Below are 55,459 nucleotides of genomic sequence, written 5' to 3' on the forward strand. Positions count from 1 at the left end.
CTGATCCTCGGCCAAAAGCTCGAGGACTATGTGAACGAGCAGGTCCAGCGCAAGCCACTGGAGCAGATGAGCAAGCCATTCGTGGCCATTGCCACGCGACTCGAAGACGGCCAACGCACGGTGTTCGCACGCGGCAACACTGGTCAGGCCGTGCGCGCCTCCAGCAGCGTGCCCGGCGTGTTCCAGCCCGTCAGCATCGGCCAGTACCACTTTGTCGATGGCGGCATCACCAGCCCCGTTCCCGTCGATGCAGCGCGCAAGCTGGGCGCCGACATCGTGATTGCCGTGGACATCTCCAACAAGGCCCAGGGCAAGGCACCGTCCCACATGCTGGGGGCGCTCAACCAGTCGATCGCCATCATGGGCCAGAAGCTGGGCCAGGCCGAGCTGGCACGCGCCGACATCATCATCCGCCCCAGGGTGCTGGACATTGGCCCGGCCGACTTCAGCCAGCGCGCCAGTGCCATCGTCGAAGGGGAGAAAGCCGCCATGGCCGTCATGCCCAGGATTCGCGAGCGCGTGGCCCAGATGCAGGCCGATCGCGCCAAGGCCGCCGAACTCGCCCAGCAGCAGGCAGCCGAAGCCAAACGCAAGACCTGCCTGGACAATCGCAGCCGTCTGCAAAAGCTGGCGAGCATGGCCGGGTTCGATGACGCCTGCAACGCCCCCTGAGCCACGCCTTCAGGCCGGGCGGCTGTGGCAGATGGCAGCCGACCGTGCAATCCACGGATCGGCGCAAGGCCTTCCCCAGTAAGAACGTGTTTACGATCTCTACGCTGCCGCGTTGGAGCGCAATCGGGATGAGTTCAAAGCGATGGGGCGCAGCTTGCACCGGGGTGCAAGCAAGCCACAGCGCGAAGAAATCGCCCGATTTCGCTCCAACCCTTCGGGACAGTGCCTTTGCGGGCGGTCTACAGCGTTGCGAATCCTCGCAATAGCACGGCTATTGCTGCGGTGTCGCGCCTTGTATCCCATCCCGCACAGACACTGGCGCGGCACCGAGGAGATCGTAAACACGTTCTAAGAGCCTGCAGCCTTTTTGCGCACAGAAAAAGAAGCTTGTCAAACAATGGAAAAACACCTACTAGCGCCTGCCAGATCTCGACCTGGATCAATCAATAGTGAGAATGATTCTCATAAAATAACTTCGTATCCAGGCGTTACGTCGATTTAGAAAGGAAGTGGGTCAATGCATAGTTTGTGGACACGCCGCAAGGCGCTCAGCGGGTTGGGGGTGGTTTTGAGTCTGACCCTGGCCTCGCCTCAGGCATTGGCCCAGGCCACGCAAAGCGTGAAGATCAAGGACAACAGCGGCGAGGTGACTGTGCCTCTCAAGCCCAAGACCGTGCTGGTGTACGACCTGGGTGCGCTGGACATCATCCAGACCCTGGGCGGCGATGTCAGCGGCGTTCCCAACCAGGCTGTGCCCGAGATGCTGTCCAAGTTCAAGGACGCCTCCAAATACCCGCACATCGGCAGCCTGTTCGAGCCCGACTACGAAAAGATCAAGGCCCTCAAGCCCGATCTCATCATCGCCGGCAACCGCACCCTGCCCAAGATTGCCGAGCTCAAGAAGTTCGCGCCGGTGCTGGATGTCACCCTCGACAACCAGAACCAGATGCAGCACGTCTATCGCAACATCCGCAGCATTGCCGCCATCTACGGCGTGCCTGAAAAGGGCGAGCAGCAGATCAGCGAGATCGAAACTGCAATCACCGACTTCAAGGGCAAGGTTGCCGGCAAGGGCGATGCGCTGTTCGTCATGACCAACGGCGGCAAGCTCAGCGTCTATGGCCCGGGCTCGCGCTTCGACATGGTGTATTCGGTGTTCGGCGTCAGCCCCATCAAGAACGAGATCGAAGTCTCCAAGCACGGCCAGGCCGTGTCGTTCGAGTACCTGCTCAAGACCAATCCCGAGTGGCTGCTGGTACTCGACCGCGATGCCGCCATCGGCAAGGAAGGCGATGCCGCGAGAAAGCTGCTGGACAACAAGCTCATGCACGCCACCAAGGCCTGGCGCAAGCAGCAGATCGTCTACCTGAATGCGGCCAACTGGTACATCCTGTCGAACTCCAGCCCCACCGCAATCAAGGAGAACCTCAAGCAGCTGTCGGATGCATTCTCCAAGTAGACATTTGTCCGCCGGGCGCAATGCCCTGGCATGGACCGGGGCCCTCGCGGCCCTTTTTGCATTGGCGCTGTGGAGTCTTTCCGTGGGCGTGAGCGATGTGTCCTGGAACACCTTGTGGTCGGATAACGAGGACCAGATGGTGGCCCAGGTGCTCATGTATTCGCGCCTTCCGCGCACCCTGGCCCTGATGCTGGCCGGCAGCGCCATGGCCGTGGCCGGGCTGCTGATGCAGATGCTGGCACGTAACCACTTCGTCGAGCCCTCGACCATGGGCACGGTGGAATCGGCCACGCTGGGCATACTCGCCACCATGCTCTGGGCGCCGCACTGGCCCGTGGTGGCCAAGATGGGGGTTTCGGCCGTCACGGCCCTCGCAGGCACGGCCTTGTTCATGGCCGTGCTCGCGCGCATTCGTTTGCGCTCGGCCTGGATCGTGCCACTGGTGGGGCTGATCCTGGCCGGCGTAATCGAGGCCGCAACCACCTTTCTCGCCTACCAGCACGACATGATCCAGTCGCTGCGGGCCTTCTCCAACGGCGACTTTTCCGTGGTCGTCGAAGGCCGCTACGAAATGCTGTGGCTGTCCCTGGCGCTGACGGCCCTGGCCTGCCTCGCAGCCGACCGTTTCACGGTCGCAGGCCTTGGTGAATCCTTTGCCACCAACCTCGGGCTCAACTACAAGCGCCTGGTGCTGCAAGGCCTGATCGTGGTGTCTGTGGTCACCGCCTGCATTGTGGTCACCGTGGGCTCGATTCCGTTCGTCGGCCTGATTGTTCCCAACGTGGTGCGCCTCATCCTCGGCGACAGCGTGCGTCGCAGCGTTCTCTGGGTGGCCACCGCCGGCGCGGCCCTGACCTTGTTGTGCGACCTGTTCGGGCGCCTCGTCATCGCTCCCTATGAAATCCCCGTCGGCACCGTCATGGGCGTGGTCGGCAGCGCCTTGTTCCTCGTCATCCTGCTGCGCCGCCGCGCAGCCCACTAGCCATGGAACAAACACTGACTCTTGCAACGCCCTCGCGCCCGCCCCTTTGGTCCTCACGCCGCCTGCGCCTGGGCCTGCTCACGGCCATGGCGCTGGTCGCAGCCCTGTGCTTCATGACGCTGGGCGTGGAAGCAGAATGGGACTTTGTGCTGCGGCATCGCGGCACAAAGCTGCTGGCCATGCTGATCGTGGCCAGCGCACTGGGCATGTCCACGGTGGTCTTTCAGACCGTGACGCACAACACCATTCTCACGCCTGCGGTCATGGGGCTGGATTCGCTGTACCTGTTCCTGCAGGCGCTGATGGTCCTGGTGCTCGGCTCCATGGGCGTGGTCGCGCTCGGCACCGCGCCCAAGTACCTGATCGAGGTCATGCTCATGGTCGTGCTCAGCGTGCTGCTCATGCGCTGGCTGTTCACGGGCAATGCCAGCAGTCTGCACCTGATGCTGCTCGTGGGCATGGTCATGGGCATTCTGTTTCGCAGCATGACCAGCTTTGCCATGCGCATGATCGACCCCAACGAGTTCGCCACGCTGCAGGACCGGATGTTCGCGAACTTCAACAGCATCCATGTGGAGCTGCTCGTGCCGTCGATGGTCCTGCTGCTCCTGGGTGCCTTTTATTTCTGGCGTCAGCGCCACGTGCTGGACGTGCTGGCCCTGGGACGCGACGTGGCCCTGAACCTGGGCCTGGCCTACCAGCGCCAGGTGCTGCGCCTGCTGATCGTGGTCTGTGCGATGGTCGCCATTTCCACGGCCCTGGTCGGCCCCGTGACCTTTTTCGGGCTGCTCGTGGCCAATCTTGCCTACCACTGGATGGGCACGCGCCGCCACGGCTGGGTTCTGCCGGCTGCCGTGCTCTGGGGCGGCCTGCTGCTGCTGGGCGGGCAGGTGATACTGGAGCAGGTGCTGGGCTTTAACTCGGCCCTGTCGGTGATCGTTGAATTCGTGGGCGGCCTGGTGTTCATCTGGCTGCTGATGCGCAAGGGTAGGCAATGATAGAAACGCGCGGCGTAGTCAAGCGCCATGGCAGCACCACGGTGCTGCACTCTGTGGACACGCAGATTCCTGCGGGCAAGTTCACGGCCATCATCGGTCCCAACGGGGCCGGCAAGAGCACCCTGCTGTCCATGATCAGCCGGCTGGCGCCCATCAGCGCGGGCCAGGTGCTGATCAACGGACTGGATGTGGCCACCACGGCCAGCGACGCCCTGGCCAAGGTCATGGCCATACTGCGCCAGGAAAACCAGGCCTCGCTGCGCCTGACGGTGCGCGACCTGGTGAGCTTTGGGCGCTTTCCGCACAGCAAGGGCCGCATGACGCCCGAGGACACGCGCCATGTGGATCAGGCCCTGGACTTCCTCCAGCTGGATGAGCTTGCCGAACGCTATCTGGACGAGCTCTCCGGCGGCCAGCGCCAGCGTGCCTACATCGCCATGGTGCTGTGCCAGGACACACCCTACATCCTGCTGGACGAGCCCTTGAACAACCTGGACATGGCCCATGCCGTGCGCATGATGCAGCTGCTGCGCCGCCTAGTGCGCGAGCGCGGCAAGACCGTGGTCGTGGTTTTGCATGACATCAACTTCGCCAGCTGCTATGTGGACCACATCATCGCCATGAAGCAGGGCCATGTGGTGCGCGAAGGCACGCCGCTGGAGGTGGTGCGGGATGAAGTGCTGACCAGGCTCTACGGCATTCCCGTGAGCGTGCACGAAATCAAGGGCCAGCGCCTGTGCCATTACTTTGACCTGGCCTGAGTTCTCAGTGCGTGTTCACGCTCTCAGCGCGTGTTCACGATCTCCTCGCAGCGCGCCAGTGTCTTTGCGGGATGGGATACGAGGCGCGACACCGCAGCAATAGCCGTGCTATTGCGAGGATTCGCAACTCTGTAGGCCGCCCGCAAAGGCACTGTCCCAGGGGGCGGCTGGCGGACCCGTCAACCGGGCACCTGATCAGGCAGGGAGCTCAGGAATGCAGCTCCGGATCCTGAATGCTCTTGTACATGTGAACCATGCTCTGGTAGCCCTGGCCTGTGCTGAAAGCCATGGGCTCAATGCCAAAGCTGTGAAAGCCCAGACTCTCGTACAGAGCGATGGCGCTGCGGTTGCGCTCGGCCACGCTCAGCAGGAGGGCCTTGATGCCCGAGCGCTGCTCCACATGCTGAAGGGCCGCATGCATGAGCCTGCGCCCAAGGCCTCTTGCGCGCCAGGCCTCCTGCACATACACACCGATGACATGGGCCTTGTGCCTGGTCTTGGGCCGGCTGGAAAACAGCAAAGTCACCGCACCACACAGCTGCCCGCCAACAAAAGCGCCGAAAGCCAGACCTGCCCCCTCGGGATCGGCAATGCGTTTTTCCCACCATGAAGCAGGAACCTCGGCGCATTCCTCAGGTGTCGTCAAAAAGGCCTCGGGAGAGTGCTCATAGCCATACAGCATGAGCTGCCTGTAAGCCAGGGCATGTTCAACTCTCAGCGGAATGATTTGCACCGGCAGCTCTCCTATGAAAAGACAGCATTTTGTGTCGCTTTCAGGAGACTGGCACTCAATCAGAGAACGCTTCAGGGGGTTTCCAGCTGGGACACAGCAACTCACACCCTGGACACGGGCCGGCCCTGGGCCTGGCGAGCGGCCACAAAAGCCTCGAAGGCCTGGGCACTGGTCTTGCGCGGCGCATAGCCCCAGGCCTTGAGTGCCTGGTTGCTGAGCACGGGCCTGTAGCGCAGAAAATCCAGCTGCTCGGGGCCGTAGCGGCTCAGCCCCAGGCGCGAACCCGCCCACAGCACCGTGCGCAGCAGGCTTGCTGGTAGATTGAGCGTGGGTTTTCCCAGGCGAGCGGCGATCTCGTGAATGTTCAAGGCGCCGTCGCCTGCGAGGTTGTAGCAGCCGGGCACGGCACCGCCCAGCGCATGCAAGATGGCGCCGGTCACATCCTCGTCCCAGATGAACACAAAGGGACTGTCACTGCCGCGTATCGCCAAAAGACGCGACTTCTCGAACAAGGCCGTGATCTGGTTGTCCACGCGCTCACCCAGGATCGTGCCTATGCGCAGCACGGTCTGCGCCAGTTGCGGGTGCTGCGCGCGCCGCTCGGCCAGCATTTCCTCGACCAGGCGCTTGTGGTCGGAATAGGCAAAGACCTCGTTGCCGCGCAAAGGATGGGATTCGCTGATCCAGGGCGCATTGTCAGCGTGATAGCCATAGGCCGCACCGCTGGAGGACACGACCACATGGCTCACGCCCCGGGCCTGGCAGGCATCGAGCACATTGCGCGTGCCGTTCACGTCCACATCGTATTCAAACGCCCGGCTGGACTGCTTGCCCGGCGTGACGATGGAAGCCAGATGGACCACGGTGTCTATGCCGTGCTCGTCCAGGGTCTGGGCGAGGCGCGCATCACGCACGTCCTGCACCTGGTAGTGCACGCCCTGCAGGCGACGCTGGTGCGGCACGTCGCGCACATCGAGGGCCACCACATGAGTGTCAGGCCTTCGCGCAAGAGCTGTCACCAGGCCACGGCCCAGAAAGCCATCGCCTCCCGTGACCAGAATGCGGCGGGCACGCTGTGGAATGCTTTTCACAGGGACTCCTTTGCGAGAACAGGCGCGCCTTGCGCCGGCCTGCGCCCCCACCACGAAGCCAGGGCCAGGCCCGCGAGGATGTCCCAAAAGCCCCAGACCCCGGCCACCACGGCCATGCCGCCCAGGCCGCCGAAAAAGCTGAAGATCAGCACCAGGCCCAGCCCTGCGTTGCGTATGCCGACCTCGATGGCGACGGCACGGCGCTCATAGTCGGCCAGGCCCGTGAGACGGGCACACACATAGCCCGTGGCAAAGGCCAGTGCATCATGCAAGGCCACGGCCAGCAGCACCAGGCCCACATAGTCGAGGAAGAAGCGCCAGTTGCCCGCAATCGCCCCCAGGATGAAGCCCACCAGGGCCAGCAGGCTCAGAATGCGCACGGGTTTTTTCATGCGCGCCACTGCGGCCGGAAAGGCCTGGGCGCACCATACGCCCAGCACAAAGGGCAGACCGATGATGAGCACGATATGGCCGACCATCTCCAGCGGGTCGAGTGCAATCGTCTGCAGCAGCGCCGAGGCCTTGGGATGCATGGCGCCCCAGAACGCGAAGTTCAGCGGCATAAGCACCACGGACAAGGCGTTGGAGATCGCCGTCATGGACACCGACAGCGCCACATTGCCGCCCGCGCGGTGCGTGAGTATGTTGGAGATGTTCCCGGGCGGGCAGCACGCCACGAGGATCATACCCAGCGCAATGCTGGGCCCCACATCCAGCAGCAGGGTCAGCCCATAGGTCACGGCAGGCAGTACCAGGAACTGGGCCGCAATGCCCACGGCCATGGCCCAGGGCATGCGGGCCACGCGCCTGAAGTCCTCCAGGCGCGTATCCAGCGCAATGCCATACATGAGAAAGGCCAGCACGCCATTGAGCAGCATCAGCGAGGCCGGGTTGAAGTTCAGGCGTATCTCGTCCACGGGCAGCATGGCGTCTCCTCTTGTTTTTTCGTCCAACCATCAAAGCAGTTGCTGCGCGGCCTTGCGCACGGCGGCGCGATAACTGTCCTTGTGCACGTAATAGGCCATGCGCTCGAGCTGCAGGTAGTTGTAGCCGCCCCTGAGGTCGGGTGCGGGGCCGGCGATCGCACGCTCCAGCGCATGCGCTGCCGGCCTGTCATCGTCGAGCCCTTTGAAATAGCGCGCCACCAGTTCGGCCTGCTCGCAGCGGCCCTGCCAGCCAATGCCGCTGGCCTCGATCATGCCCAGCACGGCCAGGCGCCTGAAGCGCGGGGCAAAAATATTCATGTAGAGCCTGGGCGCCATGCCCTGCCAGTTCAGATGCTCGCGATCGATGAACGGGTAGTGCAGCGTATAGCCCGTGGCGGCCAGCACCATGTCGTAGTCCTGCTGCGAGCCATCCTTGAAGTGCACGGTATGACCATCAAAGCGCGCGATATCGGCCTTGACGTGAATGTCGCCATGGCCCAGGTGGTGCAGGATGAGCGAGTTCACGATGGGATGGGACTCGTACATCTTGTACTCGGGCTTCGGAAAGCCGAAGCGCGTGGGATCGCCCGTAAACCACTTGAGCACGATGGCGTCCACCTTCTGCTTGAGCCAGGGCGGCAGCGGGCGCTTGCCGCCCAGCGTGTCCGCAGGCTTGCCGAACACGTACTTGGGCACGAAGTAATAGCCGCGGCGCACGGAAATATCCACGCTCCGGGCTGAGTGCACGGCATCCACAGCGATATCGCAGCCCGAATTTCCCGCGCCCACGATGAGTACGCGCCGGTCTTTGAACTGCTCGGCGCTCTTGTAGTCGCTGGTGTGCAGCAACTGGCCTGCGAACCGGCCCTCGAAACGCGGCATATTCGCTTCGGCCAGGGTCCCGTTGGCAATCACCACGCCCTTGTATTCGGCAGTTTCCTGGCCGCCATCGTCGCGTTGCAGCGTGATGCGCCAGCACGTGCCCGCATCGGCGGGATCGACGGGCTCCACACGCAGCACCCGCACACCGAAGCGAAAGTGCCGGCGCAGATCGAAGTGATCGGCAAAATCGCTGAAGTACTTTTTAAGCTCGCGGTGGCTGGGGTAATCGGCCACCTCATCGGCCATGGGGAACTCGGCAAACTCCGTGGTGCGCTTGCTTGAGATCAGATGCGCGGATTCATACACCGTGGAGCGCGGGTTCTCTATGTTCCACAGGCCTCCCACATCCCTGAAAGCCTCGAAGCCCTGAAAGGCAATGCCCAGCTTTTGCAGATTGCGCGCTCCGGCCAGGCCTGAAGGCCCTGCTCCTATAAGCGCGATCAACTCGTGCGTGGCCCGGCTGGAATCCGCCTTATTGGTAGGTGCGGATTCGGCCTGATGATCATGACGCATGGGTCTCCCTCTTTTCTTTTAGTCGGCATCGGAATCATTGCTGTACCGCTCCGGCCCGGAGCGCTCCAACCCCGGAATAACGCTTGCGCCCTGCTCACCGGGCCTGGGCTTGCGGGGCTGGCTGCTCAGCAGACTGTCATGCCAGGCATCGGGCAGGCAGGCCAGCACACGCGCGAGCCAGCCCACACGGCGCGGCAGCACGATGTGCGCCCGCCCGCGCTCCACGCCGGCCAGCAAGGCCCGGGCTGCGGCTTCGGGCTCCATGAGACCGGGCATGGCAAAGCGGTTGCCTGCGGTGAGCGCAGTGCGCAAATAGCCTGGGCTGACCGTATGCACGCTGATGGCCGTGCCGCGCAACTCGGCGCGCAGACTTTGCAGATAGCGGATCAGTCCACCCTTGCTCGCGCAATACGCGCCATTGCCGGGCATTCCGCGCCAGCCGGCAATGCTGGCCACGCCCACCAGCGCGCAGGCTCGATCGGGCTCGGTGCGTAAAACGTTCAAGAAAGGCGAGAACGTGGTCGCTGGCCCGAGAAGATTGATCTCCAGCATGCGGCGCATCACGGCCAGATCCCCGATCTCCGCCGTATCAAAGCCCCCGGCCACGCCTGCATTGGCAATCACCAGATCCGGCAGACCTGCACGCGCCATCCAGTCCCGGGCCACCTGCTGCATGGCCTGGGCACGGCTGACATCGGGCGTATAGACACCACAGCGCCCCGGGGCCGAGGCTGCCAGTGCCTCGAGTGCGGGCCTGTCCAGGCCCAGCAGCGCAACATGGGCACCTTGTGCCAAAAGCGTGCGTGCCAGTGCCTGGCCCAGACCACCGCAGGCGCCGGTGACAACGGCATTCTGAAAACCATGGCGTAAAACGGTTGCAGATCTCATGCGATAGCTGCCATCAAACAAACTTGCCGCAACTCTAGGCCTTATGCCTAGAATGCTTGAAATTTTTGCGAATTTGTCTCGAATTTTGAGATTTATGCAAGAAACCTCAAGCTCACCAGGCCTGCGCCTGTTCGATCTGCTGGAAATCCTGGTGCGCGAAGCCAGGCCCTTGACCTTGGCCGAGGCCGTGGCCGCCAGCGGCTGGCCCAAGCCCAGCGTGCACAGACTGCTGATTCAGCTGGAATCCGGCGGCCTGCTGACACGCGCCCTCGACGGGCGGCGCTATGCGCCCACGACGCGCCTGCTCAACCTTGCCGAAGCTGTTCTGACGTCGGGTGCGCGGCACGGCGTACGCCACGCGGTGCTGCGCCAATTGGTGGCCGATGTGGGCGAGAGCTGCAATCTCACGGCGCTCGCAGGCGTGCAAGTGCTTTACCTGGATCGGATTGAGTCGGCATTTCCCTTGCAACTCAACCTCCGGCCCGGCACCAAGGTGCCGCTGCATTGCTCAGCCAGCGGCAAGCTGCTGCTGGCACATTTGCCAGCCAGCCGGCGTGCTGCCCTGCTCGACGGCTTGCCGCTTACGCACCATACGGCGACCACACTGACCAGTCGCAGCGCCCTGGATGAGGAGTTGCGTCGCATACGCAAGACCGGCCATGCCGTGGATGCCGAAGAATTTGTGCCCGGCCTGGTCTGTGTGGCCGTCCCCGTACCCGCAAGTGATGCGCGCAGCGTGCGCTGCGCGCTGGCCCTTCAGGCCCCGAGCGCGCGCATCAGCCTGAGCCAGTTGCTCGAAAAACTACCCCGCCTCAAGGCAGCCGCCACAGCCCTGACACGTACCATGGGTTGAATGGAGAAGAGCGCCCTCTCTCGGCTATCTGCCTGCGTGAAGCAGGCCTGCATGAGACTGCATCTATGCAGCGCCACGAAGGCACGGAAAATATCTTTTTGATAGCTGGAAGCGCTCTCCAGACAAGCGTTTGAGTTCTAAAACACGCAAAACTCAAGCAATTGGAGTAGCGCCGTGGAGACAGCTCAGTTGCCTCGCTTGAGCCCCAGAGCCCCCAGCATTTGCCCTGTCTGCTCTTGCATTTGACTGAACAGGTTCTGCGACTGCTCCATATAGCCGCTCATCATGCTTTGCAACATGGGAGACTGCATGCGCATGAACTGCCCCCAGGCCTCAGGCGAAGTCGTATTTGACTGCTCGTTCAACTGCTTTTGGAAGTCGCTGAACATCTGCACGTTCTTTTCGATATACGCTCCCATGTAGCCCTGCATGGCATGACCATAGAAACGAATGATGTTCGCCAGCATGGCCTCGGAAAACATGGGCACGCCGCCAGCCTCCTCCTCAAGCAGGATCTGCAACAGGATGGAGCGAGTCAAATCCTCATCGGTCTTGGCATCCTTGACCAACACCGGCACATTCTCCATGACCAACTGCTTGACCTGGGCCAACGTGATGTACGAAGAGGAGCTGGTATCGTAAAGCCTTCTGTTGGGGTACTTCTTGATTACACGCTGCACAGCGGCAGTGGCTTGATTAGTGCCTTGCATTCATTCTCCTCATGCGGGACATGCCCACAAAAAACTGCCCATCATGGCAGTCGCACCCTGCTCACAGGGTATCTATTGCGGCGCAGCAGATTCTAGGCAGCCTGCCTTGACCGGAGCGCAGCACTAACCCTGACCGGCCCCATTCTTAGTGCGGTGGCGCACGCCGTCCAGAAGGATGGCCGCCACATCGCTCAAAAATACTTTCTTTCAGCGCATTTGCACTGAGCCTGAGACATTCACCACCACCTGGGTCTTGCCTGCCTCCACAGGCAGGGCATCTGCTTCTGCACCGCCAAATTTGGCCATGCTGCCGACCGCACGGGCGCGGAAAACCGGCATGACGCCACCGCCGCTGCTGTTGACGCTGACTTCGCGCAGGCTATAACCCGTGAAGCCGAAATTCCTGGCCAAGGACTCTGCGCGCTGCTTGAACTGCTCAACGGCCTTAGCCTGCGCCTGAGATTCGACCTTTTCACGGGCCTCCCTGGAAAGACCAAACTCCAAGCCGCTCAAAGGCATGTCCTGGACCTTTGAGGCCGTCTGTGTAATGCGTGCAAAGTCACGCCCCTGGAGCAGGATCTCGGCACGGCCCTGCCACCCATCGAGTTTGCCATCCTTGGCATAGCGTGGATAAACGCCGAAATTACCCGAGCTGACCTCCATCCGGCCAGCCTGCTCGGCGCTCTTGGCCTGCACCAGGGCCGCTGCCACAATTTTCTGCAACTGGGCCTGGACAGCCGATGCATCCCGGCCTTCACGCATGACGGCAAGCGTGGCCGACAACCAGTCCTGGCTGACCTCAACACTCGCATCGGCCGACAACTGCAGCACGTTTGCCGGCACCTCGACAGCCTGCGCGCGCGCAACGCCGGAAACCAACAACGCGCATGAAGCGAGAGTCAGTGGCAGTTGGGTGCGCACCAAGGATTTCAGAAGCTTGTTCATGCTTTCCCTTTCATATCTTGCGAATCCAGTTCAGATGCTTGCATCTTTACATGGGACATCGAGGCCTTACATAGGTTTCATTTCAATTAGATCCAAAAATGAAAACAAACCTGTATCAAAGGCTCTTTTTTCAGGACAACAAATGGAAAGAAACATTTATCGTCCCAAATTCAAACGCAACATTTGTAACACCAGGCAAAAGTCTAGCTATTTCCAAGGACTTTTAAACGCAGGCTGGTAACAATGGCCGCTATTACGAATGACGTAACAAGGATGACCATGGCGACTACGACAAACCGCACCGACAAGATCTTGGTCGTGGATGATGACGCACGCATCCGCGACCTGCTGCGCCGCTATCTGACGCAGGAAGGCTTCGAGATCATGATTGCCGAGGATGGCAAGGCTCTCAACCGCATCTTGCTGCGAGAGACCGTTGATCTGATCGTGCTTGACCTCATGATGCCCGGCGAAGATGGCCTCTCGATATGCCGGCGTCTGCGCTCGGCAAATGACCGCACTCCAATCATCATGCTCACGGCCAAAGGAGAGGATGTAGACCGCATCGTGGGCCTGGAAGTGGGTGCGGATGACTATCTGGGAAAACCCTTCAACCCCCGAGAGCTGCTGGCCCGCATTCACGCCGTGTTGCGCCGTCGTCCTCCTCAGGAAGCACCAGGAGCCCCTTCAGGCGACAACGAGGTGGTGAGCTTCGGCCCCTTTAGTTTCGACCTGGGCACACGTGTGCTGCAAAAAAATGGCGAAGAACTGCCCCTGACCACGGGCGAGTTCGCCATGCTAAAGGCGCTGGTACGCCACCCGCGCCAGCCTTTGTCGCGTGAAAAGCTGGCCTTGCTGGCACGTGGCCGCGAGTTCGAGCCTTTTGACCGCAGCCTTGATGTGCAGGTCTCACGCCTGCGCAAACTCATAGAAGAAGATGCAGCCGCTCCGCGCTATATACAGACTGTCTGGGGCGTGGGCTATGTATTTGTGCCTGATGGAGCGAACTGACAGCCCTAGCCGCAGCATTCAGGCTTTGCTTTCAGCCAAGCGTCCTCCAAGCCTTGTGATGGTCAAGCCCATCCCAGGGCTTTTCATGCACTGCTGTCTGTGCAGACCTGCATCGATCTGCATACCTTCATGAAAGCGTCGTACAAAGCTCCCGTTGCCTACCCACAGAAGCCTCGACAGAACTTGAGCCAGGCCTGCAGCCTTTGTCGGCCCATGCTGAAACACGACACAATAGGACACCTCACGGCCCCCCCGTCACAGCCAGGGTTCATCTTCGGCACGGCATGTGAAACTGGCATCCGATATGCCTGTACGACTCGATAAGGGCAGGCAAATGCCCCCAACCAGAAGTTCGACAAGTTTCCGATTCAGAGCTGCTGACTGAACCACCTCTTACGCCTTCGAGCAGACTACTCACAATGAGTGCCTTTCACTCCGCCCAGCCCGAGGCCACCGGCCCGGCGCCGCTTGTTTACGAGCGGCGCGCGGCGCCACGCTCGCCTCTGGGGCTCAATCTTTTCTGGCGTACCTTTTGTTTGCTCGCCCTGCTGCTTGTGGGCAGCATTCTTGCCTGGCTGCAGACACTGCGGGCCTTCGAGTTCGAGCCGCGCACCCTGCATACTGCTCAGCAGATTGCCTCGCTGGTCAATCTGAGCCGCGCAGCCCTGGTCCACTCCGATGCCATCAACCGCGTCTCGCTGATCAAGACCATGGCCGATCAGGAAGGGGTGCGCATTCTGCCGCGCGAGCCCGGCGACAGCTTCGAGCTGCTCGATCAAAGCACGCTGGGCAAGCGCCTGACCGAAGAGCTGACCCGTCGTCTCGGCTACGGCACGATTGTTGCCCGTAGCGTCAATGGTGAACCAGGCCTGTGGGTTGGCTTTACCATCAACGGCGACCGCAACTGGCTGCTCATGGACCGTTCGCGCTTCACGCCCGCCAGCGGACGAACCTGGCTGATCTGGTTGATCACGGCCGGCATTCTCTCCCTGGCTGGGGCTGCCATCATTGCGCGCCTGATCAACCACCCCCTCAAACAGCTCTCGGATGCCGCCAACCGCGTGCGCGAAGGCGACTTCGACACCAGCCAGCTCGACGAGGAGGCCGTGACCAGCGAGATTCGCGAGGTCAACATAGGCTTTAACCGCATGGCACAGAAACTGGCCAAGCTGGAGCAAGACCGCGCCGTCATGCTGGCAGGCATCTCTCATGACCTGCGCACGCCCCTGGCCCGGCTGCGCCTGGAAACCGAGATGAGCGTCATCGACGAAGTGGCACGCGAGCACATGGTGGCCGACATCGTGCAGCTCGATGCCACCATAGACAAATTTTTGGACTATGCCCGCCCCGACCATGTGACGCTCGGGCCCGTGAACCTGCTGGCCGTGGTGTCGTCCTGCGTCTACGCAGTGCAGGATCACCATGAGCTCCAGATCAACATGAACGTACCCGAGGGTCTGTTCGTGCTCGCCGACGAGGTGGAACTCGCGCGCGTCATCTCCAACCTGTTCGAAAACGCACGCCGGTACGGCAAGACGCCGGACACCGAAACCACCTATGTGGATGTCAGCGCCAAGGATCGTGAAAGCTGGGTCGTGGTACGCATACGCGACCACGGCCTGGGCGTGCCATCAGATCATCTGCCGAATCTGACCCAGCCTTTTTTCCGCGGCGACTCGGCACGCACAGCAGCCGCAGGCGCAGGCCTGGGCCTGTCCATCGTGGACAAGACCGTGCAGCGCATGGGTGGCGTGTTTGCGCTGTCCAACTCCTCCACGGGTGGCCTGGTGGCCCATGTGCAATTGCAGCGCGCCACCAACGTGGTCAAGGGTGATGAGCCCGAGCAGCGCCTGCAGCGTCCGCAGATCAAGCGCCAGTTGCCTCCGCGCCGAAATGGCGGCGAGGGAGAGACCTTGCTTTGAATCAGCGGCGGTAAAGCAAGGCCACGGCGCGCGCCTCCATGGCCTGCTGCTGGCCCACGGGCCCAAGCTTTTCAGCGGTCTTGGCCTTGACATTGACCTGATCCAGTTGCAGCCCAAGGGCCTGGCTGATGCGCTCACGCATGGCCGGAATATGAGCAGCCAGCTTGGGCGCCTGGGCAATGACCGTGCTGTCGATATTGCCTATCTCCAGCCCCGTGGCACGCACGCGGCTCGCGGCCTCCACCAGCAAAGTCACGGAATCCGCGCCCTTGAAGCACTCGTCGGTATCGGGAAAATGCCGGCCTATGTCCCCCAGGGCCGCAGCGCCCAGCAAGGCATCGGTGATCGCATGCAGCAGCACATCGGCATCGGAATGCCCGAGCAGCCCCAGCACATGCGGCACCTCCACGCCTCCCAGAATCAGCTTGCGCCCGGGCACCAGGGCATGAACATCCCAACCTTCACCTATACGAAAAAACATCTCAAACCCTTGTCCAGAAAGCGCTAGCAGCTCTCTATTTTGAAGCAGCAACCAAGAGCTGCAAGCGCGATCATCATCCCATCAGAAAAACGGATTGCCCTGAGGCGCCGGCTGATCTCTCTGCCCCCGGTAGCGCTCCAGCGTGGCCCCATGAACCCGCTGGGCCAGTATGGCTGCAGCCATTGCAAAGTCCTCGGGATAGGTGACTTTGAAATTCTGCGCCCCTCCCGATACCAGCCTCGGGCTCTGGCCCATGGCTTCCATGGCACTGGCCTCGTCTGTCACTTCATGGCCCGCGCGCAACAAGGCCTGGCGTAGCGCCCCCAGGCGGAACATCTGAGGCGTCTGGGCCAGCCATTTGTCGTTTCGGTCCAGGGTCGCAGCCACACGCTCGCCATGGGGGCCAATGACGGCCATCTTCAAGGTATCGGGCAGTTTGTGCGCCAGCAGCCCGCCCACGGCATCGTGCTCGCAGGCAGTGATCAGTGCCTCAATCTGCGCGGGCAGCACAAGGCAGCGGGCCGCATCGTGCACCAGCACCCAGTCCTGCTCCTGCGCCCCGAGTGCCAGCAAGGCCTGCAAGCCATTGCTCACGGTCGCGGCCCGCGTAGGCCCTCCGCAAGCCCGGATGCTATAGCGCGATGAAGTCGCGCGCCCTTCCCAGAACCGGTCTCCCGGCGCCACCGCCACCAGGGTCTGGTGCACGCGGGCCACGCCCGCAAAAGCCGCCAGCGTATGCATGACCATGGGCTTGCCGGCAACCGAATGGTATTGCTTGGGAAGATCTGGTGCTGGACCACCGGGTGCCATCGCGCGCGAGCCTATGCCTGCGCAAGGTATCAGCCCCCAGAAACGAATCGGGGCCAGTGGTTGAACCGGCACAAGCAAATCAGTCATGGGCGCGATTGTAGTGAGGCTAGTGAGGCGCAGGCGCTCGCCACCTGCCGGGCCTTGCCTGGGGCTGGCCTAAAATCCTGCAACCCCTTACCAGAGCGTGTCGAGGATATCTACGCCCTGCAAGGGTTTTGTCGTTGCCTCGCTCTCGCCTCACATTGCCCTAGACCATGGATCTGCCCAAGCTCTCTCCCGGAAAACGCCACACCCTGCCTCGCCCCGCAGGCAGCTCGGACGCATTGCTGCTGGCCCATATCGGCGAGCGTGAGAAGGCTGCAGGCCACGTCACGGCCATCGTCACCGCAGACGCGGCCGATGCCCAGAGATTGATAGACGAGATCGCCTTCTTCGCGCCCGGGCTGCGCTGCGCACTGTTTCCCGACTGGGAGACCCTGCCCTACGACAGCTTTTCTCCGCACCAGGATTTGATCAGCGAACGCCTGGCCACGCTGTGGCGCATCAACCAGCGCGACAAGGAGCAAGGTGCCGACGTGGTTCTGGTGCCTGCAACCACGGCCCTGTACCGCCTGGCACCGCCCGCGTTTCTCGCGGGCTATACCTTCGAATTCAAGACCGGGCAAAAGCTCGACGAAGCCAGGCTCAAGGCCCAGCTCACGCTCGCGGGCTACCAGCATGTATCGCAGGTCGTCAGCCACGGCGAATACGCGGTGCGCGGCGGCCTGATCGATCTGTTTCCCATGGGCTCGCCCCATCCCTATCGCGTGGACTTGTTCGATGACGAGATCGACTCCATCCGCACCTTCGACCCCGACACCCAGCGCAGCCTCTACCCTGTGCCCGAGGTACGCCTGCTGCCGGGCCGCGAATTTCCCCTGGACGAAGATGCGCGCGCCAAGTTCCGCCATCGCTGGCGCGAGCTGCTCGAGGGCGATCCGACCAAGAGCCGCATCTACAAGGACATGGGTGCAGGCCTGGTCACGGCAGGCATCGAATACTATCTGCCCCTGTTTTTCGACGACACGGCCACCGTGTTCGACTACCTGGGCAGCGACGCCACCGTGGTCCTGCATGGCGATCTGGAGCCAGCCTTCCAGCACTTTTGGCAGGACACCAAGGAGCGCTACCGCCTGGTCGCAGGCGACCCCGAGCGCCCGGCTCTGGCGCCCGAGCTGCTGTTTCTCTCGGCCGAGCAGTTCTACACCCGTGCCAAGGTCCATGCACAACTGGCGCTGCGCCCAGGAACCGAGGATGTGGCCGACAGCGCCATCTTCCAGAAGCTGGGTGACCTGTCCGTGGTGCGCGGTGCCGAAGATCCCCTGTCAAGACTGCAAAAACATATAGCAGGCAGCGCCCACCGGATCTTGCTTCTGGCCGAATCCGACGGAAGGCGTGAAAGCCTGCTCGACTTTTTTCGCGCCTCGGGCGTGAACCCGCCAGTGTTTGACTCCCTGGTCGAATTCCAGGCAGACACGCAGGAAAAGATAGGCATTGCCACATCCAGCCTCATGACAGGCTTTGCCTGGATGGAGCAGGGGCTGGATTTCGTCACAGAAACCGAGCTGTTCGCCACGGCTCCCTCGGGCCGGCGCCGCCGGCGGCAGGAGCAGGTCAGCGATGTGGAGTCGCTGATCAAGGACTTGTCCGAGCTCAAGGTCGGCGACCCCGTGGTCCATGCCGACCACGGCATAGGCCGCTACCAGGGCCTGATCAACATGGACATGGGCCAGACGACCCCCGACGGCACGCCGGCGCTGCAGGAGTTTCTGCACCTCGAATACGCAGGCAGCGCCGTGCTCTATGTGCCTGTCAGCCAGCTGCAGCTGATCTCCCGCTACACCGGCGTCTCGCCCGAGGACGCCCCGCTGCACAAGCTGGGCGGCACACAATGGGAAAAGGCCAAGCGCAAGGCAGCCGAGCAAGTGCGCGACTCTGCGGCCGAGCTGCTCAACATCTATGCGCGCCGGGCTGCGCGCCAGGGCCATGCATTCCGCTTCCCGGCGGCCGACTACGAACAGTTCGTGGCCGACTTCGGCTTCGAGGAAACCGCCGATCAACGTGCAGCCATACACGCCGTCATACAGGACATGATCAGCCCCCAGCCCATGGACCGGCTGGTCTGCGGCGATGTGGGCTTTGGCAAGACCGAAGTTGCGCTGCGCGCAGCCTTTGTGGCAGCCATGGGCGGCAAGCAGGTGGCGTTTCTCGCGCCGACCACGCTGCTGGCCGAGCAGCACTACCAGACGCTGGTGGACCGCTTCTCGAAATGGCCGATCAAGGTGGCCGAGGTCTCGCGCTTTCGCTCGGGCAAGGAGATCACGGCAGCCGTCAAGGGCATTGCCGAGGGCACGGTGGACATCGTCGTGGGCACGCACAAGCTCTTGAGCGAATCCACGCAGTTCAAGAACCTGGGGCTCTTGATCATCGACGAGGAGCACCGCTTTGGCGTGCGCCACAAGGAGGCCATGAAGGCCATGCGCGCCGAAGTCGATGTGCTCACGCTCACGGCCACCCCCATTCCGCGCACCATGGGTATGGCACTCGAAGGCCTGCGCGACCTGTCGGTCATCGCCACCGCGCCCCAGCGCCGCCTGGCCATCAAGACCTTTGTGAGAAGCGAGAGCACGGGCGTGATACGCGAAGCCGTGCTGCGCGAATTGAAGCGCGGCGGCCAGATCTACTTCCTGCACAACGAGATCGAGACCATAGAGAACCGCCGGCAAAAGCTCGAAGAGATCCTGCCCGAGGCGCGCATCGCCGTGGCCCACGGCCAGATGCCCGAGCGCGAACTGGAGCGCGTGATGCGCGACTTCGTGGCCCAGCGCTTCAACATATTGCTGTGCTCGACCATCATCGAGACCGGCATCGATGTGCCGTCGGCCAACACCATACTCATGAGCCGGGCCGACAAGTTCGGCCTGGCCCAGTTGCATCAACTCCGCGGCCGCGTGGGCCGCAGCCACCATCAGGCCTATGCCTATCTCATGGTCCCCGACCTCGACAGCCTGACCAAGCAGGCGCAGCAGCGGCTAGAGGCCATCCAGCAGATGGAAGAGCTGGGCTCGGGCTTTTACCTGGCCATGCATGACCTGGAAATCCGCGGCGCCGGCGAGGTGCTGGGCGAAAACCAGAGCGGCAACATGATGGAAGTGGGCTTTCAGCTCTACAACGAAATGCTCTCCGAAGCCGTGCGCAGCCTCAAGAATGGCAAGGAGCCCGACCTGCTCAGCCCGCTGTCGGCATCCACCGACATCAATCTGCATGCGCCCGCCCTTCTGCCCAACGACTACTGCGGCGATGTGCACCTGCGCCTGTCCTTCTACAAGAAGCTGGCCACGGCCAAGAGCAGCGATCAGATCGATACCTTGCTCGAGGAGATCGTGGACCGCTTCGGCAAGCTGCCCCCTCAGGCCCAGACGCTCATCGACGTGCACCGCCTGCGCGTTCTGTCCCAGCCCTATGGCGTGACCAAGGTCGATGCGGCGCCCGGCGTGATCAACATCACCTTCAAGCCCCAGCCGCCCATAGACCCCATGAACATCATTCACCTGATCCAGAAAAACAAGCACATCAAGCTGGCCGGCAATGAAAAGCTGCGCGTGGAAAAGCCCCTGGACGACCCCAAGGACAGAGCGCAAATGGTGCGCGACGTGCTGCGCAGCCTGGGCCAGCCACAGCCCCAGGCCGCTTGACCGATCCGGCGCATCATGTTTCTTGAAGCCTGTCTCGCCTGCGCGGCCCTGGCTCTGGCCCTCTACCTGCGTCCCTGGCGCATGCTGGCCAGCCGGCCCGGACCCGGCGGGGCCGAGGACCCCGTTGCCTCTGCGCTGATCACACCCTTGCTGGCCGTGCTGGTCCTGCTGCCCTGGATCTGGGCCCTGCCCACCCTGCACAAGATGCCGCTGCAACTGCAATGGTCGGCCGCGCCCCTGGTCGTGCTCATGCTGGGCTGGCCTCTGGCCGTGCCGGTGCTGCTGGCCGTCGGCATGCTGGCCGGCCTGCTCTCGCCATCCCTGGACTGGAGCCACGCCCTGGGCCTGGCCGTGTGGCAGGGCATTGTCCCGGCCACGCTGGCCATGCTCTGGGGCGCGGGCCTGCGACGCTGGCTGCCCCACCAGATCTTCGTCTACATCCTGGGCCGAGGCTTTGCAGGCACGCTGCTCAGCCTGTTCGCAGCCGCACTTGCGGCCCAGGCCGCAGGCCATGCGCTGCCTGGCGTGAACGAAGATCTTTCCCGCATCGCCCGCTGGCTCATGGCCTGGGGCGATGCAGTGACCACGGGCATGTTCACAGCCATCTTCGTGGTGTTCCGCCCCCAGTGGCTGGCCACCTGGTCGGATGCGATTTATCTTCCCCGGCCACCACAGACCTAGGCCGCTATGGCTATGATCTGCGCCTGAACAGGCCCGGGCCTGCCCCCATTTTTTGATGATCCATCCATGACCGACGTTACCGAATTCGCCCCAGGGCTCATGATCCGCGGCACCAGGCCTGCTCACAGGCTGGCCGACTACAAGCTCATCGCGTTCGACATGGACTCGACCCTGATCACCATCGAGTGCATTGACGAGATCGCCGACGCCACGGGCAAGAAGGCCGAGGTGGCCGCGATCACCGAGGCCACCATGCGCGGCGAGATCACGGACTTCAAGGACAGTTTGCGCCAGCGCGTGGGCAAGCTGGTGGGCGTGACCGAAGCCGACATGGCCCGCGTGCTGGCCGAACGCCTCAAGCTCTCGCCCGGTGCAGAGACCCTGGTCAAGGCCGCCCAGGCTGCCGGCCTCAAGGTACTGCTGGTCTCTGGCGGCTTCACCTACTTTGCCGAGCATGTGCGCAGCCTGCTGGGCATCGATTTTGTGCGCGCCAACGTGCTGGAAGTCCGCAATGGGACACTCACCGGCGGCCTGGTCGAGCAGGCCTGGGGCGATATCTGCGACGGTGCCGAGAAACGCCGTACCCTGCTTGAAGTGGCCTCGCTGCTGGGCATTCAACCCGAACAATGCATTGCCGTGGGTGACGGCAGCAACGACATCCCCATGATGCAGGCCGCAGGCCTGTCCGTGGCCTACCACGCCAAGCCGCGCGTGCGCTCCGAAGCCAAGATCGCCATCAACCAGGGCGGACTGGACAGACTGCTGGAAGTTCTGGGCTGAAGCCGCCCCCTGCCGCCAGCTGCTTCACTATCAATAGCTGAGAGCAGGCTATGGGCTTGCGCCAGCGGCAGTTTTTCTTATCTTTAGAATCGCTGCTCAGCCATCAAGAAACCGGGCCACGCAGCGCGCCCGGGCACGCATAACAAACGGCTGCGACAGGCATTTCATGCCTTGGCGATTGAAATACCTCCTCCACCCCTTATGTAACAGCCACGACCGTTGAACGGCCTGCGGCAGGGCTCCGGCCTTGCCGCGCTCGCTACATGCCCCCTCTCAAGATAGGAAAAACTCCGTGAAGACTTCGTTTCGCACCACCGCTTCCGTGATTGCCCTGGCTGTTGCCTCGCTCACCATTCCCTCGCTGGCCCAGGCCAAGCGCATGGGTGGCGGCAAGAGCGTACGACCCGCCTCCATAGGCAAGGCTCCGGCCAAGCCGGCCACCACAACGCCTGCTGCGACGACCGCCAGCAAACCCGCAGCGGCACCTGCAACCACGCCTGCGGCCGCACCTGCAGCAGCGCCTGCGGCCGGGCCCAGCATGATGGGCACCATGGGCGCTGCAGCCGTCGGCGCCGTGGCAGGCACCATGGCCGGCAACGCCCTGGCCGGAGGATCGCAAGACAAGCATGCCGCCAACAAGGAGGCCGAAGCCCAGGCCAAGGCTGCGGAAGCCGAAGCCGCCGAGTTGCAGCGCAAGGCCGATGAAGCCAAGGCCAAGGCCGAAGCTGCCCGCGCAGCAATCAGGTAAACCCCATCAGGCCAGCGCCTGCCGCCAATGCCTGCTGCGCGCTCATGCCGCAGGCATTGCGCCTAGCAGGCGCATCCATTTCCCGGCCCGCCATCGGCCTCACGCAAAGGCCCGAGCAGGTGCGATAAGCCGTTGTGGTCAAGCTCATGCATCAAGCCCAGCAAACGGCCCAGTTCCCCCTTGGGAAAGCCCTGGCGCGCGAACCAGTTCAGATAATTTCCCGGCAAGTCGGCAAGCAAACGCCCCTGGTATTTTCCATAGGGCATGCGTACGCGTACCAGTTGCAGCAACATCTCAGAGTCCATGGAGTTATCGTAAATGGGTGTTCGAGATTTTTTGCATGAAAAACCACATCCTTATAACCAAATAGCCAAATTGTTGGATAAACCCCGGATCACAGGCACTAGACTAGTGGCCAACGGTACCGCAGCTCCGTTTTCAAACAATGGATTGACGCGGTTCTTTTTTACAGCCATTTGTTGAAGAAAGTTCTACGGTCATGATCAAGAAAGCCCTTTCCGCCATTGCCATCGCCGCGCTGGCACTGTCCGCCCAGGCCGCCGATGTGCTCAAGGTCGGCGCCACGGCCGTGCCTCATGCGGAAATCCTCAACCATGTCAAACCTGCCTTGAAGGCCCAGGGCATCGATCTGCAGGTCAAGGAGTTCAGCGACTATGTGCAGCCCAATGCCGCTGTGCAGGACAAGCAGCTCGACGCCAACTTCTTCCAGCACCAGCCCTATCTGGACAGCTACAACAGGGATCGCAAGACAACGCTGGTCGCGGTCCCCAATGGCAAGATCCATGTCGAGCCCTTCGGCGCCTATTCGAGCAAGATCAAGAACCTCAAGGATTTGAAGGATGGCGCCACCATTGCCATCCCCAACGACCCGTCAAACGGTGGCCGCGCCCTGATTCTGCTGGCCAAGCAGGGGCTGATCGAGCTCAAGGACCCCAAGAGCCTGACGCCCACGCCGCTGGACATCGCCAAGAACCCCAAGAAGCTCAAGTTCAAGGAGCTTGAGGCCCCCCTGCTGCCCCGGGCCTTGAACGACGTGGAGATCGCCTTGATCAACACCAACTACGCCATCGAGGCCAAGCTCAACCCCACCAAGGATGCGCTGTTCATCGAAGGCGCGGACTCGCCCTATACCAACATCGTGGTCGCACGCCAGGACCACGCCAACGATGCCAGCATCACCAAGCTGATCAATGCACTGCGCACCCCCGAGATGAAGAAGTTCATTCTTGAGAAGTACAAGGGTGCTGTGGTTCCGGCGTTCTAAGAACGTGTTCACGATCTTCTCGCGGCGCGCCTGCGTAGAGATCGTGAACACGCTCTAAACCACGGCCCCAGCTCCCTCAGCAAAAAGCGCTGCCTTCTAGCAGCGCTTTTTTCATGCTCCGCGTCCGGCAGCTTCAAGCCCGGCCAGCTTCGGATGCGGGATCGAGTTCAGCTTCGGGTGCAGGCTTGCTCTCCTCACCCGGCCTGCTGATGGCACTGCCCATGGCGGCAGCCATGATGCAGGCGATGGCCAGCCATTGGGGGCCGCTGAGCTGCTCGTTCAACAGCAGCATGCCCATCAGCGCGGCCACGGCGGGCTCGGTCGCGAGGGCAATGCCAAAGGTCGCCGCAGGCAAGCGGCGCAAGGCCAGCATCTCCAGCGAATAAGGCAAGGCACTGGAGATCGCGGCCACGAAAAGACCGAACAGCAAAATGGAGGGCTCCAGCAGCTTGGCTCCGGCCTGGACCACGCCGACCGGCACCACGACCAGGGCTGCGCACAACAAGCCCAGCGAAACCGCCTGGCCGCTGGGGATGGCACCCAGTCGCCGGCCCAGCACGATATAGAGCGCCCAGCACACGGCCGCGCCTGCCGCGCAGGCCATGCCCAGGGGATCAAGAGAGACGGCCCCCTGGCCGCCGAGCACGCCGAAAGGCAGGATCAGGGCCAGCCCCAGCACGGCCAGGGCCAGCCAGACAAAGTCCACGGGACGGCGCGAGTGGTAGATGGCCACGGCCAGCGGCCCCGAGAACTCGATGGCCACGGCCAGACCGAACGGAATGCTGCGCAAGGCCATGTAGAACAGCAGGTTCATGAGCCCGAGAGCCACGCCAAAACGCAGCAAGGCCCAGGCCTGGGCCTTCTTGAGCGGCCAGCGCCAGGGCCGCCAGATGGCGACCAGAATCATCGCCGCAAACCCCACCCGCAAGGCCGATGTTCCTTGCGCCCCGAGAACGGGGAACAATTGCTTGGCCAGCGAGGTCCCCACGCCCAAAGAGCTGACCGAGCCCAGTACCGCCAGCAGCGGCCAGGCCTTATTCCATGTGCTTTTTTCCATGGCGCATACGATAGGGCAAGCTCGCTCTGGGTTTCGCTTGTTTCGCACCTTATTCCTGCAATTTCCGCTCGCTTTTGCACGCCCCATGTCCACCATTGCTCTTGATGCCTTTGACTACGCCATTCTTGGACTGCTGCAGCGCGACAACCAGATGCCCCAAAGAGAGATCGCCACGCAGGTCCATCTGTCTGCCCCCGCCGTGCAGCGGCGCATACGCAGGCTCCAGGACCTGGGCGTGATCAGCGCCAATGTGGCGGTGCTCAATCCCAGCCTGCTGGGCCTGCCGCTGACGGTTCTCGTGAGCGTCCAGTTGCTGGATGAGCGCCCCCAGGCAAGTCTTGCCTTTCGGGCGCGCGTGCAGGCGGAGCCCGCCGTGCAGCAGTGCTATTACGTGACCGGCGAAAGCGACTACATGCTGGTGATCACGGCTGCCGACATGCACGACTACCAGGCACTGGCAAGCCGACTGTTTGCCGCAGACCACAACATCCGGCGTTATACGAGCTCAATTGCAATGGAACGCATCAAAACAGGATTACAGCTAGCACTTCCATCGAGTTCTTCACATAATGAAACAAACACAAGAGAGGGAATCCAGCCATGAGTTCTGCCAAACCCAATCCATCCCAAGACAATATGGCCAGCCTGGTCGCGCTGCGCACCCTGGACAAATACGAGCGCGATTACTACCCCAAGCGCGACCGCATCACGATTGCCTTTCGTGGCGACCTGGCCGAGCGCTTCAACTACGACAAGATCCAGCCGCTGTCCGAAGCCCAGCGCCATGACAACCAGGTGGTCATCCAGGGCAAGAGCCAGAAGACCGGTGAGACACAGCACTACTGCATCGAATGCAATAGCTGGAGCCTGATCGAGGTCGTGGGCGTGTGGCAGACCAGCCAGGCCTCAGCCGAGTGATTCACTGACCAGCTGCGCCATGACTGTGCCGGCTGCACAGGGCATGCGCCCGTGCAGCCGGCATGCTGTTTGCCTCGCATGGGTCAGGCCCGATCGATGGCACAGGCACAGCGGCTTCAGCCCGGGGCAGCAGCGAGACAGCCCACGCCGGACAACTGATTTGATAGCTGCCAGCGCCCGCCAGCATTGAATCTCAAATGAAAAACCCTTGAGATCGAGGCGAATCAAGCGCTGGCAGCTATCAAAATATCAAGCGCCCGGGTTTTCGGTATCGCGCCTGATCACGCGCACGGCGTCCCGCACCTTGGTCAGCATGTGAAAGTCCAGCAGCCGGGTGGCCATGACCGTTTCCCAGAGAAAGCAGGCCAGGGCCATGAGAAACATGGCCACGCCCAGCAAAAAGCCCAGCACCGCATAGCCGTGGCCGTTGATGCCATAGGCCTCGCCCAGGAACAGCAGCGCAATCGTGAGCCCTATGCAAAAGCCGCAGACCGTGAGCAGCCCTATGCAGACATTGGCCAGGCGCCCGCGCTTGCGCAGAAAGTGCAGCTCGGTGAGGCTGCGCGCAATGAACTCCTCTTCCTGGGGCTGGCGCAACATCTCCTCGAGCTTGCGCGCCCTGTCGATGATGCGCGCCAGCCGCCCCGCAACGGCGCCAATCATGCCGGCCACGGCAGTCAGAAAAAACACGGGGGCCAACGCCAGCTGAATGCTGTGGGTCACGGTATCGGCATCAAGCGACCAATTGATCATGCAAGTCTCTGCGAACGGAATCTGCGAACAGCCCGTATTGTGAGGCCTCACAGAGGGCAGGCGCCGACGCCTGCGCCTGTGCTGCCCCTGCCCTGCGCCAGCCGGGGCCGATGCGCGGCAGAGCACCAGAGTTTCCCCAGCCGCGCTGGACAAGCATGTGGACAAGTTGCGGCCAACGCCCTTCTTTCTCCGCAAGTCGTTGATTTTCAAGGGAGCCGGATGATCTGCCACAAAAACAGGCAACAGCCGCGAGCCACAGGCAGAGCAGGTCTTTTGGAAAAGGCGGTACAACCGCAGGTTTCAGAACCAGACCCGGACCGCCATGGACTCCTCTTTTGCGCCCCCATTCTTCATCGCCAAGCTCAGCCCCAGTGAGCAGCAGGTCGACGCCTGGGCCGACCAGTCCCTGCTGGATTCCCTGGAGCAAGGCGGCGTGGACTGGCCCAGCTCCTGCCGCAACGGCACTTGCCGCACCTGCCTGGGGCAGCTGGTTTCGGGCAAGGTGCGCTACGAGATCGACTGGCCGGGACTGTCGCCCGAGGAGCTGGAGCAAGGCTGCGTCCTGCCCTGTGTGGCCTACCCCGAAGAAGACCTGGTGCTCGAGGACCCGCTGTGAACGCGGGCGCAAAACCTTTGCGGGCTTGATCCAGTACCCGGCCGCCGGCCTTGCGCTCGACTAGAATGAGCGCTTTGCGCAAGACCACGGCAGATCTTGATGGTCAACAGCAATGGCGGCCGCGCCGCATCACACGTTCTTTGTCAGCCTTTCTTGACCCGCCTCTGGCCGGAGCAAGCCGGCGCGTGTGCTGCGCACCTGCGAGGCCGGTCTTCTTGAAAAGGCATGACATGAACCACTCCCCCCATCCTGTCCCCATCTCCCCGGTGCAAGAGATTGTTGCCGACATGCGCGCCGGCCGCATGGTCATTCTTGTGGATGAGGAAGATCGCGAGAACGAAGGCGACCTGGTTCTGGCTGCCGACCATGTGACGCCCGAGGCCATCAACTTCATGGCCAAGTTCGGCCGGGGGCTGATCTGCCTGACGCTGACCCGCGAGCGCTGCGAATACCTGAAGCTGCCGCCCATGGCCGCGCGCAACGGCACGGTCTACAGCACGGCGTTCACGGTTTCCATCGAGGCCGCCGAGGGCGTGACCACGGGCATCTCCGCGGCCGACCGCGCGCGCACCGTACAGGCCGCCGTGGCCCGCAACGCCCAGCCCACGGATCTGGTGCAGCCCGGCCACATCTTCCCGCTGCAGGCCGTGGATGGCGGCGTGCTCATGCGCGCCGGCCACACCGAGGCCGGCTGCGACCTCGCGGCCATGGCCGGCTGCACGCCCGCAGCCGTGATCTGCGAAGTCATGAAGGATGACGGCACCATGGCCCGTCTGCCGGACCTGCAGCTGTTCGCGGCCGAGCACGGCCTCAAGATCGGCACCATCGCCGACCTCATCGAATACCGCAGCAGCACCGAATCGCTGCTCGAGAGCATGGGCTCGCGCCCGCTGCGCACGGCCCAGGGCGAGTTCATCGCGCATGCGTTCCGCGACCGGCCCAGCCAGTCCGTGCACCTGGCCCTGGTCAAGGGCCACTGGCAGGAAGGCACGGACGTGCCCGTGCGCGTGCACGAGCCGCTGTCCGTGCTGGACGCGCTCGAGGCCGGCCGCACCCTGCACTCCTGGAGCCTGGGCGAGAGCCTCGAATACATAGACCGGCACGGCCATGGCGTGGCCGTGCTGCTCAACTGCAATGAAAGCGGCGAGCAACTGCTGGCCCAGTTCCTGGGCAATGCGCGCGCCTCCCAGGCGCCCGAGCGCGGACGCATGGACTTGCGCACCTACGGCGTGGGCGCGCAAATCCTGCGCGAGCTGGGCGTCGCCAAAATGCAGCTCATGGGCCAGCCGCGCCGCCTGCCCAGCATGGCCGGCTACGGGCTCGAGATCAGCGGCTATATCTCCAAGGAATAAGACATGCTCAACGCAGAAAAGGGCCAGGCCCAGAACCTCGACGGCACGGCGCTGCGCATTGGCATCGTCCAGGCGCGCTTTAACGAAAGCATTACCAACAGTCTGCATACGGCCTGCGAGGCCCAGCTGCTGGCCCTGGGCGTCAAGCCCGAGAACATCGATCACGCCCTGGTTCCCGGCGCGCTGGAAGTGCCCGTGGCGCTGCAGGCCCTGGCCGCCAGCGGCCGCTACGACGCCCTCGTGGCCCTGGGCTGCATCATCCGTGGCGAGACCTATCACTTCGAGCTCGTGGCCAATGAATCGGGCGCGGGCGTGACGCGCCTGAGCCTTGATCACAAGCTGCCGATCGCCAACGCCATCATCACCACGGAAAACACCGAACAGGCCATTGCCCGGCAGACCGAGAAGGGCCGCGATGCAGCCCTGGTCGCCGTGGAGATGGCGCTGCTGCTGCAATCCATCAAGCAAATATGAGCGACGACCACTCCCCGGCCCCAGGCCAACCCTCCCGCCCTCCGCGCCAAAGCCGCAAGGGCCTGACCAGCACCGGCGTCCGCAAGGCCGGCTCCAAGTCGGCCCGCAGCCGCTCGCGCGAGTTCGCGCTGCAGGCGCTCTACCAGCACCTGGTGGGCGGCAACAGCGTGGAGGCCATCGATGCCTTCACGCGCGACCTGTCGGGCTTTCACAAGGCCGACCTCGTGCACTACGACGCCCTGCTGCGCGGCTGCGTGCAGACCCAGGCCGAGCTCGACGCGCTGATTGTGCCCAAGCTCGACCGCCCGCTGGCCGAGATCTCGCCCATAGAGCATGCCTGCATGTGGATAGGCGTCTACGAATTCCAGCACTGCCTGGACGTGCCCTGGCGCGTGGTGCTCAACGAATGCATAGAGCTGACCAAGGAATTCGGTGGCACCGACGGCCACAAGTACGTGAACGCCGTGCTCAACGGCCTGGCACCGCAGTTGCGCAGCGCCGAGGTCGAAAGCGACCGAAAAGCTCCCTGAGAACGTGTTTACGATCTCTACGCTGCCGCGCCAGTGCCTCGGGCTGCGCCGGCCTGCTGCACTGCGGTCCGGGCGTATCTCATAAAAAGTGAGCTGCAAGCACTTGCCTATAGGCGTTTTCAAGCTGATTTCCAGCTGAAACCCAGGCATACCAAGCGCTAGCAGCTCCTGGTTTCATTGCTTCAGGCCAGCACGCGGCCGGCCTGCCTTTTCTGCCCCGCCCTCGGAGCATGCCCACGCTCCCAAGGCCAGCCCCCAGCCCATGCAAGAAGACAGCCCCGAACTCCAGGTCTGGAAACAGCACAACACCCGCAGCACCTGCGTGCTTGAAGTCGGCGGTTTCAGGCCCACGGGCCAGGCCTGCGCCTCCCACATCGGGCTGGAGCCGCTGCTTGCGCCCGGCGAAGCCTGGCCGCTGGACGGCGCAGGCCAGCCCATGCAGTTCATCGCCCAGCTCAACCTGCAGCAGGCGCCCTGGCTGCCCGAGGCGCTGCAGGGCCTGGCCCTGCTGCAATTTTTCTGCGGCGAACAATTCATAGAAAGCGGCTGCGCGCCCGAGACCTGGGCGCTGCGCCTGCGCCCTTCGCTGGACGGCCTGCAGCCGCGCCCCCAGCCGCCCTTTCGGGACCGGCCCTGGGTGGGCCGGGGCTTTGAAGCGCGCTGGCTGGCCCCCCAGGACGACCACCCCAGCTACGACGACGAGAACATGCGCCTGCCGCCGGGCATGCAGGAGTTTCCCGAGGAAGCCCACGGCCTGTGCCTGGGCCGCACCAAGCTCGGCGGCTATGCCAAGAGCCTGCAGCACGGCATCAGCTTTTTTGCGTTCACCGAAGACGCGGACGGCGTCTGGCAGCCCTCGCCCGACGAGCCCGACTATGTGCTGCAGATCGACAGCGAGGAAAAGGCCGGCCTGAACTGGGTGGACGGCGGCATCGTCTACCTGGGCCGCCACCCGCTCACGGGCCGCTGGTCGGCCCATTGCCAGTTCTACTGAGGCCGGGCCCGCATGCCATTCGCCCTGCCCGGAGCCTGCGGATCAGCAGGCTTTTGCACGGGCATCCGCGCGAGGCCCATAATCAAAAAAGGAGCTGCCAGCGCCTGCCCCCATGGAATTTCAAGCTGCTTCAAGCCTGAAACCCAGCAGACACAAGCGCAAGCAGCTCATGTTTTTATTGTTTCAGGCCGCCTGCCATGCGGCCGGCCCGGCGCCTTGGCCGGTGCTTTTGGAAGACTGCAATGAAGTTTGCTACCCGCGCCCAGCGCATAGAACCGTTTTACGTGATGGAGATCGCCAAGGCCGCCCAGGAGCGCGCGGCCAGGCAGGCGCCGGGCGAGCCGCCCATGATCTTTCTGAACATCGGCGAGCCCGACTTCACGGCCCCGCCCCTGGTGCAGCAGGCGGCCGAGCGCGCCATCAGAGAAGGCCGCAGCCAGTACACACCGGCCCTGGGCCTGCCCGAGCTGCGCGAGCGCATCAGCGCCTGGTATGCCCAGCGCTTTGGCGTGGATGTGCCCGCGCGCCGCATCGTGGTCACGGCCGGCGCCTCGGCCGCGCTGCAGCTCGCCTGCCTCGCGACCATCGAAGCCGGCGACGAAATCCTCATGCCCGACCCCAGCTACCCCTGCAACCGCCACTTCGTGAGCGCGGCCGAGGGCCAGGCCGTGATGCTTCCCACCACGGCCGCCGAACGCTACCAGCTGAGCCGCGAAAAGGTCGAGGCCGCCTGGGGCGACAGAACGCGCGGCGTGCTGCTGGCCTCGCCCTCCAACCCCACGGGCACCTCGATCGCAAAGGACGAGCTCGCGCGCATCCAGGCCTTCGTGCAGGCCCGGGGCGGGCTGACCATCATCGACGAGATCTACCTGGGCCTGTCCCACGATGCGCAATACGGCCAGACGGCGTTGGCCCTGGATGAAAACATCATCAGCATCAACAGCTTCAGCAAATACTTCAACATGACGGGCTGGCGCCTGGGCTGGATGGTCGTGCCCGAGCCCATGGTGGCCGTGGTCGAGCGCCTGGCGCAAAACCTGTTCATCTGCGCGAGCACCCTCTCCCAGCATGCGGCCCTGGCCTGCTTCGAGCCCGAGAGCATTGCCGAGTACGAGCGCCGCCGCGCCGAATTCAAGGCCAGGCGCGACTTCTTCATCCCCGCGCTGGAGCAACTGGGCCTGAGCGTGCCCGTGCAGCCCGACGGCGCCTTCTACGCCTGGGCCGATTGCCGCGCCGCCGCGGCCAAGCTGGGCGTGAGCGGAAGCTGGGACTTTGCCTACGCGCTCATGGAGCGCGCCCAGCTCGCCATCACGCCGGGGCGCGACTTCGGCAGCGTCGAGACCGCAGACTTCGTGCGCTTTTCCACGGCCAACTCCATGGAGCAACTCCAGGAAGCCGTGCGCCGCCTGCGCGCGCTTCTGGCCTGAAGCCATGACCCCCAGCCCAGAGCAGGCACAGCCCATGCCCCTTGAAACCGGTACTGTCCCAGCCACCGACGGCGCCCAAGCCGCGCCGGAGGTCTTCTCATGGCCCATACGCGTGTACTGGGAAGACACGGACGCCAGCGGCCAGGTGTTCTGGGCCAACTACCTCAAGTTCTTCGAGCGCGCACGCACCGAATGGCTGCGCCACCTGGGCATAGAGCAGCAGCAGCTCAGGGAACAAACCGGGGGAATCTTTGTCGTAGGCCAGGCGCAACTCGAATTTTTCGAACCGGCCCGCCTGGATGACCAACTACTTGTTACCGCCGCTGTCGCAAGCAGCGGTCGCGCTTCGCTGACAATACGCCAGCTGGCGCGGCTGGCTCCGGGCTCGGCCCGCGGTCCGGTGCTGCTCAGTCAGGCACTGATCCGCATCGGCTGGGTCCAAGCCGCCAGCCTGCGCCCCGCAAGAATTCCGAACCGCCTACTGGAGCAACTTTCATGAACCCCCAAGACATGTCCATACTCGGCCTTGTGCTGCAAGCCAGCTGGGTCGTGCAACTGGTAATGCTGATCCTGGTGGGGGCCTCGGTCGCAAGCTGGGCCACGATCTTTCGCAAGTCCCAGACCTTGAAGCGCGTGCGCGCACTCAACGAAGGCTTCGAGCAGGACTTCTGGTCGGGCACCAGCCTCAACGACCTGTATGCGGCCGCAGCCCAGAGCGCCAAGACCGGCGCCCCCATGGAGCGCATCTTTGCCAGCGGCATGCGCGAATACCAGAAACTGCGCGAACGCCGCATCGCCGACGTGCACCAGCTCATGGACGCCACGCGCCGCGCCATGCGCGCCAGCTACCAGCGCGAGATGGACGAGGTCGAAGCCGGGCTTTCCTTCCTGGGCACCGTAGGCTCGGTCGCCCCCTATGTGGGCCTGTTCGGCACGGTCTGGGGCGTGATGCACGCCTTCACGGGCTTTGCCAACATGGAGCAGATCACCCTGGCCACCGTGGCCCCCGGCATTGCCGAAGCCCTGGTGGCCACGGCAATGGGCCTGTTCGCGGCGATTCCCGCCGTCACGGCCTACAACCGCTATGCGCACAAGATAGACCGGCTGGCCAGCCAGCAGGAAACCTTCATCGAGGAGTTCTCCAACATCCTGCAGCGCAGCGTCGGGGGCACGGCCCAGAGCAGCGCCTCGGGGCATTGAAGATGAGTCTCCCCCTGAGTCGCTTCGCGCCTTCCCCCTCTCTCTTCGGGAGGGGGACGACAGCCTCGCTGCGGGGCGGCCCTTGCTCGCTGTCCCTGACCTTTGCGCCGCGCCCAGTTGATGCGCTGCAAACCTCGATCGTCCCTGAGCTGCTTTGCGCCTTCCCCCTCTCTCTTCAGGAGGGGGACGACAGCCATTCCCGCCCGGGATACCAGCCGGCCCTTGCCTGCCGTTCCTGGCCTCATGCCTTCAACAGCAGGCGAGATCAGGCCTACCTGCCTGTATTGCCAGGAGTGAACCCATGCCAGCATTGAGCTCGCGCGGCGGACGCAATCGCCGCACGGTCAACGAAATCAACATGGTGCCCTTCATCGACGTGATGCTGGTGCTGCTGATCATCTTCATGGTGACGGCTCCCATGCTCACGCCCGGCGCCATCAATGTGCCCAGCGCGGGCAAGGCCTCGCGCACCCCGCCCAAGCGGGCCGACGTGCTGCTTGCCCAGGATGGCAGCATCAAGCTGCGCATGGACGGCAACGAAAGAACGCTGTCCCTCAAGGAGCTCGGCCCTGCGGCCAGGCAATGGCAGGACGGCCAGAGCGAAGACAGCGCCGTGCTGATCTCGGCCGACAAGAAGCTGCCCTTTGAAACCGTCATGGCCGCCATGAGCCAGCTGCAGACCGCAGGCGTCAAGCGCGTGGCCTTTGGCGTCAAATCGTCCCAGTAACCCTTCGCCAAGCCTTCAGCCGACCCATGCGCAACCCACAAGACCACGACCAGTTCGCCCCGCCCCGCACGCAAGGTCGCTCGCGTGCCTGGGCCATGGCCGTGGTTGCGCACGGCCTGCTCGTGGCGGCCATGCTCTGGAACATCAAGGCGCCCTCGCAATCCGACGAGGCCATGGTTGAGGCCGAGCTCTGGGGCAACGCGGCACCAGCCCCGGAACCGGTACAGCCGCCCCCCCCGCCAGTGCCAGTGCCAGTGCCCGTACCTGCCGTGGAGCCCCGCCCCGTGCCGCCGCCGCCCAGGCCCCAGGTCAGCGACGACCAGCACGAGGCCGAGATTGCCCTGGAGAAAAAGCGCAAGCTCGAACAGCAAAAGAAAGAGCGCGAAGCCCAGGCTGCGCGCGAGAAAGAGCAGCGCGAACGCCTGGAAAAGGAAAAGGCGGAAAAGGAAAAAGCCGCCAAGGCCGAGAAGGACAGGGCCGAGAAAGCCGAGAAGGAACGCAGGGAAAAGCTGGAGCAGCAAAAGCGCCTGGAAAAAGAGAAAAAGGAAAAGGCTGAAAAAGACAAGGCCGAGAAGGAAAAGGCCAAGGCCGAAGCCGACAAAAAGGCCGCCGAAGACAAGCGCAAGAAAGAGCAAGCGGCCAAGGAAGCGCGCGAGGCCGAAGCCCGCCGCCAGGAAAACCTGCGCCGCATGCAAGGCCTGGCCGGCAGCGGCGGTGCGGCCAGCGAAGGCACGGGCGGCAGCCGCAGCGGCGGCCAGGGATCGAGCGTCAGCGGCGGCCCTTCGGCCGGCTACGGCGCCAAGGTCGCAGCCCGCGTCAAGCCCAACATCGTCTACCCGGATGCCATCAACGGCAACCCGCGCGCCGAGGTGCGCGTGCGCACCGCGCCCGACGGCACCATTACCGGCGCCACGATCAGCAAGTCCAGCGGCAACAAGGCCTGGGACGAGGCCGTGGTCCGCGCACTCGAAAAAACCGCCACCCTGCCGCGCGACATCGACGGCCGTGTGCCGCCCGAGCTGGTCATCGGCTTCAGGCCCCAGGACTGATGCCGTGCCCGGGCCGTCCTCGGCCGGGTTTCAGTCGGGTTTCAGTCGGGTTTCAGTCGGGTTTCAGTCGGGTTTCAAGCCAGCAGCATATGGCCCCCCAGGCCCAGCAGGCTGGCAAACAACAGGCGCCGGAACCACTGGGCCGACAGCCGTAGCCGCAGCCAGCCACCAAGGGCCATGCCCAGCAGGGCCGGCACCAGCATCAGGGCCGAAGCCCACAGCGCCTGGCCCCAGCCCGTACCCGCTGTGTAAGTGCCGTCTGCGTGCTGCGCAAGCACCAGGCCCGCCCCCAGGGCCAGCGTGGACACGGTAAAGCACAGGCCCATGGCCTGCATCAATGCCTGGCGCCCAAGCCCCAGCGACTGCAAGAAGGCCACGGCCGGCACGACGAAGACGCCGGTGAGCGCAGTGATCACCCCGGTCAGCAGACCGCAGACCAGACCCAGCCAGCCCTGGTGACGCATGGGCACTTGCATGCTGCGCCCCCACAGGCCCCAGAGCCCGTAGGCGAGCAGCGCCGCGCCCAGAAGCCTGTGCGCCTGGGCAGCCTCGCCCACCGGCCCCCAGACCAGCATCCCGCCCACCGTACCTGCCACAACCCCCAACTGCATCCAGCCCAGACGGCGCAGCAATGCAAGCAGGCCGGATATGGGCGCCATCTGCACCACGTTCGTGACCAGCGAGGGCAGCAGCAACCAGGCCGCAGCCTGCCCGGGCGGCATCAGCAAGGCCAGCAAACCCATGGACACCGTGGGCAGGCCCAGGCCCACCACGCCCTTGACGCAGCCCGCAAGCCAGAAAACGGCCATGCCCGCAACCCAGATCTCCCATCCTTCATGCATGCTTGCGCACCTCGCCTGCATCAGCCCTGACCATAGCCTTTGTCATGGAAAAACTCCTTTTGCAAATCCACTGAGCGCATTCTTTCTTGGGTACAGTGGTTTGACCATGCGGCATTCCAAGACACAGACTCAGGCAAAACCATAGGCTGATCCCATGCACTTCGATCTCATAGACCTGCAGCTGTTTGCCCATGTGCTCGATGCGGGCAGCATCACGGGCGCGGCCGGGCGCTCGCACATGACGCTGGCCTCGGCCAGCGAGCGTATCCGCGCCATGGAGGACTCTCTGGGCTGCGCCCTGCTCACGCGCGGTGCACGCGGCGTGCAGCCCACGCCTGCCGGCCATGCCCTGGGCCAGCATGCACGCGCCATGCTCTTGCAGATGCACAAGCTGCGCGGCGACATGGCCGACTACGGCGCGGGCCTGGCCGGCCATGTGCGCGTCTGCGGCAATACCTCGGCCGTGAGCCAGCACCTGCCGCCGGCTCTGGCCAGCTTTCTGCGCGACCACCCGCGCATTGCGCTGGAGCTTTGCGAATACAGCAGCGCCAATGTGCTCGAACGCCTGCGCCAAGGCCTTTGCGACATCGGCGTTGCCAGCGATGCCCTGGACGCCCGGGGGCTGCACATCACGCCCTGGCGCAGCGATGCACTGCAGGTCGTGCTCGCGCGCGGCCACCGGCTCGCACGGCGCGCAAGACTGCGGCTCGAGGATCTGCTGCACGAGGACTGGGTCGGCCTGCCACGCGGCTCGGCGCTGCAAAGCCTGGTGCAGCAGCAGGCCAGACTGCTGGGCGCCGATCTGCGCTGGCGCGCCCAGCTTCAGCACCTGGACAGCATCTGTGAATTCGTGGCCCAGGGCGTGGGCGTCGCCGTGGTGCCGGCCGCTGCGGCGGCCCGCCTCGCGCCGCTCCATGGCCTCAAGGCTCTTCCTCTGATCGACACCTGGGCCCAGCGCCAGTTGCTGCTGTGCACCGCCGATCCCCCCCAGCTTGCAGCCCATGCAGCCCAGTTGCTCACGCACCTGCAAGCCTGGGCAGATGTTTGATCCGGCGTCGGGTCTGCGGCCTTCAGGCCGCCGCCTGGGTGGCCAGTTGACCGAGCCGGGCCAGCGCTTCGTCAAGCGCCGGAGTGAACGGATGGCCGAAGTTCAGCCGCAGGCAGTGCTCAAACCCTGGTGAAGCCGAGAACACGGCCCCGGGGGCCAGGCTGATGCGGTGCTCCAGGGCCTGGCGGTACAGGTGCTGGGTATTGCAGTTGCCCGGCAGCTGCAGCCAGGCGAAATACCCGCCCTCGGGACGCGTGGCCTGGGTTCCCGCAGGGAAATAGCGGGCAATCGCGGCCAGCATCTGATCGCGCTGCTGGAGCAAGGCCTGACGCAGGCGGCGCAAATGCTTGTCCAGGCCGCCGCTTTCCAGATAGTCGGCCAGGGCCAGTTGGACAGGCGCATTCGTGGCCAGTGTGGAGGTGAGCTTGTGCCTTGCCACCGCGCGTGCAAAGCGCCCTGCGGCCACCCAGCCTATGCGCCAGCCCGGTGCCAGGCATTTGGAAAACGAGGAGCAGTGCAGCACCCAGCCTTGGGTATCGAATGCCTTGGCAGGCGGCGGCCGCTGATCGCCGAAGTACAGCTCGCCGTAGACATCGTCCTCTATGAGCGGCAGCTCGTGACGCGTGACCAGCTCCACCAGCGCCTTCTTGCGCGCCACCGGCATCAGACTGCCCAGCGGATTCTGAAAACTGGTCATCAGCCACAGGGCCTGGGGCCTGTGCCGGACGATGGCAGCTTCGAGTGCGGCCAGATCCATGCCCTCGCCCGGATGGGTGGGGACTTCGATGGCCGACAAGCCCATGCGCTCCAGGGCCTGCAAGGCGCCATAGAAACACGGCGATTCGATCAGCACGGCCCCACCCGGGCGGGTGACTGCGGCCAGACTCAGGTTCAGCGCTTCAAGCGCGCCATTGGTGATCAGCAGGTCGGCCGGGGACAGCGCCAGTCCGTCGGCCAGATAACGGCGCGCAATCTGGCGCCTCAGGGCCGCGCTGCCCGGCGTGAGGTCATCGAACGTGCTGCGCGGATCGATATGGCGTGCGGCCTTGGCCAGGCATTGACCCAGGCGCTGCAGGGGAAAGAGCTGGGGAGAGGGAAAGGCCGAGCCCAGCGGGACGAGCTCGCGGTCCATGGCCGACTCCAGGACCTCGAACACGCGCTCGCTGACATCGACCACGGCAAAGCGCCGGTCCTCGGGTGTGGACGCTGCCGTGGGCTGGGGTGGACTGCTGCGGGGCTGGCGGACCACGAAATAGCCCGAGCGCTCGCGCGCGCGCACCAGGCCGCGCGCCTCAAGCAGGTAATAAGCCTGGAAAACCGTGGATGCGCTGATGCCGCGGCGGGCGCTGGTATGACGCACCGAAGGCAGCTTCTCGTCGGGCTGCAGGATGCCGGCCTTGATGGAGGCCTCGATATCGTCAGCCAGCTCCTGGTAGCGCGTCATGGAGGGGCGATTGTACAGAGCCGCCTTGAAGCGAGAGAGCCCACCCATGGGCTCCGTGCCTGGCTCGGCCAGTGCGGCTTTGGTTTTCGCCTCTCAGAGCGTGTTCACGCGCTCAGCGCTTGCCGCGCACCAGCAGCAGCAACAGGGCCAGGCTGAAGCCGGCGAAGCCCACAAAGGACCAGTTGGCGATCGAGCCGCCCAGAAGCGTCCAGTCCACGGCCAGGCAATCGCCCGAGCCCCGGAAGATCATGGGAATGGAGCGGCTGATCGGGTAGTTCTCGATCATGCCGTAGAAGTCGCGCCCACAGGTCGCGAACTCGGGCGGAAACCATTGCAGCCAGCTTTGGCGCGCCGCCACAAAGGCGCCGAAGCCGCTCATCAGCAGCGCCGGCACGCTCCAGCCCAGAACCCAGCCCCTGCTGCCGCGCAGGCTGGCCAAGGCTGCAAACACGGCCACGCCTATGAGCGCATAGCGCTGCACGATGCACATGGGACAGGGCTCAAGCCCCACCACATGCTGCAGATACATGCCAAAGGCCAACATGGCCACGCAGGCCAGGAAGATCAGTGCCGTGATACGTCTAGGCGTCTTGTCAAACCAATCGAACATTCTTGCCTTCTCTCATCCGTTAAATAAAAAGTGGCAGGCTCAGCGCCTTCCGGCACCCAGCCCGCCTCAGAACGTGAACACGTTCCCGGATGCGAAAGCCATGGCGCCGCCTCAAATACCCGCGGCCTCATCCAGAAAGACTTTGGCCCGGCGCGGAGTCACGACCAAGGTTTCTCCCTCGCGCAAGCCCAGATCCTGGAACTGCCGCGCCGGAATATGCGCCTCGATCACATTGCCATGCTCGGCATTGTCCGTGCTTTCGGTGCTCTCCGATGGAATAAGTTCCAGCCGCGCCACGGGCCCTACGACGAGAGCGCGCGCCAACTGCACCACGATGCCCGTGGGCCTGCCCTGGGCATCGAGATTCTGTCCGGGCGAGTAGCGCTCGACCTCCAGATCGTGCGGGCGCACATAGGCAAATGCCTGCCTGTCCTGGACGTTGCCCGCATCCTGGCTGTCCAGCTGCATGCCGTCGTCCAGATAGACCCGGCCATTGCTGGCCCGGCCCTTGAACAGGTTGACATCACCGAGAAAGCCATAGACAAAAGGCGTGGCCGGGCTCTCCCAGACCTGCTGGGGCGTGCCCTCCTGCTCGATGCGGCCCTGATTGATGACCACCACGCGGTCGGCCACCTCCAGCGCCTCTTCCTGGTCATGGGTGACGAAGATCGAGGTCACATGCAATTCATCGTGCAAATGACGCAGCCAGCGCCTGAGCTCTTTTCTGACCTTGGCGTCGAGCGCGCCGAAGGGCTCGTCCAGCAACAGGACCTTGGGCTCCACGGCCAGGGCCCGCGCCAAGGCGATGCGCTGGCGCTGCCCGCCCGAGAGCTGGGAGGGGAAGCGATCGGCAATCCAGTCCAGCTGCACGAGCTTCAACAGGCTCATGACTTTCTCGCGGATCTGGGCTTCGCTGGGCCGCTGGCTTCGCGGCCTCACCCTCAGACCGAAAGCCACGTTCTCGAAAACCGTCATATGCCTGAACAGCGCATAGTGCTGGAACACAAAGCCCACGTTGCGATCGCGCACGTGGACATCGGTGGTGTCGGCGCCGCTGAAGTGGATGCTGCCCACATCGGGCGTCTCCAGCCCCGCGATGATGCGCAGCAGCGTGGTCTTGCCGCAGCCCGAAGGGCCCAGCAGCGCAATGAGTTCGCCCGACTTGATGTCCAGGCTCACATCACGCAAGGCCTGGAAATTGCCGAACTGCTTGTTGACGTTGCGTATTTCAATGCTCATGGTGTTGCTCTTATCTCAATAGGACCTGCGCAGACAAAGAGTGGGCGCGGCCTGTGTCCAGGGACAGGCCGCCCGCCTCAGCCGCATCTGCGCCTGCCGTAATCCATTCAGGCCGGTGACACGGCGGGCTGGGGCGCCTGCCCCGGCCTTTCGGGCGGCAGCGCGGCCGCAGCACGCGCCAGTTGTTCGACCCGCCATTCGGCAACCGACTTGATGACCAGGGTGATCAGGGCCAGCAGGGCCAGCAGCGAGGCCACGGCAAACGCCGCAACGGCCTGGTAGTCGGCATTCAAGACCTCCACATGCAAGGGAATGGTGTTGGTCTGGCCACGGATATGCCCCGAAACCACGGACACCGCACCGAACTCGCCCATGGCGCGGGCATTGCACAGGATCACGCCGTAGACCAGACCCCATTTGATATTGGGCAGCGTGACCTTGAAGAAGGTCTGCCAGCCCGAGGCACCGAGCACGATCGCGGCCTGCTCCTCATCGCTGCCCTGGGCCTGCATCAGCGGAATCAGCTCTCTGGCCACGAACGGAAAGGTCACGAACACGGTGGCCAGCACAATGCCGGGCACGGCGAAGATGATCTTGATGTCGTGCTCGGACAGCCAGGGGCCGAACCAGCCCTGGGCTCCGAACACCAGCACATACATCAGGCCCGCGACCACGGGCGAGATCGAGAACGGCAGATCGATCAGGGTCGTCAAAAACGCCTTTCCCTTGAACTCGTACTTGGCAATGCACCAGGCCGCAGCCACGCCGAACACCAGGTTCAGCGGCACCGAGATCAGGGCCGTGAGCAAGGTCAGCTTGATGGCCGAGATCGCATCGGGCTCGCCCAGCGCCGAGGCATACGCCTCCCAGCCCTTGCGCAGGGCTTCGGAGAAGACCGCGAACAAGGGAAGAATCAGAAACAGGCCGATGAAGACCAGCGCAACCGTCGTCAGCACCCAGCGCATCCAGCGCGGCTCGGTCGTCGCAAGCTTTGCGGGCCTGGCATTTCTGGGGGCCGTGATCCGGTACCAGACCACGAGCAGCACCAGGCCAAGCACCAGCACGATCAGCAGCTCGGCCCAGATGGGCGGCAGGGCCGGAAAAATCTGCAGCAGCAGTTCGCCTAGTTTTTGCATTAGCGTCCTCCCACCGCTTTGCGCTGCCAGGCCTGCAGTGCATTGATGATCAGCAACAGCACGAACGAGATCAGCAGCATGACGACGGCGACGGCCGTGGCGCCAGCGAGATCGTGCTGGTCGAGCTTGGCCATGATGATGAAGGGGGTGATCTCGGAAACCATGGGGATATTGCCCGCAATGAAGATCACCGAGCCGTATTCGCCCACGGCGCGCGCAAAGGCCATCGCAAAGCCCGTGAGCAGGGCCGGGCCGATGTGCGGCAGGATGACCTTGAAGAAGATCTGCCAGCGCGAGGCGCCAAGACTGGTCGCGGCCTCTTCCAGCTCCTTCTCGAAGTCCTCGAGCACGGGCTGCACGGTGCGCACCACGAACGGCAGGCCAATGAAGATCAGGGCAATCACAATGCCGTTCGGGCTGTATGCGACCTGGATCCCGAGCACCTCGAGATACTGGCCCAGCAGGCCGTTGCCCGCATAAAGCGCCGTCAGGGAAATGCCGGCCACGGCCGTGGGCAGCGCAAACGGCAGGTCCACCAGCGCATCGACCACCTTCTTGCCGGGAAACTGGTAGCGCACCAGCACCCAGGCGATCAGCATGCCGAACACCAGGTTCACACAGGCCGCCACGAAGGACGCTCCGAAGGACAGCTTGTAGGAGGCCACGACGGCCGGAGCCGAGACCGCATTCCAGAACTGCTCCCAGCTCAGCGACAGCGGCTTGAGAACCAGCGCCACCAGCGGTATGAGCACGATGATGCTCAGATAGAAAATGGTGTAGCCCAAGGTCAGACCAAAGCCCGGCAAGACCGGGCCCGCCCGCCGGCGACCTCTTGCAGGGCCTGGCGCGGGCGCCGGCCCTGCAGTTCTTGAGCTGTCGGAAACAGTGGCTAAGCCCATGCGTAAATTCCTGTCAGCCAGTAAAAAATCAGCGTGATGCCTTCAGACCGCAGGCCTTATTTGCCGGACGTGTAGATCTTGTCGAACTGGCCACCATCGTTGAAGTGCACTTTCTGCGCCTCGGTCAGCGAGCCAAAGTACTTGCCCACGGTGAACTGCTTGACTGGCTTGAACAGGTCTGCGTACTTCTTGAGCACGGCTTCCGAGCGGGGTCGTATGGCGTGCTTGGCCGCGATCTCCTGGGCCTCATCCGAGTACAGGTAGTCGAGATAGGCCTTGGCCAGTTCGGCCGAGCCCTTCTTGGCCACGGTGCGCTCGACCACGGCCACGGGATTTTCCGCAGTAATGCTTACCGAGGGATAGACCGCATCCACCTTGCCCTTGCCGAATTCGCGCTCCACGGACACCACTTCGGACTCGAAGGTGATCAGCACATCGCCGATATTGCGCTGCAAAAAGGCTGCCGTGGCATCGCGCCCGCCCTTGGCCAGCACGGGCACGTTCTTGTAGAGCTGGCCCACGAACTCTGCGGCCTGGGCATCGCTGCCGCCTTTCTCGCGCACCGAGCCCCAGGCGGCCAGATAGGCATAGCGGCCATTGCCGCCGGTCTTGGGATTGACCACCACGACCTTGACGTCGGGACGGATCAAGTCGTTCCAGTCCTTGATGTTCTTGGGATTGCCGTTGCGCACCAGGAACAGCATGGTCGAGGTCGTGGGCGAGGCATCGTGAGGGAATTTCTTGCTCCAGTCCTTGGCCACCACGCCGTTGTCGGCCAGGAACTGGACATCGGTCGTGGTGTTGAAGGTCACCACATCGGCCGCGAGGCCGTCGTTGACCGCACGGGCCTGGGCGCTGGAGCCTGCGTGCGACTGGTCCACCTTGACATCCACGCCCTTGGTCTTTTTGTAGTGCGCGATGAAGGCCGTGTTGTAGTCCTTGTAGAACTCGCGCGCCACGTCATACGAGACATTGAGCAGCTGGTTCTGAGCCGACACGGCACCGGCCGCAGCCAAGGCAATCCCTGCCAACAAGGTTTTGAGCTTTGCAGAATGCATGGTTCCCCGCCTTTTACAAAAGGTATTTCACAGACGGTTGCATTGTGCGTATGCAGCTTTAAAGCTCAAACGAATATATTTTTGTTTGTTAATCAGATAAAGGCATAAAGAAACCCAGCCAGGACTCGCCGCCCCCGAGGTGCATCACCAGCTCAGCACCGTGCCCGCAGGCTTGAGCCCGGCCTCGGCCCTGGCGCGCTCGCTCTTTCCTGGGCCAGCGGCTGGGGTGGCCTCCCATGCGCTCTCTTGCAGCAGCGACTGCAGCAGCGCAAGGCCCAGGGGCCAGGGGCCGAAGCCCGCCTCCACGTTCACATGGCCGGCGTTCTGCAGGCGCACAAGCTCACTGCCCCAGGCCCGGGCAAAGGCACCCGCACGGCGTATGGGGCAAAAGGGATCATTGCTGCTGGCCACGAGCACGCTGCGATAGGGCAAGGGCGCATAAGGCACGGGCGCGAAGTCGCTGAGCTGCGCCCGGCGCTCGGGATCGGCAGGGGCCACCAGCAAGGCACCCTGGACCCGCGCACAGGCCTCGGCGCCCAAATGCACGGCCGTGATGCATCCCAGGCTGTGGGCGACCAGCACCACACGCCCGGGCCTGGAGAGAATGGTTTTTTCCAGAGCCTGGACCCAGTCACTGCGGCGCGGCACGAACCAGTCGTCCTGCTCCACTCGCTCGGCCCCGGCCAGTTGTTCAGCCCACAGACTTTGCCAATGATCGGGGCCTGAGTTGCGCCAGCCAGGCACGATGACGATTCGGGTAGAGGACATGGGGGCTTTCCTTTGCAACAGCCTCGCAGCTGGTTGATACAAGGCCGCATTGTGAAGAGCAGTCCCGCCAATCCCAACGAATGATTTGTTGTTTTCTTATGGGGTCGCCTGCTGCGGCCCCGGCCCCGGCGCTGTGAGCTCGGGCTCGGGCTGCGCAATCGCGTTGCGCCCGGGCATGACTTCGCTCAGAAAGTCGAGAAAGTGCCGCACGGCAGGTGCCAGTCCACGGCGCGAAGGAAACACCGCATGCACGATGCCCGGAGGGGGTGCCCAGTCGGGCAGCAAATGCACCAGGCGACCCTCGGTGAGCTCCTCGTGGCACATGTAGTCGGGCATCCAGCACATGCCGCTGCCCGCCAGGGCCGCAAACTTCAGCGTGAGCAAATCATCGGCCACATAGCGCGGCTGCAGTTGCAGCCGGTGCTCCTGCCCTTCAGGCCCCTGGAGCAGCAGGGTGTACTGCCCGTCCACGGCCGACATGGCCATGCTGTCCAGGTGCTGCAGGTCGGCCAAAGTGGCAGGCGTTCCCTGGCGCTCCAGCAGCCCCGGACTGGCAACCAGGATCTGGCGGGAGCGATCAAGCCGCTTGACCACCATGGAGCCGCTGTCGTCCAGGCTGGCCCGCACCCGCAAGGCCACATCGACGCCCTCTTCCACAAGATTCACGGAGCGGTTGCTGACCTGCATCTCCACATGGACCAGGGGGCAGCGGTGCAGGAACTCGGGCATGAGCTCGCCGAGCACGGTCTGGGCCAGCGTGACAGGGCAGCTCACACGGATCGTGCCGCGCGGCTCGGTCTGGACTTCGGCCACCGCATCGGCAGCGGCCAGTGCGGCATCGCGCATGACCTGACAATGGCGCAGATACGCCTCGCCGGCCTGGGTCAGCGAGAGCTTGCGCGTGGTGCGCTGCATCAGGCGCACGCCCAGGCGGTTTTCAAGCTCGGCCACGCGCCGCGAAAGGCGCGACTTGGGTATGCCCAGGGTCCGTCCGGCTGCGGCAAAGCCCCCGCGCTCCACCACCTCCGCAAAGTACAGCATGTCGTTGAGATCCTGCATCCAGATGCCCATTCAAGAATCGGTTGGTCCGGCTTTCGCGATCACAGGCGCAGGCCCGGCCTCATGCAATGCATGAGGCGACTCACCTGCATCGGATGCCCAGGCCGAAAGTCGTGCGCTGGAGCTCTCAAAACCAGGCTCCAGCTTCAAAACACTAGATTAACAACAAAATCAGGACAATCCATCGCATTTCAGACGACTAATCATGATTCCGTTCAGAATTCATAATCGATCCCCATGCTGAAAACCCGGCGCCGTGCCGGGTCCAGCCCGCAGGCCCGGATCATCCGGCCTGGCGATTGCATATTCCAAGTTTCAAAGGTGTTTTTCATGCAAGTGCTGCACATAGATTCCTCGATCACCGGAGCAGCTTCGGTGTCCCGCCAACTCACCGCGCACATCGTGGACAGCCTCAAACAGGCCCATCCCGATGCCAGGATCGACTATTTGGACCTGGCGGTGAACGCTCCCGAGCACCTGAGCGCCGAGGCCCTGGGCTTTCGCACGGGCCAGGCCGCCCGCACCGAAGGCGAGCGCCGCCAGAATGCGATCTCCGAAGCTCTGGTCAGCCAGTTCCTGGCAGCCGATGTGGTCGTGGTCGGGGCGCCGTTCTACAACTTCACCATTCCAAGCCAACTCAAGGCCTGGCTGGACCGCGTGGCCCAGGCCGGCCGCACCTTTCGCTATACGGCCAGCGGCCCCGAAGGCCTGGCCAAGGGCAAGAAGGTGATTGTGGTCTCCTCGCGCGGCGGCATGTACTCCAATAGTGACGTCGGCCAGGCGCTCGAGCATCAGGAAAGCTATCTCAAGACCATGTTCGGCTTCATGGGCGTGACCGATGTCAGCATCGTCCGCGCCGAAGGCCTGGCCCTCGGAGAGCAAGCCAGGGCCCAGGCGCTGAACGCGGCCAGGGCCGACATAGAGAGCCTGGAGCTCAAGGCGGCCGAGCTTGCAGCCTGATCGCCTGTGAAGACGCTGCGCAGCTGAGCCGGGCTTTGGAGCAGCGGATTTACGCTCTCAGCCCTGCTCGGACAGCAGGTCCTGCAAGGCCTTGATCTGCTGGCGCAGGCGCTCGTTCTCGGCCTCGAGCTCGGTCACACGCTCGCGCAGCTCTTGCGCGCTGGGCTGGGCCGCAGCCTCGTCTGCGGTACTGCTTTCTGCCTCGGGCTGAGCGGCCTTGGGCTTTTTCTTGGCTTCGCGCACGCGCTTGGCCGCCTGCTTGAGGCCTTCGGCGCCTTCGGCGGCCACGGCCTGCTGCTCTTGCACAGGCAGGCTGGCGACCACGGCAGCCGCATTCAGTGACAGGTCACCGGCCTTGACCGCAGCCACAACTTCGGGCGCGGCGTTTTGCTGGATCGTCTCTATGAGCTTGACCTGGGCCGCCGACAGGCGTGCGGCGCGGGCCAGGGCTTCGCGCGTGTCCAGCGCCTCGTCGGGCACCTTGGCCACGCTGGCCAGGGCGGCGGCGACTGCCGGATCGGTCTCGCCCTCCCAGGGCGCCTGCTCGGCCGAGGCATCTGCGCCCTGCTCGGCCTTGGCGGCCTGCACGGCGGCGGCCGCTGCTGCGCGGCGCGCAGCAATGATTTCGCGCTTGCGCAAGGCCAGCACGCCGCGCTGAAAATCGGACACGCTGCGCCGGCCCAGGTGCTGGTCGATCATCCACAGGTGCACGTCATCCATGGTCTTGAACTGCGTGGCCTGGATGGTGTTGAACGGCAAGCCGTGCTTTTGGCAGATACCGTAGCGGTTGTGGCCGTCTATCAGCAGGTTGCCCCACAGCACGAGTGCGTCGCGGCAGCCTTCGGCGAGGATGCTGCGCTCTAGCGCCTCGTGCTCGTCGGCGGTCAGCGGGTCGATATAGGCCTTGAGTTCTTCGTTGACTTCTATGTCCATGGATTGCCACGGGCGCCTTGCAGGCACCCTGAATAAGAGATTGAAAAGGTGAGCTGTCAGCGCTTGCTATATCGAGGTTTCAGCATTCAATCATGCTGAGATCTAGATAAGGCAAGCGGTAGCAGCTATCAAATTGATTTAGAGCAGGCGCGCAATCAAGGCACCGTCCACCGGGCCTTGCAGCGGAATACGCACGCGCACGGGGTTGCCCTGGGCGACCTGCACGCTCTGGCCTTCGAGGTCGAACATGCTCTCCAGCAAGACCTGGCGATTGCCCGAGGGATGGATGATCTCCAGCGTATCGCCCACGGCAAAGCGGTTCTTGGTCTCGACCTCGGCCAGGCCGTCCTCGTAGCCGCGCACCTCGCCCACGAAGTGGCTGCGCTGCAGAACGCTGTGGCCGGTCTCGTAATTCTGGTAGTCGTTGGCGGGACGGCGCTCCAGCAGGCCGCCCGTATAGCCACGGTTGGCCAGGCCTTCGAGCTCGGTGATCAGGTGCGGGTTGAAGGGGCGTCCCGCGACCGCATCGTCGATGGCGCGGCGATAGACCTGGGCCGTGCGCGCCACGTAGTACAGGCTCTTGGTGCGGCCCTCGATCTTGAGCGAGTCCACGCCAATTTTGGCCAGGCGCTCCACATGCTCGACGGCACGCAAGTCCTTGGAGTTCATGATGTAGGTGCCGTGCTCATCTTCCATGATGGGCATGAGCTCGCCGGGACGGCCCTTTTCCTCGATCAGATAGACCTGGTCGGCCTTGGGGTGGCGCTGGCCGCTGCCGCAGGTGCTGCCGAACTGCTGGTCGGCCTCGTCCTTGGCCGTGGCAAAGTCGAAGTCCTGCTCCATGGCCTGGGCCAGGGCCTCGCCGGTATTCGGGTCCACGCCCGCATCATGGGTCTTGTACTCCCAGCGGCAGGCATTGGTGCAGGTGCCCTGGTTGGGGTCGCGCCGGTTGAAGTAGCCCGACAGCAGGCAGCGGCCCGAATAGGCAATGCACAGCGCGCCGTGCACAAAGACTTCGAGCTCCATGTCCGGGCATTCCTGGCGCACCTTCTCGATCTCGTCCAGCGACAACTCGCGCGAGAGGATGATGCGCGAGACGCCCGCCTGCTGCCAGAACTTCACCGTAGCCCAGTTCGTGGTGTTGGCCTGCACGGAGAGATGGATTTCGGTCTCTGGCCATTTCTCCTTGACCATCATGATGAGGCCCGGGTCGGCCATGATGAAGGCATCGGGCTTGCACTCGATCACGGGCTCGATGTCACGCAGATAGGTGCGCACCTTGTCGTTGTGCGCGATGAGGTTGCTGGTGACGAAGAACTTCTTGCCGCGCGCATGGGCTTCGGCGATGCCCTGGGCAATCTGCTCCAGGCGAAATTCATTGTTGCGCGCGCGCAGAGAGTAGCGCGGCTGGCCGGCATACACGGCATCGGCACCAAAGTCATAGGCCGCACGCATCTTGTCCAGTGAGCCAGCAGGCAGCAGCAGTTCGGGGGCTTTGAGGGTCATGATGGCCCGTATTGTCCCGCATCGGCATCGCCCCCTCGGCTGCCAAGGGGGACTGGGCACAAAGCTTTCTGACTTTTTGCCCAGGCACCGTGCAGACACTTTAGAGCGTGTTCACGATCTCTACACGCCTCTGGTGGCTTTGCGCGCAAACCGCAGACAGTGACTGGCCCATATACACAAAAACCATGCTTTCCCTGTCGCCGGGAGGCATCGAAAAGCAATGAATCGTGAAACGCCCATTCCGCTTCGGACGCTTTATGCGCGCCCCGCCATTCATTCAATCCAGACAAGCATTTGATTCCCAAGGCATTCCACACAAATAAACAATCTCACCTATGAAATGTCAAAAACAAATATACACATTGCTTCACACACATAAACATTTCAATCCATGGAAAAGAGGTTTATTTGCATTTTAAATCATCTTGTTACCATAAGATTTGGACTATCCAAACGGACAAAGAAATAGAAGAAATTTAAAAACTCTTACTGTTTCATCACACCGATGGATAGGGTGCGAGATTTTGACAATGAATATCGCACACCTCTTTGTTTATTCAACTTTTCAATAGATCTGCAACTATGAAATCGAAAATCATCACTGCTCTGGTCGTCATGGGTGCTGCCACTGCTTCGCAATTCGCCGCGGCAGCCGATGGCACCATCACCTTCAATGGCCAGGTCACTGCCCAGACCTGCACGATCAATGGCAATGGCTCCGGCAGCAAGGACTTCACCGTCACCCTGCCCACCGTCTCCACCAGCGCCCTGGCCGCAGCCGGTGCAACAGCCGGCCGTACGGCTTTCAACATTGCGCTGACCAACTGCACGCCCGCTTCGGGCTCGGTGCACACCTTCTTCGAACCCGGCCCCACGGTGAACCTCACCACCGGTCAGCTGCGCGTGGCAGCAGGCGCAAACTCCGCGACCAATGTCGAAATCGGCCTGCTGAACGACGACTTCAGCGCCATCAAGGCCGGCGCCGCCGACGCCTCGCAGAACTCCAAGCCTGCCAACATCAGCGCCACCGGCACGGCCACCCTGCCCTACTTTGCGCAATATGTGGCCACCGGTGTTGCCGGAGCCGGCGCTGCCAACTCCAGCGTTCAATACACGCTGGTTTATCAGTGATCCACTCAAAAAAACGCTGATTAGCGCAGTCCAAAGCTAAGTCCAAAAGGGCGGACTTTTGTCCGCCCTTTTTCCTCGGCGCCATCAGAATTCATTTTGAGTCTTCCTCATGAAAATCAAAAAAATCATCAAGACTGCGGCCACTGCAATATGTGCCGCATGGCTGAGCTATATTCCAGCCCTCTCCCAGGCCTCGGTGGTAATCGGTGGCACGCGCGTGGTTTATGAGGCCAAGGAAACCGAAGTCACGCTCAAACTGACCAATCCGGGCCAATCGCCTGCGCTGGTACAGGCCTGGGTAGACGCAGGCAATACAGGCACGGCCCCTGCAGATATCAATGTGCCCTTTACCGTGACGCCTCCGATGTCACGCCTAGATCCGACCAAGGCCCAGACTCTGCGCATCGTCTATACGGGCGAGCCGCTGCCAACGGATCGTGAGTCCGTGTTCTGGCTCAACGTCCTCGAAATCCCCCCCAAGCCCAGTGCCGACGAAGCTGACACCAACAAGATCCAGCTGGCATTTCGCTCACGCATCAAGCTGTTCTACCGCCCGGCCGACCTCAAGGGCAAGCCCGAAGAAGCCGCATCCCAGCTGCGCTGGAAGCTCATCAAGCAAGAGGGCAAACCGGCCATCGAGGTCCACAACCCCACACCGTTTCATGTCTCGCTCACCGAGATCAGCGTGCACTCTGCCGGCAAGCAAGCCACGTTCGACGACGGCGGCATGGTCGACCCCGGAAAAACCGAGATCTTTGTCCTCAAGGGCGAGGCATCCGATGTACCAGGAGCCAGCGTGCACCACCGCTCCCTGAACGACTACGGCGGCCCCGTCGAAGGCCAGACCTTGCTGCACCCCGAAGCCCCGGGCAAGACCCAATAACTCCCCTCATAGCTGACAGCCCAGGCCAGCGACCTGAAACAGGCACCGGATGTCAGCGCCCTATTCCCAGCCGAGTCCGTCTGCCTGCACCTGCGGGCCACTGGACGGCGGCTTGCACACGGATTGACTGCTGTGATCCAACGAATACTCCTATCGCCGTTGTCTGCCCCCCGGTGCCCCTTCCCGCTGAGCCTGCTTGCGCTGTCTCTGTTCGCTGCCGCCAGCATGGCCGCAGAAACACCCGGGGGCACGACCTATGTTGCCGAAGTCGAATTCAACGACCAGTTTCTGCAGCAGCCCGGCGGCACCCCCATTGACGTCAGCCGCTTCCAGAAAGGCAACCCTGCCATTCCCGGTGAATACAGCGCCGACTTGTTCGTCAATACCGCCTGGCTGGGCCGCCGCAGAATCACGCTGCGCCAGATCGGCGATAACCATAACAATGTCCAGCCCTGCTTCGATGCGGATCTGCTGCAGCAAATCGGCGTGGATCTGCAAAAGCTCTCCGCCGAAGCCTCACAGAAGCTCGAAGAGCCGAGCCATGCCTGCCTGGTCCTGGCATCGCTGATTCCCGATGCCACAGCCGTGTTCGACAACGGGGAGCAGCGGCTCGACATCAGCGTGCCCCAGATCGTCATGCGCCATGCGGCACGCGGCTATGTCGATCCCAAATACTGGAGCGACGGCATCCCCGCAGCCTTGCTGCAATACAACGCCAACGTCTATCGCAGCGAAAGCCTCGGGCGCTCCAACACCCAATCCTTCATGGGGGTCATCGCCGGCCTGAACTACGGCCCCTGGCGTCTGCGCCACAACGGCAACTTCACCCATTCATCGGTCAACGGCTCGCACTACCAGAGCACGCAAACCTATCTGCAACGCTCCCTGGCGAGCATCAAATCCCGCCTGACTCTTGGCGAGGCATTCACCGACGGCAGCATGTTCGACAGCGTGGGCTTCAGAGGCATCCAGCTGGCCAGCGACGAACGCATGTTCCCCGAATCACAGCGCGGCTACGCACCCACGATCCATGGTGTGGCCAACAGCAATGCCCTGGTTCAGGTCCGCCAGAACGGCAACATCATCTACACCACCAACGTCGCCCCCGGAGCCTTCGAGATCAACGACCTCTATCCCACGGGATATGGCGGCGACCTCGATGTAAGCGTGACCGAGGCCGATGGCCGAGTCCAGTCCTTCAAGGTTCCCTATGCGGCGGCCGTCAACGCCCTGCGCCCCGGCGTCACCCAGTACAGCCTCACGGTAGGCCAGTATCGCAATGCCTACCTCTCCAGCAATGCGGGTCTGGCTCAGGGCACCATCAAGCATGGCTTTACCAACCTGCTCACAGGCTATGGCGGCCTGACGATCGCCAAGCACTACTACTCGGCCCTGCTGGGCGCGGCCTTCAACACCGATTTCGGCGCCCTGGGCTTTGACATCACGCACGCCTCGGCCACCCTGCCCGACCAGAAGGTCAGCACCGGCCGAAGCATCAAGCTGTCCTACAGCAAGCTCATAGCCCCCACCGACACGAACATCACGCTGGCCGCTTACCGCTACTCGAGCAAAGGCTTTTTAAGCCTGCAAGATGCCATGCAGCGGCAAGAGCCCACGGACATCTCCATCCACAACATGATGCGCGGCGGCATTCAGCGTGGACAATTCCAGGCCGTGCTCAACCAGAGCCTGCGCCCGGGCTGGGGCTCGTTCTATCTCTCTGGTTCCACCGTGGACTACTGGAACCGCAGCGGTCGCGACACCCAGTTCCAGGCAGGCTACAACAACAGCTTTCGCTCGATCGGCTACGGCCTCTCCGCCGGACGCCAGTTCGACGCCCTGCGCGGCCGCTGGGACAACCGCATCACGCTCAACATCTCCGTCCCCCTGAGCTTTGGCGCACATACGGTCTACAGCTCCACCAGCCTGCAGCACGACTCCAATGGCAATTCCCAGATTCAGCAGTCCATCTCGGGCTCGCTGGGCGTGGACCACGCGCTGAACTACGGCCTCAACATCGGCCACAGCAGCGGTGACGGCGTCAAGAGCAGCAATACGGTCGGCGGCAATCTTTCCTACCTGTCGCCCTACGCAACGCTGACGGCCAACGCCTCCAAGGGAACGGACTACACACAGTACGGCGCAGGCCTGGCGGGCGGCGTGGTCGCCTATGGCGGCGGTGTGGTGCTCACGCCCCTCATGGGCGAGACGATAGGCATCGTGGAGGCAGAAGGTGCCAGTGGCGCGCGCGTCACGGCCGGCAGCGGCCTGCGCGTGGACCGTTTCGGCCATGCGCTGGTCTCTGGCCTGACACCATTTTCAAGCAACGAAGTCGAGCTCGACCCCAAGGGCCTGCCCATGAGCGTGGAGCTCAAGTCCACAACACAGCGCGTGGCCCCCACGGCAGGCGCCGTGGTCAAGCTCAAGTTCGAGACCGAAGGCGGCGGCCGCGCAGTGCTGCTGCGCGCCAGCCTCAGCGACGGCAAGCCCGTGCCCTTTGGCGCCCAGGTGCTGGATGCCGATGCACAAAACGTGGGCACGGTGGCGCAGGCCGGCCGCATTGTGCTGCGCGGAGTGCGCAGCGACACCGCCACGCTGCAGGTCAAGTGGGGAGAGGCCGCGGCCGAGAACTGCTCGCTCAGCTATGCCCTGCCCGAAGAATCCAAGCAAGACAAACAACTGTGGACCAATATGGAGGCGGTATGCCGCAATTGATCAATAAAAAAAAGATACCGGTAAAAAGCGGCAAGAAAAAAATGAATGGACAGCCGATTTTCATGAGCAATGGAGCAATATCCTGGGCGGCCACAGCCTTTGTACTGGCGTGCAGTCTCCACAGCACCGATGCAAAAGCCCAGCAAGGTTGCTCTGATGGGGGCCCCGCGACTATCTATTTTCAGATGCCCTCCTCCATAACCGTTCAACCCAGCACTGCGGACAAAACGGTATTGACCCCATGGGTCAAAGCTGCAGGAAGATCATTTTCCTGCACAGCGAGTTCCCGCTATCGAGCCCACTATATGGGATTTACCTCCCCAGGCAACCTTGAAGAACTGGCTGCAGGCAAATATCAGGACATACCCTCGCCAGGAATTTCCAGTGCCACTGCTGTTTATAAGTCCAATCTTTCCGGCATAGGTGTTGCAGTTACATGGCGAACCTATGACTCGCGATGCGGTTGGTATCCTTGGTATAGCGGTTATGGTGGAAATCTAAAGGGCCATAACATATTTGACATGCCTGCGAATAATATATACAACCAAGGAAATATTTGCCCTCCGCTTTTATCAGGTAGCGCCGTCTTTAAAGACGAAGCCATGGTGGCACTGGTCAAGATTGGCACGATCATTTCTGGGCGGGTAACAGGAACAACAGGCAGCGGAATCGTTGCCATGTCAGGCCTGGGAGTCGATGACACCAAATCAGGGCACGCCTGGTTCAATCTTGTGGGAAGAAATACCTATTATCTGACTCCGACCATGGTCAAGGGAGCCACTTGCACCACGCCGAATGTGACGGTCAACCTGGGGAAGCATCCACAATCCAGCTTTAATGGTATAGGCTCCACAACTCCATCGGTTCCATTCAATATTGATCTAAAGGACTGCCCGGCGGGAATCCAGAATATTGCATATACATTGGATGCAACGAGTCCCGTCATCAGCTCCTCTCAAGGAATTATTTCACTTTCAGCCAATGCGACAGCAAAGGGTATAGGAGTTCAGGTCAAGAGGTCTGATAACAGCGCGCTTGATATTTCTTATGCACATACACTGACAGGCATAAAACCCAGCGGGGGAAACTATACCATACCACTCAAGGCTTCTTATTACCAGAGCGGTGCCTCGGTCACACCTGGATCGGCGAATGCCAGCATGACTTTCACGATCAATTATTTTTAATATCAGGAGATCAATAAAACCACCCATACCGTTTTTTTATTTCCTTCAATATATATTTCACCCGGCAATCAAATGCCTTCCTATTAATCCACTTCAGTTAAAAAATGAACTCCAAAATAATTTCAGCACTCGCCTTCACAAGCATGATCAGCATTTCCCCATTCGCTGCAGCGGCCGACGGAAATATAGCGATCGCAGGCAACGTGACCGCCCAAACCTGCGTCATCAATGGCAATAACAGCAACAACAAGGACTTCTCGGTCACGCTGCCGACGGTGACGACCAGCCAGTTGCTGAGCACAGGTCAGACGGCAGGCCGCGTGGCTTTTGACATCAAGCTCAGCTCCTGCACCCCCGCATCCGGCAACGTCCACACCTTCTTCGAACCCGGCCCGACCGTGGACATGGCTACGGGCAATCTGATCCTGGCTACCGGTGGTGCAGGCAACGTGCAGATCGGTCTGCTCAATGACGATTTGTCGGTCATCAAGATTGGTGCCGCGGACACAGCCCAGAACTCCAAGGCCGCCGCCATCAGCGCCGCCGGCACGGCCACCCTGCCCTACCACGCCCAATATGTGGCCACGGGTGCCTCCACCGCTGGCGTGGCGAACACCAGCGTCATGTACTCGCTGGTCTACCAGTGATGGCATGGCCGGATCGACCGGGGTCCCGAAGCCGCAGCGCATGAACGGGACAGAGCCCTGCGGCCGGCCCATTGTTTGATCCGGTGTTGGAATAAGAGCGTGTTCACGATCTCCTCGCGGCGCACCTGCGTAGAGATCGTGAACACGCTCTAAGCCTTCAGCAGACCTCAGTACAGGCTGACAGAAACAGAAACGCAAACAGGGCCGAACCACGGCCCTGTTTGCGTTTCTGGGCCAGGCCCTGCAGCAGGCCCGGGCCTGCATCGCTGCCGGGCCAAACGCATGCCATCCAACTGGTCTGCCACAGACAAATGGACTGGCCTGATGAATCAGACCATTTCATATTCAGAATTCACTGCAAATCAGGGCTGGCGACACACATCAAGCCAGCCGGTGCTTGCCGTTTTTTTGATTGAGAAAAGGACATTGCAG

55 protein-coding genes (1 of these 55 cut by a window edge) are annotated in these 55,459 nt (G+C 62.9%); 32 read left to right on the forward strand and 23 right to left on the reverse strand.

From position 1 onward, the window contains the following. The 5 genes from G486_RS0107085 to G486_RS0107105 form a co-directional block, all read left to right on the forward strand. On the forward strand, positions 1-672 hold the 3' portion of the coding sequence (locus G486_RS0107085; RefSeq protein ID WP_027014914.1) for a patatin-like phospholipase family protein. The gene continues 375 nt to the left of window position 1, outside the view; only the last 672 of its 1,047 coding nucleotides appear in the window; its start codon lies off the left edge, out of view; its stop codon occupies positions 670-672. 517 nt (positions 673-1,189) lie between these two features. Further along, a complete protein-coding gene (locus G486_RS0107090) occupies positions 1,190-2,131 on the forward strand; it encodes a siderophore ABC transporter substrate-binding protein (protein WP_051303252.1) in 942 nt (313 codons plus the stop codon). Beyond that, positions 2,115-3,113: an ABC transporter permease gene (locus G486_RS0107095; protein ID WP_051303254.1), complete on the forward strand. Its 999-nt coding sequence runs from the start codon at positions 2,115-2,117 to the stop codon at positions 3,111-3,113. The genes G486_RS0107090 and G486_RS0107095 overlap by 17 nt, the downstream gene beginning before the upstream one ends. An 86-nt stretch (positions 3,114-3,199) precedes the next feature. Next, positions 3,200-4,111 (forward strand): iron chelate uptake ABC transporter family permease subunit, encoded by a 912-nt coding sequence (locus G486_RS0107100; protein WP_245587273.1) that lies wholly within the window; start codon positions 3,200-3,202, stop codon positions 4,109-4,111. Further along, positions 4,108-4,872 (forward strand): iron ABC transporter ATP-binding protein, encoded by a 765-nt coding sequence (locus tag G486_RS0107105; protein WP_027014918.1) that lies wholly within the window; start codon positions 4,108-4,110, stop codon positions 4,870-4,872. The genes G486_RS0107100 and G486_RS0107105 overlap by 4 nt, the downstream gene beginning before the upstream one ends. A gap of 208 nt (positions 4,873-5,080) precedes the next feature. Here the strand turns inward: G486_RS0107105 and G486_RS0107110 are convergent, their stop codons facing one another. The 5 genes from G486_RS0107110 to G486_RS21705 all read right to left on the reverse strand — a co-directional run bounded on the left by G486_RS0107110 (position 5,081) and on the right by G486_RS21705 (position 9,905). Continuing rightward, positions 5,081-5,605, reverse strand: coding sequence for a GNAT family N-acetyltransferase (locus G486_RS0107110; RefSeq protein WP_034386858.1), 525 nt, complete (start codon positions 5,603-5,605; stop codon positions 5,081-5,083). Positions 5,606-5,706: 101 nt separating this feature from the next. Beyond that, positions 5,707-6,696 carry an NAD-dependent epimerase/dehydratase family protein gene (locus G486_RS0107115; RefSeq protein ID WP_027014920.1) on the reverse strand — a complete coding sequence of 330 codons (990 nt, stop codon included), beginning with the start codon at positions 6,694-6,696 and terminating at the stop codon, positions 5,707-5,709. Then, complete coding sequence (locus G486_RS0107120) at positions 6,693-7,622, reverse strand: bile acid:sodium symporter family protein (protein WP_027014921.1); 930 nt, start codon at positions 7,620-7,622, stop codon at positions 6,693-6,695. The genes G486_RS0107115 and G486_RS0107120 overlap by 4 nt, the downstream gene beginning before the upstream one ends. 30 nt (positions 7,623-7,652) lie before the next feature. Continuing rightward, on the reverse strand, positions 7,653-9,017 hold the full coding sequence (locus tag G486_RS0107125; protein ID WP_051303258.1) for a flavin-containing monooxygenase: 1,365 nt from the start codon (positions 9,015-9,017) through the stop codon (positions 7,653-7,655). Positions 9,018-9,035: 18 nt separating this feature from the next. After that, entirely contained in the window at positions 9,036-9,905 is an 870-nt protein-coding gene (locus G486_RS21705; protein WP_051303289.1) for an SDR family NAD(P)-dependent oxidoreductase, read from the reverse strand. A 94-nt stretch (positions 9,906-9,999) separates the two neighbouring features. Here G486_RS21705 and G486_RS0107135 point away from each other — a divergent pair, with 94 nt between their 5' ends. After that, positions 10,000-10,758: an IclR family transcriptional regulator gene (locus tag G486_RS0107135; protein ID WP_051303261.1), complete on the forward strand. Its 759-nt coding sequence runs from the start codon at positions 10,000-10,002 to the stop codon at positions 10,756-10,758. 185 nt (positions 10,759-10,943) lie between these two features. Here G486_RS0107135 and phaR read toward each other — a convergent pair whose 3' ends face one another. Then, positions 10,944-11,468, reverse strand: a complete 525-nt coding sequence (gene phaR, locus G486_RS0107140; RefSeq protein ID WP_027014924.1) for a polyhydroxyalkanoate synthesis repressor PhaR — start codon at positions 11,466-11,468, stop codon at positions 10,944-10,946. A gap of 207 nt (positions 11,469-11,675) precedes the next feature. Further along, on the reverse strand, positions 11,676-12,413 hold the full coding sequence (locus tag G486_RS0107145; RefSeq protein ID WP_027014925.1) for an SIMPL domain-containing protein: 738 nt from the start codon (positions 12,411-12,413) through the stop codon (positions 11,676-11,678). Positions 12,414-12,686: 273 nt separating this feature from the next. Between G486_RS0107145 and ompR the strand changes: the two genes are divergently transcribed. Together ompR and G486_RS0107155 are read left to right on the forward strand one after the other, a co-directional pair. Further along, the gene (ompR, locus tag G486_RS0107150; RefSeq protein ID WP_156919938.1) at positions 12,687-13,424 is read left to right on the forward strand and encodes an osmolarity response regulator transcription factor OmpR; all 738 of its coding nucleotides are present in this window, start codon (positions 12,687-12,689) and stop codon (positions 13,422-13,424) included. Positions 13,425-13,843: 419 nt separating this feature from the next. Then, positions 13,844-15,346, forward strand: coding sequence for an ATP-binding protein (locus G486_RS0107155; protein WP_027014927.1), 1,503 nt, complete (start codon positions 13,844-13,846; stop codon positions 15,344-15,346). 1 nt (position 15,347) lies between these two features. Here G486_RS0107155 and ispF read toward each other — a convergent pair whose 3' ends face one another. Together ispF and ispD are read right to left on the reverse strand one after the other, a co-directional pair. Next, on the reverse strand, positions 15,348-15,827 hold the full coding sequence (gene ispF / locus G486_RS0107160) for a 2-C-methyl-D-erythritol 2,4-cyclodiphosphate synthase (RefSeq protein ID WP_027014928.1): 480 nt from the start codon (positions 15,825-15,827) through the stop codon (positions 15,348-15,350). Positions 15,828-15,908: 81 nt separating this feature from the next. Further along, a complete protein-coding gene (ispD, locus tag G486_RS0107165; RefSeq protein ID WP_027014929.1) occupies positions 15,909-16,724 on the reverse strand; it encodes a 2-C-methyl-D-erythritol 4-phosphate cytidylyltransferase in 816 nt (271 codons plus the stop codon). 167 nt (positions 16,725-16,891) lie between these two features. Between ispD and mfd the strand changes: the two genes are divergently transcribed. From mfd to G486_RS0107185, 4 genes are all read left to right on the forward strand, one after another. Beyond that, positions 16,892-20,371, forward strand: a complete 3,480-nt coding sequence (gene mfd / locus G486_RS0107170) for a transcription-repair coupling factor (RefSeq protein WP_027014930.1) — start codon at positions 16,892-16,894, stop codon at positions 20,369-20,371. 15 nt (positions 20,372-20,386) lie between these two features. Next, complete coding sequence (locus G486_RS0107175; protein WP_027014931.1) at positions 20,387-21,052, forward strand: hypothetical protein; 666 nt, start codon at positions 20,387-20,389, stop codon at positions 21,050-21,052. 66 nt (positions 21,053-21,118) lie between these two features. After that, positions 21,119-21,832, forward strand: coding sequence for a phosphoserine phosphatase SerB (gene serB / locus G486_RS0107180; protein ID WP_027014932.1), 714 nt, complete (start codon positions 21,119-21,121; stop codon positions 21,830-21,832). A 292-nt stretch (positions 21,833-22,124) separates the two neighbouring features. After that, positions 22,125-22,580 carry a hypothetical protein gene (locus G486_RS0107185; protein WP_027014933.1) on the forward strand — a complete coding sequence of 152 codons (456 nt, stop codon included), beginning with the start codon at positions 22,125-22,127 and terminating at the stop codon, positions 22,578-22,580. 62 nt (positions 22,581-22,642) lie between these two features. Here the strand turns inward: G486_RS0107185 and G486_RS0107190 are convergent, their stop codons facing one another. Further along, complete coding sequence (locus G486_RS0107190) at positions 22,643-22,885, reverse strand: DUF3820 family protein (RefSeq protein ID WP_027014934.1); 243 nt, start codon at positions 22,883-22,885, stop codon at positions 22,643-22,645. 194 nt (positions 22,886-23,079) lie between these two features. Here G486_RS0107190 and G486_RS0107195 point away from each other — a divergent pair, with 194 nt between their 5' ends. Continuing rightward, positions 23,080-23,865: a MetQ/NlpA family ABC transporter substrate-binding protein gene (locus G486_RS0107195; RefSeq protein WP_027014935.1), complete on the forward strand. Its 786-nt coding sequence runs from the start codon at positions 23,080-23,082 to the stop codon at positions 23,863-23,865. Positions 23,866-23,998: 133 nt separating this feature from the next. Here the strand turns inward: G486_RS0107195 and G486_RS0107200 are convergent, their stop codons facing one another. After that, on the reverse strand, positions 23,999-24,922 hold the full coding sequence (locus G486_RS0107200) for an EamA family transporter (protein WP_027014936.1): 924 nt from the start codon (positions 24,920-24,922) through the stop codon (positions 23,999-24,001). Positions 24,923-25,007: 85 nt separating this feature from the next. On the opposite strand from G486_RS0107200, the gene G486_RS21710 reads away from it, so the two are divergent. Both G486_RS21710 and G486_RS0107210 read left to right on the forward strand, forming a co-directional pair. Next, positions 25,008-25,526 carry an Lrp/AsnC family transcriptional regulator gene (locus G486_RS21710; RefSeq protein WP_034386916.1) on the forward strand — a complete coding sequence of 173 codons (519 nt, stop codon included), beginning with the start codon at positions 25,008-25,010 and terminating at the stop codon, positions 25,524-25,526. Next, positions 25,523-25,840 carry a hypothetical protein gene (locus G486_RS0107210; protein WP_027014937.1) on the forward strand — a complete coding sequence of 106 codons (318 nt, stop codon included), beginning with the start codon at positions 25,523-25,525 and terminating at the stop codon, positions 25,838-25,840. Before G486_RS21710 ends, G486_RS0107210 begins: the two co-directional genes overlap by 4 nt. A 249-nt stretch (positions 25,841-26,089) precedes the next feature. Here the strand turns inward: G486_RS0107210 and G486_RS0107215 are convergent, their stop codons facing one another. Then, entirely contained in the window at positions 26,090-26,593 is a 504-nt protein-coding gene (locus G486_RS0107215) for a DUF2721 domain-containing protein (RefSeq protein ID WP_027014938.1), read from the reverse strand. 322 nt (positions 26,594-26,915) lie between these two features. Between G486_RS0107215 and G486_RS0107220 the strand changes: the two genes are divergently transcribed. From G486_RS0107220 to tolA, 10 genes are all read left to right on the forward strand, one after another. Continuing rightward, positions 26,916-27,209: a 2Fe-2S iron-sulfur cluster-binding protein gene (locus tag G486_RS0107220; protein WP_027014939.1), complete on the forward strand. Its 294-nt coding sequence runs from the start codon at positions 26,916-26,918 to the stop codon at positions 27,207-27,209. Between the two features lie 230 nt (positions 27,210-27,439). Continuing rightward, positions 27,440-28,561 (forward strand): bifunctional 3,4-dihydroxy-2-butanone-4-phosphate synthase/GTP cyclohydrolase II, encoded by a 1,122-nt coding sequence (gene ribBA / locus G486_RS0107225; protein WP_027014940.1) that lies wholly within the window; start codon positions 27,440-27,442, stop codon positions 28,559-28,561. A 3-nt stretch (positions 28,562-28,564) separates the two neighbouring features. Further along, positions 28,565-29,035, forward strand: a complete 471-nt coding sequence (gene ribH, locus G486_RS0107230; RefSeq protein WP_027014941.1) for a 6,7-dimethyl-8-ribityllumazine synthase — start codon at positions 28,565-28,567, stop codon at positions 29,033-29,035. Continuing rightward, on the forward strand, positions 29,032-29,565 hold the full coding sequence (nusB, locus tag G486_RS0107235) for a transcription antitermination factor NusB (RefSeq protein WP_027014942.1): 534 nt from the start codon (positions 29,032-29,034) through the stop codon (positions 29,563-29,565). Before ribH ends, nusB begins: the two co-directional genes overlap by 4 nt. Positions 29,566-29,827: 262 nt before the next feature. Then, positions 29,828-30,559, forward strand: coding sequence for a DUF1963 domain-containing protein (locus G486_RS0107240; protein ID WP_027014943.1), 732 nt, complete (start codon positions 29,828-29,830; stop codon positions 30,557-30,559). Positions 30,560-30,801: 242 nt separating this feature from the next. Next, positions 30,802-31,986 (forward strand): pyridoxal phosphate-dependent aminotransferase, encoded by a 1,185-nt coding sequence (locus tag G486_RS0107245; RefSeq protein WP_027014944.1) that lies wholly within the window; start codon positions 30,802-30,804, stop codon positions 31,984-31,986. Positions 31,987-32,020: 34 nt separating this feature from the next. Further along, positions 32,021-32,485: a YbgC/FadM family acyl-CoA thioesterase gene (locus tag G486_RS0107250; RefSeq protein ID WP_051303291.1), complete on the forward strand. Its 465-nt coding sequence runs from the start codon at positions 32,021-32,023 to the stop codon at positions 32,483-32,485. Next, complete coding sequence (gene tolQ / locus G486_RS0107255) at positions 32,482-33,186, forward strand: protein TolQ (protein ID WP_027014946.1); 705 nt, start codon at positions 32,482-32,484, stop codon at positions 33,184-33,186. The genes G486_RS0107250 and tolQ overlap by 4 nt, the downstream gene beginning before the upstream one ends. A 301-nt stretch (positions 33,187-33,487) precedes the next feature. Beyond that, a complete protein-coding gene (locus tag G486_RS0107260; protein WP_027014947.1) occupies positions 33,488-33,913 on the forward strand; it encodes a biopolymer transporter ExbD in 426 nt (141 codons plus the stop codon). A 26-nt stretch (positions 33,914-33,939) separates the two neighbouring features. After that, the gene (gene tolA / locus G486_RS0107265; RefSeq protein WP_027014948.1) at positions 33,940-34,962 is read left to right on the forward strand and encodes a cell envelope integrity protein TolA; all 1,023 of its coding nucleotides are present in this window, start codon (positions 33,940-33,942) and stop codon (positions 34,960-34,962) included. Positions 34,963-35,036: 74 nt separating this feature from the next. Here tolA and G486_RS0107270 read toward each other — a convergent pair whose 3' ends face one another. Continuing rightward, complete coding sequence (locus G486_RS0107270) at positions 35,037-35,804, reverse strand: sulfite exporter TauE/SafE family protein (protein WP_027014949.1); 768 nt, start codon at positions 35,802-35,804, stop codon at positions 35,037-35,039. A gap of 154 nt (positions 35,805-35,958) precedes the next feature. Here G486_RS0107270 and G486_RS0107275 point away from each other — a divergent pair, with 154 nt between their 5' ends. Beyond that, the gene (locus tag G486_RS0107275) at positions 35,959-36,852 is read left to right on the forward strand and encodes a LysR family transcriptional regulator (protein WP_027014950.1); all 894 of its coding nucleotides are present in this window, start codon (positions 35,959-35,961) and stop codon (positions 36,850-36,852) included. Positions 36,853-36,874: 22 nt separating this feature from the next. Here G486_RS0107275 and G486_RS0107280 read toward each other — a convergent pair whose 3' ends face one another. The 8 genes from G486_RS0107280 to G486_RS21725 all read right to left on the reverse strand — a co-directional run bounded on the left by G486_RS0107280 (position 36,875) and on the right by G486_RS21725 (position 45,065). Further along, on the reverse strand, positions 36,875-38,296 hold the full coding sequence (locus G486_RS0107280) for an aminotransferase-like domain-containing protein (protein WP_027014951.1): 1,422 nt from the start codon (positions 38,294-38,296) through the stop codon (positions 36,875-36,877). A 112-nt stretch (positions 38,297-38,408) separates the two neighbouring features. Beyond that, positions 38,409-38,906 carry a disulfide bond formation protein B gene (locus tag G486_RS0107285; protein WP_027014952.1) on the reverse strand — a complete coding sequence of 166 codons (498 nt, stop codon included), beginning with the start codon at positions 38,904-38,906 and terminating at the stop codon, positions 38,409-38,411. A gap of 111 nt (positions 38,907-39,017) precedes the next feature. Further along, positions 39,018-40,145 (reverse strand): sulfate/molybdate ABC transporter ATP-binding protein, encoded by a 1,128-nt coding sequence (locus G486_RS0107290; protein WP_027014953.1) that lies wholly within the window; start codon positions 40,143-40,145, stop codon positions 39,018-39,020. Positions 40,146-40,252: 107 nt separating this feature from the next. Further along, positions 40,253-41,281, reverse strand: a complete 1,029-nt coding sequence (gene cysW / locus G486_RS0107295; protein WP_027014954.1) for a sulfate ABC transporter permease subunit CysW — start codon at positions 41,279-41,281, stop codon at positions 40,253-40,255. After that, entirely contained in the window at positions 41,281-42,180 is a 900-nt protein-coding gene (cysT, locus tag G486_RS21715) for a sulfate ABC transporter permease subunit CysT (RefSeq protein WP_051303263.1), read from the reverse strand. Before cysT ends, cysW begins: the two co-directional genes overlap by 1 nt. Positions 42,181-42,236: 56 nt before the next feature. After that, entirely contained in the window at positions 42,237-43,238 is a 1,002-nt protein-coding gene (locus G486_RS0107305) for a sulfate ABC transporter substrate-binding protein (protein WP_027014955.1), read from the reverse strand. Positions 43,239-43,382: 144 nt separating this feature from the next. After that, positions 43,383-44,006, reverse strand: a complete 624-nt coding sequence (locus G486_RS21720) for an RBBP9/YdeN family alpha/beta hydrolase (RefSeq protein ID WP_051303265.1) — start codon at positions 44,004-44,006, stop codon at positions 43,383-43,385. Between the two features lie 96 nt (positions 44,007-44,102). Beyond that, positions 44,103-45,065 (reverse strand): LysR family transcriptional regulator, encoded by a 963-nt coding sequence (locus G486_RS21725; protein WP_051303293.1) that lies wholly within the window; start codon positions 45,063-45,065, stop codon positions 44,103-44,105. Positions 45,066-45,395: 330 nt separating this feature from the next. Here G486_RS21725 and G486_RS0107320 point away from each other — a divergent pair, with 330 nt between their 5' ends. Next, positions 45,396-46,025: an FMN-dependent NADH-azoreductase gene (locus tag G486_RS0107320; protein WP_027014956.1), complete on the forward strand. Its 630-nt coding sequence runs from the start codon at positions 45,396-45,398 to the stop codon at positions 46,023-46,025. A gap of 57 nt (positions 46,026-46,082) precedes the next feature. Here G486_RS0107320 and G486_RS0107325 read toward each other — a convergent pair whose 3' ends face one another. Next, entirely contained in the window at positions 46,083-46,958 is an 876-nt protein-coding gene (locus tag G486_RS0107325; protein ID WP_027014957.1) for a hypothetical protein, read from the reverse strand. Positions 46,959-47,096: 138 nt separating this feature from the next. Further along, entirely contained in the window at positions 47,097-48,464 is a 1,368-nt protein-coding gene (trhP, locus tag G486_RS0107330; RefSeq protein ID WP_027014958.1) for a prephenate-dependent tRNA uridine(34) hydroxylase TrhP, read from the reverse strand. A gap of 582 nt (positions 48,465-49,046) precedes the next feature. On the opposite strand from trhP, the gene G486_RS0107335 reads away from it, so the two are divergent. The 5 genes from G486_RS0107335 (at position 49,047) to G486_RS0107350 (ending at position 55,027) form a co-directional block, all read left to right on the forward strand. Continuing rightward, positions 49,047-49,595 carry a fimbrial protein gene (locus G486_RS0107335; RefSeq protein ID WP_027014959.1) on the forward strand — a complete coding sequence of 183 codons (549 nt, stop codon included), beginning with the start codon at positions 49,047-49,049 and terminating at the stop codon, positions 49,593-49,595. Between the two features lie 109 nt (positions 49,596-49,704). Beyond that, a complete protein-coding gene (locus G486_RS0107340) occupies positions 49,705-50,478 on the forward strand; it encodes a fimbria/pilus periplasmic chaperone (protein WP_027014960.1) in 774 nt (257 codons plus the stop codon). Between the two features lie 225 nt (positions 50,479-50,703). Then, positions 50,704-53,193: a fimbria/pilus outer membrane usher protein gene (locus tag G486_RS0107345; RefSeq protein ID WP_084455120.1), complete on the forward strand. Its 2,490-nt coding sequence runs from the start codon at positions 50,704-50,706 to the stop codon at positions 53,191-53,193. Next, a complete protein-coding gene (locus G486_RS23385; RefSeq protein WP_084455108.1) occupies positions 53,181-54,380 on the forward strand; it encodes a fimbrial protein in 1,200 nt (399 codons plus the stop codon). Before G486_RS0107345 ends, G486_RS23385 begins: the two co-directional genes overlap by 13 nt. Positions 54,381-54,484: 104 nt before the next feature. Further along, a complete protein-coding gene (locus tag G486_RS0107350; RefSeq protein ID WP_027014962.1) occupies positions 54,485-55,027 on the forward strand; it encodes a fimbrial protein in 543 nt (180 codons plus the stop codon). The last annotated feature ends 432 nt before the right edge of the window (positions 55,028-55,459 follow it).

This window comes from Comamonas composti DSM 21721 (genome assembly GCF_000429845.1).
Classification (GTDB): Bacteria; Pseudomonadota; Gammaproteobacteria; order Burkholderiales; family Burkholderiaceae_C; genus Comamonas; species Comamonas composti.

Excerpts from the sequence above, each read along its gene's own strand:
- G486_RS0107090 (WP_051303252.1), top strand. The coding sequence starts at position 1,190 with ATGCATAGTTTGTGGACACGCCGCAAGGCGCTCAGCGGGTTGGGGGTG.
- G486_RS0107095 (WP_051303254.1), top strand. The coding sequence starts at position 2,115 with ATGCATTCTCCAAGTAGACATTTGTCCGCCGGGCGCAATGCCCTGGCA.
- G486_RS0107100 (WP_245587273.1), top strand. The coding sequence starts at position 3,200 with ATGGCGCTGGTCGCAGCCCTGTGCTTCATGACGCTGGGCGTGGAAGCA.
- G486_RS0107105 (WP_027014918.1), top strand. The coding sequence starts at position 4,108 with ATGATAGAAACGCGCGGCGTAGTCAAGCGCCATGGCAGCACCACGGTG.
- G486_RS0107120 (WP_027014921.1), bottom strand. The coding sequence starts at position 7,622 with ATGCTGCCCGTGGACGAGATACGCCTGAACTTCAACCCGGCCTCGCTG.
- G486_RS0107125 (WP_051303258.1), bottom strand. The coding sequence starts at position 9,017 with ATGCGTCATGATCATCAGGCCGAATCCGCACCTACCAATAAGGCGGAT.
- G486_RS21705 (WP_051303289.1), bottom strand. The coding sequence starts at position 9,905 with ATGAGATCTGCAACCGTTTTACGCCATGGTTTTCAGAATGCCGTTGTC.
- G486_RS0107135 (WP_051303261.1), top strand. The coding sequence starts at position 10,000 with ATGCAAGAAACCTCAAGCTCACCAGGCCTGCGCCTGTTCGATCTGCTG.
- phaR (WP_027014924.1), bottom strand. The coding sequence starts at position 11,468 with ATGCAAGGCACTAATCAAGCCACTGCCGCTGTGCAGCGTGTAATCAAG.
- G486_RS0107145 (WP_027014925.1), bottom strand. The coding sequence starts at position 12,413 with ATGAACAAGCTTCTGAAATCCTTGGTGCGCACCCAACTGCCACTGACT.
- ompR (WP_156919938.1), top strand. The coding sequence starts at position 12,687 with ATGACCATGGCGACTACGACAAACCGCACCGACAAGATCTTGGTCGTG.
- G486_RS0107155 (WP_027014927.1), top strand. The coding sequence starts at position 13,844 with ATGAGTGCCTTTCACTCCGCCCAGCCCGAGGCCACCGGCCCGGCGCCG.
- ispF (WP_027014928.1), bottom strand. The coding sequence starts at position 15,827 with ATGTTTTTTCGTATAGGTGAAGGTTGGGATGTTCATGCCCTGGTGCCC.
- ispD (WP_027014929.1), bottom strand. The coding sequence starts at position 16,724 with ATGACTGATTTGCTTGTGCCGGTTCAACCACTGGCCCCGATTCGTTTC.
- mfd (WP_027014930.1), top strand. The coding sequence starts at position 16,892 with ATGGATCTGCCCAAGCTCTCTCCCGGAAAACGCCACACCCTGCCTCGC.
- G486_RS0107175 (WP_027014931.1), top strand. The coding sequence starts at position 20,387 with ATGTTTCTTGAAGCCTGTCTCGCCTGCGCGGCCCTGGCTCTGGCCCTC.
- serB (WP_027014932.1), top strand. The coding sequence starts at position 21,119 with ATGACCGACGTTACCGAATTCGCCCCAGGGCTCATGATCCGCGGCACC.
- G486_RS0107190 (WP_027014934.1), bottom strand. The coding sequence starts at position 22,885 with ATGGACTCTGAGATGTTGCTGCAACTGGTACGCGTACGCATGCCCTAT.
- G486_RS0107195 (WP_027014935.1), top strand. The coding sequence starts at position 23,080 with ATGATCAAGAAAGCCCTTTCCGCCATTGCCATCGCCGCGCTGGCACTG.
- G486_RS0107200 (WP_027014936.1), bottom strand. The coding sequence starts at position 24,922 with ATGGAAAAAAGCACATGGAATAAGGCCTGGCCGCTGCTGGCGGTACTG.
- G486_RS21710 (WP_034386916.1), top strand. The coding sequence starts at position 25,008 with ATGTCCACCATTGCTCTTGATGCCTTTGACTACGCCATTCTTGGACTG.
- G486_RS0107210 (WP_027014937.1), top strand. The coding sequence starts at position 25,523 with ATGAGTTCTGCCAAACCCAATCCATCCCAAGACAATATGGCCAGCCTG.
- G486_RS0107215 (WP_027014938.1), bottom strand. The coding sequence starts at position 26,593 with ATGATCAATTGGTCGCTTGATGCCGATACCGTGACCCACAGCATTCAG.
- G486_RS0107220 (WP_027014939.1), top strand. The coding sequence starts at position 26,916 with ATGGACTCCTCTTTTGCGCCCCCATTCTTCATCGCCAAGCTCAGCCCC.
- ribBA (WP_027014940.1), top strand. The coding sequence starts at position 27,440 with ATGAACCACTCCCCCCATCCTGTCCCCATCTCCCCGGTGCAAGAGATT.
- ribH (WP_027014941.1), top strand. The coding sequence starts at position 28,565 with ATGCTCAACGCAGAAAAGGGCCAGGCCCAGAACCTCGACGGCACGGCG.
- nusB (WP_027014942.1), top strand. The coding sequence starts at position 29,032 with ATGAGCGACGACCACTCCCCGGCCCCAGGCCAACCCTCCCGCCCTCCG.
- G486_RS0107240 (WP_027014943.1), top strand. The coding sequence starts at position 29,828 with ATGCAAGAAGACAGCCCCGAACTCCAGGTCTGGAAACAGCACAACACC.
- G486_RS0107245 (WP_027014944.1), top strand. The coding sequence starts at position 30,802 with ATGAAGTTTGCTACCCGCGCCCAGCGCATAGAACCGTTTTACGTGATG.
- G486_RS0107250 (WP_051303291.1), top strand. The coding sequence starts at position 32,021 with ATGCCCCTTGAAACCGGTACTGTCCCAGCCACCGACGGCGCCCAAGCC.
- tolQ (WP_027014946.1), top strand. The coding sequence starts at position 32,482 with ATGAACCCCCAAGACATGTCCATACTCGGCCTTGTGCTGCAAGCCAGC.
- G486_RS0107260 (WP_027014947.1), top strand. The coding sequence starts at position 33,488 with ATGCCAGCATTGAGCTCGCGCGGCGGACGCAATCGCCGCACGGTCAAC.
- tolA (WP_027014948.1), top strand. The coding sequence starts at position 33,940 with ATGCGCAACCCACAAGACCACGACCAGTTCGCCCCGCCCCGCACGCAA.
- G486_RS0107270 (WP_027014949.1), bottom strand. The coding sequence starts at position 35,804 with ATGCATGAAGGATGGGAGATCTGGGTTGCGGGCATGGCCGTTTTCTGG.
- G486_RS0107275 (WP_027014950.1), top strand. The coding sequence starts at position 35,959 with ATGCACTTCGATCTCATAGACCTGCAGCTGTTTGCCCATGTGCTCGAT.
- G486_RS0107280 (WP_027014951.1), bottom strand. The coding sequence starts at position 38,296 with ATGACGCGCTACCAGGAGCTGGCTGACGATATCGAGGCCTCCATCAAG.
- G486_RS0107285 (WP_027014952.1), bottom strand. The coding sequence starts at position 38,906 with ATGTTCGATTGGTTTGACAAGACGCCTAGACGTATCACGGCACTGATC.
- G486_RS0107290 (WP_027014953.1), bottom strand. The coding sequence starts at position 40,145 with ATGAGCATTGAAATACGCAACGTCAACAAGCAGTTCGGCAATTTCCAG.
- cysW (WP_027014954.1), bottom strand. The coding sequence starts at position 41,281 with ATGCAAAAACTAGGCGAACTGCTGCTGCAGATTTTTCCGGCCCTGCCG.
- cysT (WP_051303263.1), bottom strand. The coding sequence starts at position 42,180 with ATGGGCTTAGCCACTGTTTCCGACAGCTCAAGAACTGCAGGGCCGGCG.
- G486_RS0107305 (WP_027014955.1), bottom strand. The coding sequence starts at position 43,238 with ATGCATTCTGCAAAGCTCAAAACCTTGTTGGCAGGGATTGCCTTGGCT.
- G486_RS21720 (WP_051303265.1), bottom strand. The coding sequence starts at position 44,006 with ATGTCCTCTACCCGAATCGTCATCGTGCCTGGCTGGCGCAACTCAGGC.
- G486_RS21725 (WP_051303293.1), bottom strand. The coding sequence starts at position 45,065 with ATGCAGGATCTCAACGACATGCTGTACTTTGCGGAGGTGGTGGAGCGC.
- G486_RS0107320 (WP_027014956.1), top strand. The coding sequence starts at position 45,396 with ATGCAAGTGCTGCACATAGATTCCTCGATCACCGGAGCAGCTTCGGTG.
- G486_RS0107325 (WP_027014957.1), bottom strand. The coding sequence starts at position 46,958 with ATGGACATAGAAGTCAACGAAGAACTCAAGGCCTATATCGACCCGCTG.
- trhP (WP_027014958.1), bottom strand. The coding sequence starts at position 48,464 with ATGACCCTCAAAGCCCCCGAACTGCTGCTGCCTGCTGGCTCACTGGAC.
- G486_RS0107335 (WP_027014959.1), top strand. The coding sequence starts at position 49,047 with ATGAAATCGAAAATCATCACTGCTCTGGTCGTCATGGGTGCTGCCACT.
- G486_RS0107340 (WP_027014960.1), top strand. The coding sequence starts at position 49,705 with ATGAAAATCAAAAAAATCATCAAGACTGCGGCCACTGCAATATGTGCC.
- G486_RS0107345 (WP_084455120.1), top strand. The coding sequence starts at position 50,704 with ATGGCCGCAGAAACACCCGGGGGCACGACCTATGTTGCCGAAGTCGAA.
- G486_RS23385 (WP_084455108.1), top strand. The coding sequence starts at position 53,181 with ATGCCGCAATTGATCAATAAAAAAAAGATACCGGTAAAAAGCGGCAAG.
- G486_RS0107350 (WP_027014962.1), top strand. The coding sequence starts at position 54,485 with ATGAACTCCAAAATAATTTCAGCACTCGCCTTCACAAGCATGATCAGC.